Origin of the sequence: Enterococcus sp. AZ149 (genome assembly GCF_051714285.1) — a bacterium.
In the GTDB taxonomy this organism is placed as follows: Bacteria; Bacillota; Bacilli; order Lactobacillales; family Enterococcaceae; genus Enterococcus_D; species Enterococcus_D entomosocium.
The window spans coordinates 2,041,370-2,097,887 of sequence record NZ_JBIORO010000001.1; the positions used below are offsets into that span (position 1 = coordinate 2,041,370).

The 56,518-nt window shown below is 43.6% G+C and carries 59 protein-coding genes, 1 tRNA gene and 3 other annotated features (2 of these 63 cut by a window edge); of the genes, 11 read left to right on the forward strand and 49 right to left on the reverse strand.

Annotated elements, in window-relative coordinates; genetic code table 11:
* The 32 genes from pstB to rplU all read right to left on the reverse strand — a co-directional run.
* A protein-coding gene (gene pstB, locus IGI94_RS09550; protein WP_005225783.1) for a phosphate ABC transporter ATP-binding protein PstB crosses the window boundary here: on the reverse strand, positions 1–273 show its start. It extends 534 nt beyond the left edge of the window; the window shows 273 of its 807 coding nt (coding positions 1–273); it begins with the start codon at positions 271–273; its stop codon lies off the left edge, out of view.
* 13 nt (positions 274–286) lie between these two features.
* The gene (gene pstA, locus IGI94_RS09555) at positions 287–1,171 is read right to left on the reverse strand and encodes a phosphate ABC transporter permease PstA (RefSeq protein ID WP_008378478.1); all 885 of its coding nucleotides are present in this window, start codon (positions 1,169–1,171) and stop codon (positions 287–289) included.
* Positions 1,171–2,091: a phosphate ABC transporter permease subunit PstC gene (gene pstC / locus IGI94_RS09560; RefSeq protein ID WP_005235375.1), complete on the reverse strand. Its 921-nt coding sequence runs from the start codon at positions 2,089–2,091 to the stop codon at positions 1,171–1,173. The genes pstA and pstC overlap by 1 nt, the downstream gene beginning before the upstream one ends.
* Positions 2,092–2,188: 97 nt before the next feature.
* Positions 2,189–3,043 carry a phosphate ABC transporter substrate-binding protein PstS gene (locus IGI94_RS09565; RefSeq protein WP_008378479.1) on the reverse strand — a complete coding sequence of 285 codons (855 nt, stop codon included), beginning with the start codon at positions 3,041–3,043 and terminating at the stop codon, positions 2,189–2,191.
* Between the two features lie 399 nt (positions 3,044–3,442).
* Positions 3,443–4,174 (reverse strand): alpha/beta hydrolase, encoded by a 732-nt coding sequence (locus IGI94_RS09570; RefSeq protein ID WP_008378480.1) that lies wholly within the window; start codon positions 4,172–4,174, stop codon positions 3,443–3,445.
* Between the two features lie 96 nt (positions 4,175–4,270).
* Positions 4,271–5,944 (reverse strand): DNA repair protein RecN, encoded by a 1,674-nt coding sequence (gene recN, locus IGI94_RS09575; RefSeq protein ID WP_087663984.1) that lies wholly within the window; start codon positions 5,942–5,944, stop codon positions 4,271–4,273.
* 15 nt (positions 5,945–5,959) lie between these two features.
* Positions 5,960–6,409: an arginine repressor gene (gene argR / locus IGI94_RS09580; protein ID WP_005235362.1), complete on the reverse strand. Its 450-nt coding sequence runs from the start codon at positions 6,407–6,409 to the stop codon at positions 5,960–5,962.
* 97 nt (positions 6,410–6,506) lie between these two features.
* Positions 6,507–7,328 carry a TlyA family RNA methyltransferase gene (locus IGI94_RS09585; protein ID WP_016620449.1) on the reverse strand — a complete coding sequence of 274 codons (822 nt, stop codon included), beginning with the start codon at positions 7,326–7,328 and terminating at the stop codon, positions 6,507–6,509.
* Positions 7,325–8,221, reverse strand: coding sequence for a polyprenyl synthetase family protein (locus tag IGI94_RS09590; protein WP_005235358.1), 897 nt, complete (start codon positions 8,219–8,221; stop codon positions 7,325–7,327). The genes IGI94_RS09585 and IGI94_RS09590 overlap by 4 nt, the downstream gene beginning before the upstream one ends.
* Positions 8,218–8,439: an exodeoxyribonuclease VII small subunit gene (locus tag IGI94_RS09595; protein ID WP_005235356.1), complete on the reverse strand. Its 222-nt coding sequence runs from the start codon at positions 8,437–8,439 to the stop codon at positions 8,218–8,220. The genes IGI94_RS09590 and IGI94_RS09595 overlap by 4 nt, the downstream gene beginning before the upstream one ends.
* On the reverse strand, positions 8,420–9,772 hold the full coding sequence (gene xseA / locus IGI94_RS09600; RefSeq protein WP_194199654.1) for an exodeoxyribonuclease VII large subunit: 1,353 nt from the start codon (positions 9,770–9,772) through the stop codon (positions 8,420–8,422). The genes IGI94_RS09595 and xseA overlap by 20 nt, the downstream gene beginning before the upstream one ends.
* On the reverse strand, positions 9,773–10,624 hold the full coding sequence (locus IGI94_RS09605) for a bifunctional methylenetetrahydrofolate dehydrogenase/methenyltetrahydrofolate cyclohydrolase (protein ID WP_144330573.1): 852 nt from the start codon (positions 10,622–10,624) through the stop codon (positions 9,773–9,775). It lies immediately after the preceding gene.
* A gap of 293 nt (positions 10,625–10,917) precedes the next feature.
* Positions 10,918–11,382 carry a transcription antitermination factor NusB gene (gene nusB, locus IGI94_RS09610; RefSeq protein ID WP_005235350.1) on the reverse strand — a complete coding sequence of 155 codons (465 nt, stop codon included), beginning with the start codon at positions 11,380–11,382 and terminating at the stop codon, positions 10,918–10,920.
* Complete coding sequence (locus IGI94_RS09615; protein WP_005225770.1) at positions 11,375–11,800, reverse strand: Asp23/Gls24 family envelope stress response protein; 426 nt, start codon at positions 11,798–11,800, stop codon at positions 11,375–11,377. Before IGI94_RS09615 ends, nusB begins: the two co-directional genes overlap by 8 nt.
* Positions 11,801–12,009: 209 nt before the next feature.
* Positions 12,010–13,074, reverse strand: a complete 1,065-nt coding sequence (locus IGI94_RS09620) for a M24 family metallopeptidase (RefSeq protein ID WP_005235349.1) — start codon at positions 13,072–13,074, stop codon at positions 12,010–12,012.
* A gap of 214 nt (positions 13,075–13,288) precedes the next feature.
* Positions 13,289–13,528, reverse strand: coding sequence for a GlsB/YeaQ/YmgE family stress response membrane protein (locus IGI94_RS09625; protein ID WP_005225767.1), 240 nt, complete (start codon positions 13,526–13,528; stop codon positions 13,289–13,291).
* Between the two features lie 74 nt (positions 13,529–13,602).
* Entirely contained in the window at positions 13,603–13,968 is a 366-nt protein-coding gene (locus IGI94_RS09630; protein WP_005235348.1) for a DUF956 family protein, read from the reverse strand.
* 116 nt (positions 13,969–14,084) lie between these two features.
* Positions 14,085–14,996, reverse strand: a complete 912-nt coding sequence (locus IGI94_RS09635; RefSeq protein WP_005235347.1) for a PTS system mannose/fructose/sorbose family transporter subunit IID — start codon at positions 14,994–14,996, stop codon at positions 14,085–14,087.
* 20 nt (positions 14,997–15,016) lie between these two features.
* A complete protein-coding gene (locus IGI94_RS09640; RefSeq protein WP_008378492.1) occupies positions 15,017–15,820 on the reverse strand; it encodes a PTS mannose/fructose/sorbose transporter subunit IIC in 804 nt (267 codons plus the stop codon).
* Positions 15,821–15,850: 30 nt separating this feature from the next.
* Entirely contained in the window at positions 15,851–16,843 is a 993-nt protein-coding gene (locus IGI94_RS09645; protein WP_008378493.1) for a mannose/fructose/sorbose PTS transporter subunit IIA, read from the reverse strand.
* A gap of 68 nt (positions 16,844–16,911) precedes the next feature.
* Positions 16,912–17,406 (reverse strand): PTS system mannose/fructose/N-acetylgalactosamine-transporter subunit IIB, encoded by a 495-nt coding sequence (locus IGI94_RS09650; RefSeq protein ID WP_026008065.1) that lies wholly within the window; start codon positions 17,404–17,406, stop codon positions 16,912–16,914.
* 229 nt (positions 17,407–17,635) lie between these two features.
* Complete coding sequence (locus tag IGI94_RS09655; RefSeq protein ID WP_438899986.1) at positions 17,636–20,410, reverse strand: sigma-54-dependent transcriptional regulator; 2,775 nt, start codon at positions 20,408–20,410, stop codon at positions 17,636–17,638.
* Positions 20,411–20,640: 230 nt separating this feature from the next.
* Positions 20,641–21,174 (reverse strand): GNAT family N-acetyltransferase, encoded by a 534-nt coding sequence (locus tag IGI94_RS09660; RefSeq protein ID WP_034872572.1) that lies wholly within the window; start codon positions 21,172–21,174, stop codon positions 20,641–20,643.
* Between the two features lie 97 nt (positions 21,175–21,271).
* Positions 21,272–22,180, reverse strand: a complete 909-nt coding sequence (locus tag IGI94_RS09665) for a diacylglycerol/lipid kinase family protein (protein WP_008378502.1) — start codon at positions 22,178–22,180, stop codon at positions 21,272–21,274.
* A gap of 145 nt (positions 22,181–22,325) precedes the next feature.
* Entirely contained in the window at positions 22,326–23,117 is a 792-nt protein-coding gene (gene phnE, locus IGI94_RS09670; RefSeq protein ID WP_008378503.1) for a phosphonate ABC transporter, permease protein PhnE, read from the reverse strand.
* Positions 23,114–23,896: a phosphonate ABC transporter, permease protein PhnE gene (gene phnE / locus IGI94_RS09675; RefSeq protein ID WP_005235330.1), complete on the reverse strand. Its 783-nt coding sequence runs from the start codon at positions 23,894–23,896 to the stop codon at positions 23,114–23,116. The genes phnE (IGI94_RS09670) and phnE (IGI94_RS09675) overlap by 4 nt, the downstream gene beginning before the upstream one ends.
* Positions 23,893–24,681, reverse strand: coding sequence for a phosphonate ABC transporter ATP-binding protein (gene phnC, locus IGI94_RS09680; RefSeq protein WP_016620453.1), 789 nt, complete (start codon positions 24,679–24,681; stop codon positions 23,893–23,895). The genes phnE (IGI94_RS09675) and phnC overlap by 4 nt, the downstream gene beginning before the upstream one ends.
* Positions 24,682–24,776: 95 nt before the next feature.
* Positions 24,777–25,712, reverse strand: a complete 936-nt coding sequence (phnD, locus tag IGI94_RS09685) for a phosphate/phosphite/phosphonate ABC transporter substrate-binding protein (RefSeq protein ID WP_005235326.1) — start codon at positions 25,710–25,712, stop codon at positions 24,777–24,779.
* A gap of 463 nt (positions 25,713–26,175) precedes the next feature.
* Entirely contained in the window at positions 26,176–26,640 is a 465-nt protein-coding gene (locus IGI94_RS09690; RefSeq protein ID WP_005235322.1) for a GNAT family N-acetyltransferase, read from the reverse strand.
* Positions 26,641–26,749: 109 nt separating this feature from the next.
* Complete coding sequence (gene rpmA, locus IGI94_RS09695; protein ID WP_003126181.1) at positions 26,750–27,043, reverse strand: 50S ribosomal protein L27; 294 nt, start codon at positions 27,041–27,043, stop codon at positions 26,750–26,752.
* A gap of 12 nt (positions 27,044–27,055) precedes the next feature.
* Positions 27,056–27,400: a ribosomal-processing cysteine protease Prp gene (locus tag IGI94_RS09700; protein ID WP_005225752.1), complete on the reverse strand. Its 345-nt coding sequence runs from the start codon at positions 27,398–27,400 to the stop codon at positions 27,056–27,058.
* Between the two features lie 26 nt (positions 27,401–27,426).
* A complete protein-coding gene (gene rplU / locus IGI94_RS09705; protein ID WP_005225751.1) occupies positions 27,427–27,735 on the reverse strand; it encodes a 50S ribosomal protein L21 in 309 nt (102 codons plus the stop codon).
* A 19-nt stretch (positions 27,736–27,754) separates the two neighbouring features.
* Positions 27,755–27,825: a sequence feature (ribosomal protein L21 leader region), on the reverse strand.
* Positions 27,826–27,994: 169 nt separating this feature from the next.
* Between rplU and IGI94_RS09710 the strand changes: the two genes are divergently transcribed.
* On the forward strand, positions 27,995–28,648 hold the full coding sequence (locus IGI94_RS09710; RefSeq protein WP_438899661.1) for a uracil-DNA glycosylase: 654 nt from the start codon (positions 27,995–27,997) through the stop codon (positions 28,646–28,648).
* Between the two features lie 17 nt (positions 28,649–28,665).
* On the opposite strand, the gene leuD is transcribed toward IGI94_RS09710, so the two are convergent.
* The 4 genes from leuD to IGI94_RS09730 are packed head-to-tail and all read right to left on the reverse strand — an operon-like array spanning position 28,666 to position 33,197.
* Entirely contained in the window at positions 28,666–29,253 is a 588-nt protein-coding gene (gene leuD, locus IGI94_RS09715; RefSeq protein WP_016612252.1) for a 3-isopropylmalate dehydratase small subunit, read from the reverse strand.
* Positions 29,253–30,635, reverse strand: coding sequence for a 3-isopropylmalate dehydratase large subunit (gene leuC, locus IGI94_RS09720; protein WP_016612253.1), 1,383 nt, complete (start codon positions 30,633–30,635; stop codon positions 29,253–29,255). Before leuC ends, leuD begins: the two co-directional genes overlap by 1 nt.
* Positions 30,616–31,680, reverse strand: coding sequence for a 3-isopropylmalate dehydrogenase (leuB, locus tag IGI94_RS09725; RefSeq protein ID WP_438899662.1), 1,065 nt, complete (start codon positions 31,678–31,680; stop codon positions 30,616–30,618). Before leuB ends, leuC begins: the two co-directional genes overlap by 20 nt.
* On the reverse strand, positions 31,677–33,197 hold the full coding sequence (locus IGI94_RS09730) for a 2-isopropylmalate synthase (protein ID WP_438899663.1): 1,521 nt from the start codon (positions 33,195–33,197) through the stop codon (positions 31,677–31,679). The genes leuB and IGI94_RS09730 overlap by 4 nt, the downstream gene beginning before the upstream one ends.
* Before the next feature lie 576 nt (positions 33,198–33,773).
* On the opposite strand from IGI94_RS09730, the gene IGI94_RS09735 reads away from it, so the two are divergent.
* The 4 genes from IGI94_RS09735 to IGI94_RS09750 all read left to right on the forward strand — a co-directional run bounded on the left by IGI94_RS09735 (position 33,774) and on the right by IGI94_RS09750 (position 36,630).
* Positions 33,774–34,472 (forward strand): O-methyltransferase, encoded by a 699-nt coding sequence (locus IGI94_RS09735; protein WP_086332465.1) that lies wholly within the window; start codon positions 33,774–33,776, stop codon positions 34,470–34,472.
* 145 nt (positions 34,473–34,617) lie between these two features.
* Positions 34,618–34,691 (forward strand) — tRNA-Arg (locus IGI94_RS09740).
* 471 nt (positions 34,692–35,162) lie between these two features.
* A complete protein-coding gene (locus tag IGI94_RS09745; RefSeq protein ID WP_010747977.1) occupies positions 35,163–35,411 on the forward strand; it encodes a hypothetical protein in 249 nt (82 codons plus the stop codon).
* A 361-nt stretch (positions 35,412–35,772) separates the two neighbouring features.
* Positions 35,773–36,630 carry a PhzF family phenazine biosynthesis protein gene (locus IGI94_RS09750; RefSeq protein ID WP_034872250.1) on the forward strand — a complete coding sequence of 286 codons (858 nt, stop codon included), beginning with the start codon at positions 35,773–35,775 and terminating at the stop codon, positions 36,628–36,630.
* A gap of 153 nt (positions 36,631–36,783) precedes the next feature.
* On the opposite strand, the gene trpA is transcribed toward IGI94_RS09750, so the two are convergent.
* The 7 genes from trpA to trpE are packed head-to-tail and all read right to left on the reverse strand — an operon-like array spanning position 36,784 to position 43,193.
* Positions 36,784–37,560, reverse strand: coding sequence for a tryptophan synthase subunit alpha (trpA, locus tag IGI94_RS09755; RefSeq protein WP_086332467.1), 777 nt, complete (start codon positions 37,558–37,560; stop codon positions 36,784–36,786).
* Positions 37,557–38,750, reverse strand: a complete 1,194-nt coding sequence (gene trpB, locus IGI94_RS09760; protein ID WP_315040054.1) for a tryptophan synthase subunit beta — start codon at positions 38,748–38,750, stop codon at positions 37,557–37,559. Before trpB ends, trpA begins: the two co-directional genes overlap by 4 nt.
* Positions 38,747–39,394, reverse strand: coding sequence for a phosphoribosylanthranilate isomerase (locus IGI94_RS09765; protein ID WP_008378521.1), 648 nt, complete (start codon positions 39,392–39,394; stop codon positions 38,747–38,749). The genes trpB and IGI94_RS09765 overlap by 4 nt, the downstream gene beginning before the upstream one ends.
* The gene (gene trpC, locus IGI94_RS09770; protein WP_086332469.1) at positions 39,391–40,149 is read right to left on the reverse strand and encodes an indole-3-glycerol phosphate synthase TrpC; all 759 of its coding nucleotides are present in this window, start codon (positions 40,147–40,149) and stop codon (positions 39,391–39,393) included. The genes IGI94_RS09765 and trpC overlap by 4 nt, the downstream gene beginning before the upstream one ends.
* A gap of 26 nt (positions 40,150–40,175) precedes the next feature.
* Positions 40,176–41,210 (reverse strand): anthranilate phosphoribosyltransferase, encoded by a 1,035-nt coding sequence (gene trpD / locus IGI94_RS09775; RefSeq protein ID WP_086332470.1) that lies wholly within the window; start codon positions 41,208–41,210, stop codon positions 40,176–40,178.
* The gene (locus IGI94_RS09780; RefSeq protein WP_086332471.1) at positions 41,210–41,806 is read right to left on the reverse strand and encodes an aminodeoxychorismate/anthranilate synthase component II; all 597 of its coding nucleotides are present in this window, start codon (positions 41,804–41,806) and stop codon (positions 41,210–41,212) included. Before IGI94_RS09780 ends, trpD begins: the two co-directional genes overlap by 1 nt.
* Complete coding sequence (gene trpE, locus IGI94_RS09785) at positions 41,787–43,193, reverse strand: anthranilate synthase component I (RefSeq protein WP_061054276.1); 1,407 nt, start codon at positions 43,191–43,193, stop codon at positions 41,787–41,789. Before trpE ends, IGI94_RS09780 begins: the two co-directional genes overlap by 20 nt.
* Before the next feature lie 58 nt (positions 43,194–43,251).
* Positions 43,252–43,497, reverse strand: a binding site (T-box leader).
* A gap of 66 nt (positions 43,498–43,563) precedes the next feature.
* Positions 43,564–43,776, reverse strand: a binding site (T-box leader).
* A gap of 811 nt (positions 43,777–44,587) precedes the next feature.
* Between trpE and IGI94_RS09790 the strand changes: the two genes are divergently transcribed.
* The gene (locus IGI94_RS09790) at positions 44,588–46,039 is read left to right on the forward strand and encodes a helix-turn-helix domain-containing protein (RefSeq protein ID WP_086332472.1); all 1,452 of its coding nucleotides are present in this window, start codon (positions 44,588–44,590) and stop codon (positions 46,037–46,039) included.
* 16 nt (positions 46,040–46,055) lie between these two features.
* Here IGI94_RS09790 and IGI94_RS09795 read toward each other — a convergent pair whose 3' ends face one another.
* Entirely contained in the window at positions 46,056–48,620 is a 2,565-nt protein-coding gene (locus tag IGI94_RS09795; protein ID WP_438899664.1) for an HAD-IC family P-type ATPase, read from the reverse strand.
* A 269-nt stretch (positions 48,621–48,889) separates the two neighbouring features.
* Here IGI94_RS09795 and IGI94_RS09800 point away from each other — a divergent pair, with 269 nt between their 5' ends.
* Positions 48,890–49,228 carry a RidA family protein gene (locus tag IGI94_RS09800; protein ID WP_016613408.1) on the forward strand — a complete coding sequence of 113 codons (339 nt, stop codon included), beginning with the start codon at positions 48,890–48,892 and terminating at the stop codon, positions 49,226–49,228.
* Positions 49,229–49,297: 69 nt separating this feature from the next.
* Here the strand turns inward: IGI94_RS09800 and IGI94_RS09805 are convergent, their stop codons facing one another.
* Complete coding sequence (locus tag IGI94_RS09805; protein WP_438899665.1) at positions 49,298–50,464, reverse strand: glycerate kinase family protein; 1,167 nt, start codon at positions 50,462–50,464, stop codon at positions 49,298–49,300.
* Between the two features lie 167 nt (positions 50,465–50,631).
* Between IGI94_RS09805 and IGI94_RS09810 the strand changes: the two genes are divergently transcribed.
* From IGI94_RS09810 to IGI94_RS09825, 4 genes are read left to right on the forward strand one after another with little or no spacing between them, the layout of a single operon-like run.
* Positions 50,632–51,822, forward strand: coding sequence for a helix-turn-helix domain-containing protein (locus IGI94_RS09810; RefSeq protein ID WP_438899666.1), 1,191 nt, complete (start codon positions 50,632–50,634; stop codon positions 51,820–51,822).
* Positions 51,815–52,042, forward strand: a complete 228-nt coding sequence (locus tag IGI94_RS09815; protein ID WP_005235274.1) for a PLD nuclease N-terminal domain-containing protein — start codon at positions 51,815–51,817, stop codon at positions 52,040–52,042. The genes IGI94_RS09810 and IGI94_RS09815 overlap by 8 nt, the downstream gene beginning before the upstream one ends.
* Positions 52,039–52,950, forward strand: coding sequence for an ATP-binding cassette domain-containing protein (locus IGI94_RS09820; protein WP_438899667.1), 912 nt, complete (start codon positions 52,039–52,041; stop codon positions 52,948–52,950). Before IGI94_RS09815 ends, IGI94_RS09820 begins: the two co-directional genes overlap by 4 nt.
* A complete protein-coding gene (locus IGI94_RS09825) occupies positions 52,947–53,711 on the forward strand; it encodes an ABC transporter permease (protein WP_005235271.1) in 765 nt (254 codons plus the stop codon). The genes IGI94_RS09820 and IGI94_RS09825 overlap by 4 nt, the downstream gene beginning before the upstream one ends.
* Before the next feature lie 52 nt (positions 53,712–53,763).
* On the opposite strand, the gene IGI94_RS09830 is transcribed toward IGI94_RS09825, so the two are convergent.
* The 4 genes from IGI94_RS09830 to IGI94_RS09845 all read right to left on the reverse strand — a co-directional run.
* On the reverse strand, positions 53,764–54,381 hold the full coding sequence (locus IGI94_RS09830; protein ID WP_008378566.1) for a YitT family protein: 618 nt from the start codon (positions 54,379–54,381) through the stop codon (positions 53,764–53,766).
* 168 nt (positions 54,382–54,549) lie between these two features.
* Entirely contained in the window at positions 54,550–55,110 is a 561-nt protein-coding gene (locus tag IGI94_RS09835; RefSeq protein WP_086299349.1) for an NAD(P)H-binding protein, read from the reverse strand.
* A gap of 66 nt (positions 55,111–55,176) precedes the next feature.
* Positions 55,177–55,581: a MerR family transcriptional regulator gene (locus IGI94_RS09840; RefSeq protein ID WP_005235261.1), complete on the reverse strand. Its 405-nt coding sequence runs from the start codon at positions 55,579–55,581 to the stop codon at positions 55,177–55,179.
* 75 nt (positions 55,582–55,656) lie between these two features.
* Positions 55,657–56,518, reverse strand: partial view of an aldo/keto reductase gene (locus IGI94_RS09845; protein WP_438899668.1) — the 3' portion only. Its footprint extends 119 nt past the window's final position; the window shows 862 of its 981 coding nt (coding positions 120–981); its start codon lies beyond the right edge, outside the window; it ends in the stop codon at positions 55,657–55,659.

Sequence of the window (56,518 nt, forward strand, 5' to 3'; positions counted from 1 at the left end):
GTTCACGTCGACCCCTTTGTACATGATGTTTCCTGTGACTCTCGTATTTGCGATTCCGTCATTCATTCGATTCAAGGAACGCAGATACGTTGATTTTCCGCAACCAGAGGGACCGATCAATGCGGTGATTTTATTCTTTTCAAATTGTAGATCAATGCCTTTGATGGCTTCATTTGATCCATACCATACATGCAAGTCAGTGGTATAAAGCGCCACATCTTCTGGTTTATCGAAGGTAATGATATTTCGATCATCCCAATTGTAATCGTTCATACTGTCATTCTCCTTATGCTGACGTCATTTTCTTGTACAACCGTTTGCCAGCTGCACGGGCGCCAAAGTTAAATAGCAAGACGGCAATGATCAATACTGCCGAAGCTCCAGCTGAAACTTGTGCGCCATCAGGCATCGTGCCCTCTGTATTGATTTTCCAAATATGGACTGCCAGCGTCTCCGCTTGTCGGAAAAGACCGATCGGGCTGGAAACACTCAATGGATTCCAGTTTGTAAAATCAAGGGCCGGTGCACTTTGTCCTGCAGTATAGATCAGCGCTGCCGCTTCACCAAAAATCCGACCAGAACTTAGAATGACCCCAGTCAAAATCCCTGGTGTTGCTTCTGGAACAATGATGCGTGTGACCGTTTCCCAACGTGACAAACCAAGAGACAAGCCTGCTTCACGTTGCGTGTAATGAATTGCTTGAAGTGATTCTTCTACATTTCTCGTCAATAGTGGCAAATTGAAGAAGGTCAATGCCAAGGCACCAGAAATAATTGAAAAGCCATAACCAAACTGAATAACAAAGACTAAGAAACCAAAGAGACCGACAACCACTGAAGGCAGTGAGCTCAAAATCTCGATCGATGTCCGAATGATATCCGTTAACCAGTTTTTCTTTGCATACTCTGATAAGTAGATCCCCGCTCCTAAAGAAATCGGGAAGCTAATGATCATTGTTACTAAAAGCAAGTAAAGGGAATTGAACAATTGGATGCCGATCCCGCCGCCTTCTTGATACGCTTTTGAAGAAGAGGTCAGAAATTCCCAGCTAATGTGAGGAACCCCCCGAACCAAAATGTACAGTAATAAGGAAGCCAAAATCAAAACAATGATTCCAGCAACGGCATACAAGACGCCGGTAGCAATTTTATCTGAACGTTTTGCATTCATTATTTCAAGGCTCCTTTCTTCCCAATAAAGCGAATAACAATGTTAAATAGTAAGGACATCAATAACAAGATCAAGGCTAATGACCATAAAACATTATTTTGGACTGTCCCCATGATCGTATTTCCGATACCCATCGTTAGGATAGAAGTCAATGTTGAAGCTGGTGTCACTAAGCTAGTTGGCATCAATGCCGCATTACCAATAACCATTTGAATCGCCAATGCTTCACCAAACGCCCGCGCCATTCCAAAAACAACCGCTGTTAAAATACCAGGAACAGCTGCTCGTAAAACAACTTTGTAAATCGTTTGCCAGCGAGTCGCACCTAAAGCTAACGAAGCTTCACGATAATGCCGTGGAACTGCCCGCAAAGCGTCGACAGTCATCGTAGTCACTGTCGGTAAGATCATGATAAACAGGACAAACGTCCCTGCCAAGATCCCAAAACCAGTACCGCCAAAAACGGAGCGGACTGCTGGTACAACGACAGACAAACCGATGAATCCATAAACAACTGAAGGGATACCGACTAAAAGTTCGATGACCGGCTGCAAGATCTTCTCTCCATTACGAGGTGAGATTTCTACCATAAAGACGGCTGCACCGATGGCAAAAGGTGTTGCCACGATCGCTGATAAGAACGTTACGAAGAACGATCCTAGAATCATCGGCAAGGCACCAACTAACGGTTGTCCATCAGGTCCCACAGCACTCGGATTCCATTGGGTACCAAACAAAAAGTCAAACACATTGACTTTGTCTACAAAGAATGTCGCTAATCCTCGGCTAGCAACGAAATAAAAAATGGAGATCACAACCAAAACAATCAACGCGATACAAAGAAAACTGATTAGTTTTCCTCTTTGTTCCATTCTTGCGCGCTTAGATTTTTTTGTTAACACTTCTTTTACATTTTCCACGAGGGTTCCTCCTCAAAAATCAAACTAAACTCATAACCATTAGTTTATCGGTTCAACATCAATTTCTGTTAAAGCTTGTGTAAATTTTGTGTAAAGATTATTCAACAATATTGCCTTCCCAGTCTCTTTCCACCTGCATGATGGAAATTGGAATATAGCCTAGATCCCCAACGATATGCTCTTGGACTTCGTCAGAAAGCATATATTCTAAAAACTCAGCAGTTAATCCGGTTGGTTCTCCTTTTGTATACATATGCTCATACGCCCAAACTTTCCAATCATTCGTCGTCACATTTTCAATCGTAGGTTCAACGCCATCAATTGAAAGGACATTGACTTCATCAGTCACATAAGAAAATGCAACGTAGCTAATAGCCCCTGGTGTATCAGAAACGATCGAGCGTACCATCCCACTAGAATCTTGCTCTTGAGAAGGAATAGCGGTTTCGCCATCCATGATCCATTTTTCAAATGTGCTTCTCGTACCACTACCTGTCGCCCGGTTCAATAAAACGATTGGCAGATCATTTCCACCGACTTCGCTCCAATTGGTGATCTTTCCTAAGAAGATATTTTTTAGATCTTCTGTGGAAATGTCTGTGATACCAACTCCTTTGTTAACGATTGGTGTGATTCCCACCGTTGCCACCCGATGATCAACAAGGGCATCAGCATCGATTCCTGGCTTTTCTTCCGCAAACAAATCAGAATTTCCGATATCGACTGCACCGGCTTGGACTTGACTTAGTCCAGTTCCGCTTCCGCCTCCTTGGACATTGATGAACCGTCCTGGATTTGAGTTTTGAAATTCTTCTGCAACTGTTTCTACTAGCGGCTGCAAAGCAGAGGAACCGACTGCGGTGATCGATTCTCCTCTATCTGCCCAGCTTGCACATCCTGAGAGTAAAATAACCAATCCGATAATAGGACTTAGAAGTTTAAATTTTTTCATCATAACGCTCCTTGTACTTTCGTAAGTCATTGATCTTAAAAATCAATTATTTTCATTTTACCATTAGTTGAATTTAATGAAAATTATTATTTGCTTTTTTTTCTGGAACAGCGTCCGTTCGTTTATTTAAAACGCTTTTTTTCTTTCTCAAAATAACTGTTTCGTAAAAAAAATGACAGAATTTCTTAATTAAATTACGTGCATCCAGAAGGTATGCTATGCTATACTGTGAGAGGAAACGTATTTTAAAAGAACATAATTATTAATCTTGCTTCCCCAATCAAGTACAATATGTTGTTATGTTCAGCGTTTTCACGATTTCATCAACATTTCCCCAAAATGTCTGTTGAATCGAAACGGCAGAAAGAAGCATTTCTATGCATCTTCTGCCGTCTTTTTTTACTCTAATTCACTTAGCCACGCAGCCATCTGCTCAACGATGGCTTTTTGCTGTGCTTCATTTGATAAATCAGCAGCGGCTTCTCCTTTTTGTAACCCATAGGTACCAAAGCCAGCATGATTGCCGCCTTCGATCGTTTGGAACGTGGTAGATTCTGGAAGGAAGCTGCGGGCAGCTTGCCAATTTTCTTGATTGACCACCTGATCTTGACTCCCTGTCAACGATAGCACAGAAATCGACTGATCAGCCAAAGACCCTTTTTCATCGGGATAGCTTGCGAAGAAAAAGACCCCTTTTAAATCCTTGTCGTTTGCAGCCAATTGATTCGCTGCAAAACGGCTCGCCATTACCCCACCTAATGAATGACCACCAATGACATAGGAGTTATGGGGAATTTCTTTCAAGACCTCTTCTGCACGATTGCCTGATAAAACAGCCATGTTAAAGGGCATTTTAACGATCGCGACAGGATAGCCTTTTTCCGCTAAACCTGCTGCCCATACACTATAGCTTTCCGCATCGACAAGGGCGCCGGGATAGAAAATGACCAATGGCTTTTCTTCATCTCCAGCAAAATAAAGGACATTCCCCTCATCTTCTGCCTCTTTCGCAGCTGTGACTGCAGCATCAACTGCTGGGTAGTGTAGTTGTTGCCAACCGATCCAACCGGCAATAGTTAAAATAACAACGGTGACCAATACACCAATCAAAACTTTTGTTCTTTTTCTCATCATATCCTCCTGCAAAAAAGAAGATCAGGAAAGGATGGCAGACGAAACTTGCTGGTCCATCATCTCCTGAATCTTTCTACGAATGTTTCCCAATTTTTATCGGTGTGCAAGTGCCAATAGTTCTCGTGCATGTTCGATCGTTAAATCGGTGATTTCTGCACCTGAGAGCATACGGGCGATCTCTGCCACCCGTTCTTCTTTAGATAGTTTACGGACGTGGGTTTCTGTCCGTCCTTCTTGAATTGCTTTTTCAATAAAATATTGATTATCCGCTACAGCAGCTACTTGCGGCAAGTGAGTGATACACAAAACTTGCGAATTGGCTGCGATCTTGGCGATTTTTTCAGCAATTGCTTGGGCTACTCGGCCACTGACCCCAGTATCAACTTCGTCAAAAACAATACTGGTGATTCCTTGTTTCCGAGAGAAAATTGATTTGAGGGCCAGTAAGATCCGTGAAAGTTCTCCCCCAGAAGCAACCCGCACCAACGGCTTCATGCCTTCACCAGGATTTGTGGTCAAATAAAATTCTACGGTGTCAAATCCGCTGCTACTCAATTGTTTTGAGCCAGGTGCAAACCGTACTTCAAATTGTGCGTGCTCCATGTACAGCTCTTTTAACTCTTGAACGATTTCTTTTTCTAAACGATGAGCCAGTTCACGTCGTTTGACGTGCAAGGCTTCCGCCAGCTGCCAAACTGCTTCAGCTTTTTGGGCAAGCTCTTCTTCTAATTGCTCCAACTGACCTTCTGTATAGGCAGACTCGCTGATTTCTTTACTGATCTCATCATAGTAAGCAAGAATCACAGGAATCGACTCCCCGTATTTGCGCTTCAATTGACGAATCGTTTCCAGCCGCGAAATGACTTCTTCCAGTCGGCCTTCATCTAATTCAAGATTGTCGACTTGCCGCGAAATATCAGTGGCTGCATCTTGCAACAAGTAATACGCACTTTGGATCGCTTCACTGATTTTTTCGTAAGCCGGATCAAGATGGGCGATTGACTGGATCTCGGATAAAGCTACACTGACCCCATCTAGGCTATTGACTTCTTCGGCAGATAAGGCACCATAGCTTTGCCCTAGAGCATCCACGATTTTTTGATAATTGGTCAGTTTTTCTCGTTCATCGATCAGCAGTTCTTCTTCATTTTCCATCAATTCTGCTTGGGCGATTTCTTCTTGTTGAAAACGCAACATGTCCATTCGCTGGACATATAGCTGTTCATTTTCTTGAATGGTCCTGACGTGTTTTTCTAAAGAGCGATAGCTTTGATAGGCTTGACGGTAATCCGCAAGCTCCGCTTTAAAGCTATCATCCCCAAACCCATCCATCAAGGTCAAATGTTTTTCTGGCTGCAGCAGCTCTTGATGCTCATTTTGTCCTTGGATATCGACCAAGAATAAACCGATTTGACGCAAAACCGACAAGGTAACGGTTCGACCATTGACACGACAAATATTTTTCCCCGATTGAGAGATATCTCGTTGTACGATCAAAACTTCTTCTTCATCAATACCTAAATCTGCGGTCAAGTCTTTGAACTCCTGCTGATTCGGCCATTCGAAGATCCCTTCTAAACGGCATTTCTCTGCTCCTTGACGCAAATAGTCGCTGGAACCTCTACCGCCTGCTAGCAAACCCATCGCATCGATAATAATTGATTTCCCGGCACCTGTCTCACCTGTCAGTGCCGTCATTCCCTCATGGAAAGATAAGTGCAAGTTGGAAATAATCGCAAAATTTTGGATCGACAATTCTAAAAGCATCCCTTGCCTCCTCTTCTAAACGTAACGTTGGAAATCCCTGAATAGGTTCTCAGTATCTGCTTCTGTTCTAGTGATCATCAAGACGTTGTCATCATCGTTTAACGTGCCAAATAATTCCTTGGCATAACGTTTATCGATTAAATTCGCCAAAGCCGAGGCATTGCCGGGCAGTGTGCGCAGGATCACAAATTTGTCCATTCGATCGACAGAAACAAAAGCCGTTTTTAGGATTTTATCAAGTTTACCACTCACGTCTTCCGTTGTCTCTTGTGGGATACTGTAGCGATAGCCGCCTTTTTGGGAAGGAACTTTCACTAACTTCAATTCCTTGATATCTCTTGATATGGTTGCTTGTGTGACTGAGACGCCGCGATCTTTTAACAACTCGACAAAATCTTCTTGTTTCTGAATATCTTGTTCACTTAACAATCGTGTAATCAAGCGATGCCGTTCTTTTTTTCTCATCTCTTGTTCCTCCTGAATGAATTCCTACTAATTTTATCCTATTTTGCGCAAGAAAGAAAGAGAGCCGACAAGTAAAATGTCCACTCTCTTCCATTCTTTATTTTGGTTGATGAAAGGTCTCATGTGCTGATGCAACAACTTTCGGGATATCGATCCCTGCTGCGGTACCTTCTTGCAGGCTTTTCTTTAAATGTACGATAAACTCGATATTCCCTTCGCCACCAGTGATTGGTGAAAAACTTAGGTTTAAGACATCGAAGTTTGTTTTCTTAGCAAATGCTAGTACTTCCTCCAAAACTCGTTCATGGGTTTTGGGATCACGAACGATCCCATTTTTCCCGACTGCTTCTTTGCCCGCTTCAAATTGCGGTTTAATCAGCGCCATCACTTCGCCATCCGCTACCAAAATATCATATAGCGGGGGTAAAATCAGTTTAAGTGAAATAAAAGAAACATCGATCGTAGCGGCATCTGGAAGACCGTCTAAAAAATCAGTTGGTTTTGCATAACGGAAGTTGACCCGCTCCATTACGATCACTCGCTCATCTTGCCGCAGCTTCCAGGCTAACTGATTGTAACCGACATCCAATGCATAGCTTTTTTTGGCACCATTTTGCAATGCCGCATCAGTAAAACCACCGGTGGATGCGCCGATGTCTAACATGATTTTATCGGTTACGTCAAAATCAAAGACTTTGAGTGCTTTTTCTAACTTGAGACCACCACGAGAAACATAAGGCAGCTTTTTGCCTTTGATCTGCAGCAGTGTATCTGCGGCAATTTTTTCTCCCGGCTTATCTAGGCGCTCATTATTTTTTTCTTTGTACACCAATCCAGCCATCACTCCCCGTTTGGCTTGCTCGCGGGTCTCAAACAGGCCTTGCTGGACAGCTAAAACATCTACTCGTTCTTTCTTCATGCGTTCCCTCGAATCTCAAATCGTTCCACAAATGCCAACAAAACATCCGGCGTAAATTGACCGTATTGACTTAATTGCGCCAGAATTTCTTTGGCCTTGCCTAATTCTTCTGTCAAGGCTTGCTGCGCGCCTGCTAAGCCAAGTAAAGCAGGATAGGTACTTTTCGCCAATTCGTCATCTCGACGGACAACTTTGCCTAGCTCTTCGGTCGTACTAGTGGCATCCAGCAGATCGTCGCGAATTTGAAAGGCTAACCCAATATGCTGGGCAAAGCGATCCAATTCATGCAGAACTTCTTCCGTCTGGTCGGCTAAGACACCTCCAGCAATCACCGCAAAGCGGATCAATTCTCCAGTTTTCCGTTCATGAATGGACATCAGTTCCTCAAGACTAAGGGCTTGGTTTTCTCCTTGAATATCAGCTGCTTGGCCGGCGACCATGCCTTGTGTTCCCGCCGCTTTACTCAATTGCTGCAGCAGCAAGACTTTTTGATTGGCTTCGATCTCCGCCATAGCGACTAATTGAAATGCAGCCGTCAAAAGACCATCTCCAGCTAAAATCGCTAAAGCTTCACCAAAAACCTTATGGTTGGTAGGTTTGCCTCGACGCAGATCATCGTTGTCCATTGCTGGAAGATCATCATGGATCAGCGAATACGTATGCACCATTTCTAGGGCTGCCGCACACTGGTACACCGCGGTATTGACGGGTTTGTGAAAAGCGGCGACTGTTGCTGCCAATAAAAGCGGGCGAATACGTTTGCCGCCAGCTTGGATCGAATACTGCATGCTTTTAAACAATCGTTGATCAGAGGTGTGTTCTTTGACAAAGCGCTCCATGACTTCTTCAATCAATGGGGCGTGTTCTTTTGTGAATTCTGTTAAAGCACTCATTGGTTTTCCTCTTCAAAAGGCACTTCTTCGTTAGATTCTGTCATCATTTTTGTTAAGGACTTTTCCGCTTTACTCAAAGTGTCCTTGCATTGCTTACTCAAAACCATCCCTTTTTGAAAAGCATCTAGTGCCTCTTCTAAGGGAACATCCCCTTGTTCCAAACGGGTTACAATTTGTTCTAATTCTTGTAATGATTCTTCAAATGTTGGATTTGCCATGATTAACTCCTTCTGTACTAATAACTTCGACAAGTGCTTGGCCATCTTGGTAATGGATCGTCAGCTGGTCTTCTGGCTCGATCGTATCAATCGATTTGATCACCTGCTCATTTTTCGTGGTATAGCTGTAGCCCCGACCCATGATTTTCAGTGGGCTTAGCAAATCAAGAGATTGGACTGCATTTGCAAATTGATTTTCTTTTGCTGCATAAATATCTTTCATGGCTTTCATTAAGCGTTGGGAAAGATAACTGACCTCTTGGTTGCTAGCTTGCAATCGCGCTTTTGGTTGTTGTTGTGCTAACCGTGAAATCAATTGCTGTGCATGGCGATCCTTGTCATAAAGCAAGGTTTGCAGACCTTGCTGCATCCGCTGCTGCAACTGATCGAGTTTGATGGACTGTGCCTCATACAAGCGCTCTGGTTGTCGAAAAACATATGATCCAATCACTCGCTGATAGCGTTCTTGTTTGTACTGGATCTGGTGCATAAAAGCTTGCTCTAATCGGGCTTGTCTTTCTTCGATCCGCAAAATCTCTTCTGATAGGACGGGCACTGCTAATTCGGCAGCTGCGGTCGGAGTTGCCGCCCGCACATCCGCCACTAAATCGGCAATTGTCGTATCAGTTTCATGCCCCACTGAAGAAATAACGGGGGTTTTTGCGTCAAAAATGGCTCTTGCCACTCGTTCTTCATTGAAAGGCCAGAGGTCCTCAATCGACCCACCCCCACGTCCGATGATCATAGTATCAAAGGTACCATCGGCTTCGACTCGTTGGATATTTTTCACCACATCATCCGCGGCTTTGTTGCCTTGTACCACGGTTGGATACAAAACGATCTGAGCAATGGGATAACGCCGCTGGGTCGTCGTGATGATATCTTTGATCACCGCCCCACTAGGACTGGTCAAGACTGCGATGCGTTTCGGGTATTTCGGCAACGACTGCTTCGGTGCAGAAAATAATCCTTCCGCTGCCAATTTCTGCTTTAATTGTTCATAGGCTTGATAAAGGGCACCGACACCGTCTGGTTCCATGTGATCGATCACCATCTGGTAATTTCCGCTTGCCTCATACAAGGTGATACGTCCAACCGCCATGACTTTCATGCCCTCTTCTGGTTGAAAGCGCAGCTTGTCAAAAGCGCCCTTGAACATGACGGTCGAAATTTTTGCACCATCATCCTTTAAACTAAAGTATTGGTGATTGGGGCGACGACGAAAATTAGAGATCTCCCCCGTCAAATAAACCCGCTCTAAATACGGATCGACGTCAAACTTACGCTTGATATATTTTGTTAATGCGGTCACCGTTAAATATTCTTGCGCCATTTAGTTTTTCATTGTCTCCTTTGCTGCCTCGATCGTTTGGGCCATCAACATCGTGATCGTCATTGGTCCTACACCTCTAGGTACCGGGGTGATATAGCTAGCGATCGGTTCGACTTCATCAAATTTCACATCGCCGATCAACTTGCCATTGGCATCCCGATTCATTCCTACATCGATCACCACGGCCCCTTCTTTTACGAAGTCTTTTGTGACAAAATGACCGCGGCCGATCGCCACGACTAAAATGTCCGCTTGCTTCGCTAACTCAGGCAGATTTTTGGTTTTTGAATGAGCAATAGTCACGGTGGCATTTGCCCCTAAGAGCAAGTGCGCCATCGGTTTTCCGACAATGTTGCTGCGGCCGATAACTAAAGCATTTTTCCCTTCCAATTCGATCCCATATGCGGCAAACATTTTCATGATGCCATAAGGGGTACAAGGAATTCGGTCAGGTACACCGGCAAATAATTTTCCTAAATTGATTGGATGAAAACCGTCGACATCTTTTTCCGGTTTGATGGCTAACAGCACTTTTTCTTCATTGATATGTTTTGGCAAAGGAAGTTGAACCAAAATGCCGTGAAAGGCATCATCGTTATTGAACTGTTCGATTTCTGCTAATAATTCTGCCTCAGTAATGGATTCAGGATAGCGGGCAACACGGGAATTGATGCCGATTTTCGCCGCAGCTAGTTCTTTATTTTTCACATAAGTCTGGCTTGCTTTGTCTTCTCCAACAAGTAAAACAACTAATCCCGGTGTCACACCCTGCTCTTTTAGTGTTTCTGTCTCTGAAAGAAACGCTGCTTGCATTTTTTCAGCCAATTCTTTTCCATTGATCAATGTACCCATTCTGACAACTCCTCCAACCTGATTATACTGACTTATTTTGTAAAAAGAAACGCACCAATCGTTTGTCGATCTGCTTCTTCATGTTTTCTATCATAGCATTTTCTGAAAAGAAAAACACCGTCTAACGCTCCCTTTTTTCGGAAAAAACGAGGGCAAACCGACAAAGTGTATGCAAAAAAACCGAACGATCAAGCAGGACCGTCAAAACAAGGCGGTTGCTCACAAATCGTTCGGTTTCTGCCTCGATCGAAAAAAGGCTGTTTTCTTTTGATCGATAGTGTTAAGGCTAAAAATTACTCACTTACTTGGTTGTTTTTTGTTTCTAGCTCTTGATTGACAGTCGATAAAATACCGTTGACAAACTTTCTTGACTGATCGTCACTAAAGGTTTTCGCTAATTCGATCGCTTCATTCAAAGCCACACGATTCGGCACATTATCCACATAGATCATTTCATACAAAGCGATTCGTAAAATCGTCACGTCCATTTTTGATAAACGCTGGATTTTCCAACCGGCTTTTAGATGACTTTGAATGACTTCATCCAAGGCTTCTTTATAATGACAGACACCTGCCACTAATTGATCTAAATAAACAGGGACAAAATGCTCTTGTTCTTCATCAATCAATTCATGGTGTTCCAACTCGATGGCATGCATGATGGCATCTTGTTTCGTTAAATCTTTGTTAAAGTCTAGTGGAAATAAAGCTTGTAACGCCATTTTCCGTATTTCATGCCGTGATAATTCTTTACTCATTTTCTTCCTCGTCGTTTCCAAATAATTCTTCGATGTCTGGTAAATCTACTTTTTCTGGCACGACTGCCACAACATGAACATTTACTTCAGCCAGTTGCACATCTGTCATAAATAAGACTTGCTGTTTGACCCGTTCTTGGATCTCCATTGCCACTTTAGGCACTGACATCCCATAAGTGATATAGCAGTAGATATCCACTTTGATCCCTGTTTCATCGATCGTTAAGTAGACTCCTTTGCCATGAGCTGCGCGGCCTAGTAATTCAGTGACACTGTTTGCCAGTGTTCCTCGCATTCCATAGACACCTTCCACTTTAGAAGCAGCGATCCCAATAATGATCTCGATCACTTCTGGCGCGATGACGATTTCGCCTAATTCAGGACTTGCATTTAATACAAGGTTTTTATCTTCATTCATACGTTTTTGCCTCCATTCTAAACAGCTGTACCGTATTGTTTGTAAAAAAATCGCTCGTTTTTTCCGTTTGAAGCAAGCCAGCGCTTGATTCAATCAATAACATCCATGGCACAGTGTTTCTTCTCGCTCTAAGTTTATCATTTTCTGCACTGAGAATCTATAATAACCCACTATTCTCAATGAATTTTCTGAAAAACAAGGTCGATGAATCAGAGAATGATCAATTCTTTCGGTGAATGTGTCAACACTTTATTACCAGTTTCAGTGATCAAAAGATCATCCTCGATACGAACGCCGCCAATTCCTGGAAGATAGATGCCTGGTTCATCTGTAATGACGTTTCCGACAACAAATGCTTTATCAGCACGGAAGGAGACATTTGGTCCTTCGTGGATTTCTAAACCAATCCCATGGCCTGTTGAATGACCAAAAGCATCCCCGTAGCCAAAGGAAGCTATGTGATCCCGGGCGATCGCATCTAGTTCAATTCCGGTCATTCCAGGTTTTGCTGCTGCCAAGACTTTTTCTTGTGCTTCTAGCACGATTTGATAGATTTCTTTCAATTTATCGCCAGGATCCCCCACAGCAAAAGTTCTGGTCATATCAGACACATAGCCTTGATAGTAACAGCCAAAGTCTAACGTGATCAGATCGCCTTGTTCAATCACTTTTTCACTGGCAACCCCATGGGGCATTGCTGAACGAAGACCACTGGCCACGATCGTTTCAAAAGATACGCTTGTGGCACCTAATGAACGCATAAAGAAATCTAACTGATTCGCCACTTCGATTTCGGTCATCCCTGGGCGGATCATTTTCAAAATATGTTCGAACCCTTGATCGGCGATATGGCAGGCTTGTTGGATCAATGCGATCTCTTCCTCATCTTTGACTTCCCGCAATGCCTCGATCATACCAGATACAGGAGCTAATGAGGATTCCTCAATCAAGTCTTCTAAGACGGAGTATTCAGCAAAGCTGACGAAACTTTCTTCAAATGCTAAGACATTGATTTCTTCCTTTTGGCAGATAGTTGCAACTTCTTCAAAAATCGGTCCACTATTTTTTACGATCTCAAATCCTTGGGCTTGGGCAGCTGCTTGCTCTGTATATCGGAAATCTGTTACAAAAAAAGCTTTGTCCAACGTAATGACTGCTAAACCAGTTGTACCAGTAAAGTTTGTCAAGTAACGCAAATTGTATGGGCTGGTGATCAAGAACCCATCAATCGAATCTTTTCTCATTGCTTCACGTAATTTTTCAACTCTTAACATGTATCGTTCCCTACTTTCTTGTTCTATACGATAGTATTATAACAAACTTCCAGAAAAAGCGGAAAGTAAGCGAAAAGTTTTCTAAAAAATCAAACAATACGAACCTAAAGAATGGTGTTTTAAAAAGACTCTAGTTGGCTCTCTCGTTGTTCTTTTCTAGATAACTTTAATCCACAAAAAAAGCAACCCAATCAACGGATTGCTTCTTTGATAATTATCTTTTACGTCCCAAAAAGAATGATACGACAGCCACGAAAATGACTGCCCCAATGATTGCTGGCACGATTGCCATTCCTGCCACTTGCGGTCCCCAAGTGCCGAATAAACCTTGTCCGATTGATGCGCCCACAAGTCCTGCCACGATATCAAAAATGCAACCGCGTTTTTCTCCTGCGATGGCGCCACCGATTGAACCGATGACCGCTCCCACGATCAATGTCCATAAAAAGTGCATAATAACCCCTCCTAAACTTTCTTATAAAAAGGGTAACATATTGAGAATCAATTGGAAAAACATATGCTCTCTTGTTATTTTCTACGGGTAATTGCCCGTTTCAAGATATCGAAAAAGCCAAGAGAATGGACCATATGATCTGGGTCAACGTATTCGCGAATTGCCCGCAGAACTTTTTTTGGTTCTTTTGATGAGAAGGTATATGTCCCATTCTTTTTGGTCCGAATCGCATACCGTGGGATCCAGCGTCCTTTGAACAAGACCGAAGCGATCACATAGTCGACATCTTCCCAAGGAATTTGAATAAACTTGCGTTTGTCACGATCATTATAAAACTCAAAGGCATTATCGCCGATCATTATTTTGCCGTATTCATTGATACCTAAAAAAGACGTAGCATCGATCGTCAAATCAACTTTTGTATTAAGGGATTGTACCATTTGCGTTTACTCCATTCTATATCGTCTTATCGTTACCTATTATACGTGTTTGCGGCATGTTTGGCGAATAAATAAAAAGATGCTTGGGTCTCCCCAAGCACCTATCATTGAAAAGATTATAACAATCCGATCAAGTGTCCACCGATACCGACTAAGAATAGACCGATAATAATGACGATTGGAGAAACTTTTTTCTTCAATAACCACATACATAACAAAGTAAGCAATAGTGCAGCTAAACCAGGAATCAATTGATCCAAGTTGTTTTGCAATGTTGTTACTTTTGTATCAGTCAATGCACGGCCTTCAGCTACTTGTTGGAAGGCTTGTTGCAAACCAGCTGAACCAGAAGGCAAGTTCGCCCAGTCGACATAAGCACCTTCATCAAGCGGTACGCTTGAGACAACTGGTGCAAAGGAAATCGATACCCAACGTTGAACAAGTGACCCTAATACGAACATCCCTAAAATAGAAGCACCTTTTGTTACATCTTGTAGCAAACCACCTGAAAGGTCATCTGTGATTTTAGAACCAGCACGGTAGCCGAATTCTTGTGTGTACCACATAAATGCCCAACGGATGATGTTCCAAGCAACGAAGAAGATGATTGGGCCTAAGATGTTTCCGCCTAAAGCAAGAGAAGCACCTAATGCACCTAACATCGGACGTACAGTAAACCAGAACACAGGGTCACCGACACCGGCTAAAGGACCCATCATCCCAACTTTTACCCCTTGGATCGCTACGTCATCGACAGGCGCGCCATTGGCACGTTCTTCTTCTAACGCTAAAGTTACACCTAAGATTGGTGATGCGATATATGGGTGAGTATTAAAGAATTCTAAGTGACGCTTCAAAGCAGCGGCACGGTCTTCTTTTGTTTTGTATAATTTTTTGATTGCTGGAATCATTGAGAATGCCCAACCACCATTTTGCATACGTTCATAGTTCCATGAACCTTGAATGAAGGTAGAGCGCCATGCTACGGCTAAACGATCTTTTTTATTTAATTGAATTTTTTCTGCCATTTTTTTCTCCTCCTTCGATTCTAATAGTCATTCAAGATATCGCCTAGAGGGTCGCCAGTGTTGCTGCCGCCGCCTCCATTTGATGATCCGCCCATTTTAGTTAGGTTCAAGTAGATCAATGCGATTGCTACTGCCAAGGCACCGATAGCGATCAATGTCAATTGAGAGATAGCTGCGATTACGAAACCGATAATAAAGAATGGCCATACTTCGCGAGTTGCCATCATGTTGATAACCATTGCGTAACCAACGGCAACAACCATACCACCACCGATAGCCATACCATCAGTTAACCATGCAGGCATTGATTCTAAGAAGTTTTGAACAGTTGCAGCAGGGATAGCCAACAATGCAGCTGCAGGAATCGCAATACGAACCCCTTGCATACATACAGCGATCACGTGCCACATTTCGATTTTACGAATGTTGCCTTCTTCAGCAGCAGCATCCATAAAGTGAACGATTGGCACAGCCAATGTACGAACGATCATTGTCAAGAACAACCCAGCAACAGCTAGAGGGATCGCAACGGCAATCGCTGTATCAACACCAGCAGTTCCTTGTCCACCTAAAACTAAAATAATTGCAGATGCGACAGACGCCAATGCAGCATCAGGTGCAACAGCGGCACCGATATTTGCCCATCCAAGTGCGATCATTTGTAATGATCCGCCCAAAATGATACATGCTTCCAAATTACCGGTCACTAAACCGATCAAAGTACACGCGATTAGCGGTTGATGGAATTGGAATTCATCCAAGATCCCTTCCATACCAGCTAAAAAGGCAACGAGTACTACTAATACCATAGATATAATAGTCATGATAGACCTCCTATTTAGTTGAATACGTTTCTATTTATTTGCCAATTCATTTTTGGCTTTGCGTAAGATTTCGTCCATGTTGTCTCGAGAGTCATTTGGTACTTTACGCACATCGAATTTGATGCCGCGTTCTTTCAGATCTTCAAATGTATTCACATCATCTGTACCCATCGACAATACTTTACTTACAACAACTTTCCCAACAGAGTGAGCCATTGAACCAACGTTCACTTCAGTAATATCAACGCCACCTTCAACAGCACGTAATACATCTTGTGGGTTTTCAAATAATAGTAAAGCTTTCGTATTCCCGAAACGAGGGTCTTTAGAAACTTCAATCATTTTGTCCACTGGAATGACGTTCGCTTTTACTCCTGGAGGAGCTGCTTGTTCGATCAGTTTTTTACGCAAGTCATCTTTTGCCACCGCGTCAGAAACAACGATGATCCGAGATGGATTCACTGATTTTGTCCAAGCTGTAGCAACTTGACCATGCAACAAACGTGAATCGACACGAGCAAGTACGATTTTGATTTTGCCATCGCCTAGAACAGTTCCCGGAGGAAGTGATCCTTTAGGTTGATCGTCTTGCACTGCTTTTGGTGCTGAAGCTTCTTCTGGTTCAAGTTCTTCTGGTTTGACCTTGACCCCTTCTTTAGCTGTTTCAACGATATGCGCAGCAATTTCATGCGCTGTATTCATTGAAAAACGTGAAGCATAGGCTTCGATCACCATTGGTAAATTCATACCAGCAACGATTGCCCATTTGTCTTTGTGATCTTCAAACAAGCTGTTCGCTTGGTTGAAAGGAGTACCACCCCAAAGATCAACTAAGAATAATACTTCTTCTTGATCGTCAAATGTAGCAATTGCTTCTTGCATTTTTGCCTTGATGTCATCTGGACCTTCACTTGGCATCAATGTAACAGCTTTAACATTTTCTTGTTCGCCGAAGATCATTGAACCAGATTGCAAAATGCCGTTAGCAAATTCTCCATGACTTGCTAGGATAATTCCTACCATCTTTTTACCTCCTATATCAAAATTGAAAAATGTGACACGAATACGAAAGAAAAAACAACATCGGAAAACTAAGGGTGACTACCTTCTTTTTCCAAAATATCCTTCAAAAAGATTTTACGATCAGCTGGAACTTTGCGTATCTCCACTTCAATGCCTTGGTTTTGCAAGTAAAGCAATGAAGCAAGATCTTGATCATTGACTGACACGAAATTAGTGATCATTCGTTTTCCCATTGAAAAACTCATACCGCCGATATTGACGGAACGAATGTCAATGCCTCCTTTAACCAGAGTCACGACATCTTGAGGGTTGGTAAATAATAACATGACTTTTTGCGTATTAAATAATGTGTTATGCGCCACCTCAAGCATTTTCGCTACTGTCACCACATTGGATTTGATCCCTGGTGGAGCAGCTTCTTTCAAGAGAAACTTTCGTAATTGGTCATTTGCGACTTCATCACTGACCACGATGATTCGATTGATACCAGTCATTTTCGACCAAGCTGTGGCGACCTGACCATGAATCAACCGATCGTCGATTCGGGCAAGACGTATATCCATTCCCATTGTGCAAGCCTCCTACATCCATCGATCCGCTTTTCATATTGAGGATCTGTTCTTTTTTCAATCACCTCCTGTATCCACTTATATAGAAGCAAGAAGCGTGCCAAGTTTTTCCGATACACTATTCTTGAAAAAACCTTAAGAATCAGCATTCAGATAATACACTAAAAAAGATACACTAAAAAATACTGTATCTTTTTTAGTGTATCTGTATTATTTGTAAGAATTAAAAATACATTTCTTTTTCGTGATGGTTTTTGATCAGCTCTAGCAGATAGTACTCTTCAGTCTTAGGCACTTCGATATTCATCAAGCGTGAAAACGATTGGACATGCACATGCAATTGGCCATAAAGCGGATTCTCCTCCATCGCTGCTAAATCAATTTCAGAAACAGTCAATGGCTGCCGCAGTAAGATCCGCTCCAGCATACCTGCGCCATGCATCACAAAATTGATCTGAAAGCCTTGCTGCGCCCCTACCAAATCCAAATCGTGAATGATCTCTTCGCCAAATTTCCACAACGGCTCTACTACTTTTTTCGCATTGACATAGGTAAAGTTTTCCTCTAAATACCGGACACAGATTTCTTTCGCCTGCCGATCATCTAGCTGTACTTCATCTTCAAAACTCAAATCATTCTCTAATAGGATATCATCCAACAGTAGATCAACATCTTGATCAATAAAACGTTCTAATGAAATAAACGGTGCGTCGATATGGGGATCGATGATCCCTGTTGCGGCAATCAGACGGTAGCGCTGTTGAATCTGATCCAAGTCCGTCCTCAGATCCGCCACCGATAACGTCACCACTTCGACATTTTGGCTTTGACGTTTTGACAATGAGCTTTGGATCAATTCTTTGATGCGCTGCGCCGTTCCCTTTCCCGAAGCGCAGACCGCTAGAATCGCTTTAGGATGGTGGTTTTGTGTCACTGGTTCTTCCACAGTGACCACTCCATACCCGCGGAACTTCCGTAATGAATCATAGAGCTGATCGAGGTCCGTGCCGATCACTGACGCTTTACGGACCGTCTCTAGGACGATGGAGGTGGTCACCATATCGACTGTTCGAACAGCCACACCCGTTTCTCGTTGGATTTCATTATTAAAGGTCGCTAAGGACCCCATATCGACTAAGAGGATCACCCCACTGCCATCATTGACTGCCCGTACACTATCCACGATTTTTTTCAACGCCACAGCCGGGGGCATATCTAACGGCATGTCCACCGCTGTCACTTGATCGACTTCCAGCAATTGTTTGACCACTTGTACCATGCTACTGGCTGTGCTGTTGCCGTGGGCTGCAACGACGACGCCGATTTTCCCAGAGGAATGAGAGGTTCTAAGAGAAACCAGAAGAACCGCTAAATAATAAGATTCGCTCTCAGGAATCGCCACTTGGAAACTATCACCAATAAAATCGCGGACTTCTTTGGCGACTTCAAACTCTTGAGGATAATCAGCTACCATCTGACGAATATTGTCATTGGTTTGTCGTTCTTCTCCCAAATGGATTTTTTTCAAAAACGAGCTGATGTGTAAGCTCATGGCATAGATGAAATTTTGCTGAAAATCATAATTTAAGCGTTGTCGAACCAGCTCATAGATTTGATTTGTTACACTGATCACTTTCTGATCGACAAATTCACTTAGTTTATTGACCGAGTTAAAGGAAAACCCGTGATCTTTATAAAAAGACTTTAAGTGAACATTGATATCTGTTGAGATAAAATGATTGATCGCTTCTTGATCTAACCCATCTGCTTTTAGCAGAGCAGCCTTGTCGCCGATAATATCGTAAAGATTATAAGGCAATTCATAGGAATCTGATTGAATATTGTTTAAGTTTTGATTCGGTTGAATGCTAATCTTCGGTTCAAGGATCTTAGAAAGCTCTGCCAGCTCATTGCGGCGATTCCCCAAAACGATCAATCCTGAACGAATCCCTTCTGGCAAATCGATCAAATCGATTTCAATCTCATCTTGTTGCATATGATTCAAAAAGCCCCGTGCACAGACTAGCTGGACATTGGATTTCAATTGACCGATATTCCCAAAACTGACACTGCCGATCAACGCTTTGACCACATCTTCTGTCAAGGAGATCGTCCGCTGAATACGGGTCGCCTCTTGCCCGACTAATACCCGAACGAGATCGACTTTTTCTGATGCGGGTCGTTTCTCAAAAAAGGGCAGTTGAATATTGATGGGAATGCGTCGGGTAAAGGTATCTAATAGCGTTGAGTTAGGGTCTTCGGTAGTAGCACCAACGATTCGGACATTCGCTTGATGATTTTTGCCCGTCTCTCCTAGACGACTAAAGGTACCATGATCCATAAAGTAAAAAATCATTTCTTGCCCTTCTGGCGGCAATCGATGGATCTCATCGAGAAACAACATACTCTCATCCGCTTGATCAATAATACCAATCTTCTCTTGATCGGCACCCGTAAATGCCCCCCGTACATAACCAAACAAATGGCTCATCAAAAGCTCTGGGTTATTTGCATAGTCCGCACAGTTAAAGACGATCAATTCTTTGTCATCGGCAATTACTTGATTGCTTTTGGCAAACTGGAACATCGCATGGGCAAAGTACGTTTTCCCAGAACCAGTAGGCCCTGTGATCAAGCAGTTTAGCCCTTTCGGCGGATACAAGATCGCTGCTTTCGCCTGCTCAACAGCGTTTTTCATACTTCCGTTGGCACCGATGATCGTCGCAAAAATATCTCGGTCAGAGGGTTTTCCTTGTACTCGTTGAGGGAAGGCTTTTTCTCTTTGCGGGCGACTTTCTTTGTAGCTTGGGACATACTTTTCCTTACTGCTGGGATCGACCCCTGCCGCCCAATAACGAACAGGCCGCGAGTCGCTTTTTTCGACGCGCCCTTCTTTGACAAGCTTATTTAAATCCTTACTGGCATTACTGCGCTGAATGGCTAAATGATCGGCAACTTCTGAAGTAGACAACCCCTTCTTTTCCCCTAAGCCGCTCATCGTATTTTCGACGATATATTGATAAATCCGTTCGATTCGCTTGCCCAACAGCTTCGCCTCCTTGTTTTTTCCACTTGAATACTTTACTCATTTTTCTATAAAAAAGCAACTTTTTTTCCACACAGAAAAAGCAAAATACTTTGTTCGAAAGAACAATAGAACGTCCTTTCACATGCTACTCTCAGCATAAAGCATTTTGCCAAAAAAAGATATTCAAAAGTCAGGATGTGTTAGGCTTTTTCATTGGGAATGAACGTTGGCACCTGATCAGGAAACCATTGCAGTTCTTTTTGCATCCAAATCACATCGTGCCATTGATTGAACTTATAGCCGACATGCGAAAAATCAGCAACTTTCCGATACCCAAGCTTCTCATGAAAAGCCTCACTTTGTTGATTGCCTCCTGTAATACACGCAGTCAGATTGACCACGTTTTGCGCTTTTAGTTTTTCTTCAAGCCCTTGATAAAGAGCGGTGCCGAGCCCTTTTGCTTTGGCATCCGGCGCTAAATAAACGGTTACTTCAACGGTCCAATCATACGCCGCCCGTTCTTTATAAGCTGACGCATAGGCATAACCGACAATTCCACTAGCCTCTTCTGCAACGAGATACGGGTAGCGTTTCAAGGTCTTGGCGATGCGTTCCGCGAATTCTTGAACCGATGGCACCTCCGTTTCAAAGGTAATCGGTGTATTTTCTACATAATAAGCATAGATTGCTGTCAAGGCTTGCGCATCTGCAATCGTGGCAGAACGTATCGTCATAGAACCCCTTCTTTCAGTAAATTTTTTTCCCAGTATACTCTTTCTGAATAAAAAAAACAATCCGCTTTTGACGGATCGTTTCCTAGTTATGAATGATTTAGCGGGCTTTTTCAACTCCGCAATACACGGTAAGATGTTGCGGCAGCACCGCTACTGTGATTGGCAATTCAGGTCCTGGATCACCATCGACATTCGTTTCGATCGTTGCCCCATCCGTCAAACGAATCGTTGCTTTATCAAAAGTTTGATAACCAAGAACATCATTTGATTCCGTAACTCCTTTGAGAAGCTCAGGCACGCTTTTGACAGTTTCCCAAAGATTCGTATCCTTTAAGTAGATCAGATGTAATTTGCCGTCATCGGTACTCGCTTTAGGCAAAAGAGATTCGAAACCGCCGATCGTATTGGATGAACCAACGATCATCGTACTGCTTTCCACAGCGATCGTCGTTTTTTCGCCATTATTTTCGGCGGTCACTTCAAACGGATGACTTTCATTTTTCCGCACTTCCCGTAGACCAGAAACAAAATAGGCCATTTTTCCCAGCTTGGTTTTTTCTTCAACTTCCACATTGTTGATCGCCGCTGGAATCATACCAATCGCCACTACATTGGTAAAATAGTCTTGATTAACCTGCCCAATATCGATTTTGCGGGTGTGATCCACTGCAAATGATTCGATGGCTTCCTTGGGATCTAGTGGAATCGCTAATGCTCTGGCTAAATCATTTACTGTGCCCAGCGGGAAGAAACCGAAATTTGGTCGTTTGTCATGAGGGGCTAAGCCATTGACCGCTTCATTGACGGTACCATCACCGCCCATTGCGAAGACACTGTCAAATTCTGCTGCTGCCTCAGAGGCAAAACGTGTAGCATCTCCTTCTTTTTCGGTATGTTTGACAACGACCTCTGAAAAAGCTTCCCGCAGCTTTTCTTCTGCCATCTCCTCAAATTCTTTCGCTTGTTCCCCACCAGAACTTGGATTGACGATCAATAATGCTTTCATAAAACAGCCTCCTTGTTTGGGTTCATTTTCTATGAATCCAGTATAACAAGTTTCACGAAACCTGTCTTAAACGACATCCGCCTATCCGCTGCAAAAAAACACAGCCTATGCTGACTGTGTTTTTTCGAGTACGCACCTCATTTTATTAAACCAATCGTTTACGCAAGCGCCCAGAAATAAAATCAATGATCGTGACCGTCACAACGATCCCTAATAAAATGATTCCTACACGGCTCCATGATCGCGCATTGATGGCAAAGATCATCGGCGTACCGATCCCACCTGCTCCTACGATCCCTAAGATCGAAGCTGAACGGACAGCCAGTTCAAAACGATACAAGGTAAAAGAAAGAAATTCTGGAATCAATTGTGGCAATGTCGCAAAGCCTAACACATCCCAACGATTTCCTCCCGCACTAACGACCGATTCTGAAGGACCGTGATCCATGTTCTCGATCGCTTCGCTATAGAGTTTCGCCAACATCCCAATGGAATGGACACTAACTGCCAAAACACCAGCAAAGGATCCGGGACCCACTGTTTTGATGAACATGATCGCTAAGACGATTTCTGGAAACGTTCGAATCGCCGTCAGCACGATTTTACCGAAACCTGATAGCCAGCGAGGGCTGTTTTTGCTGCGCGCCGCCCAAAAGGCAAAAGGAATACTTAATATTGAGGATAAAAACGTACCCACAAAGGCGATCGCAACGGTTTCGATCATCAAACTGATCAAATCTTCGCCATCACCGGTATAAACATAGCCCCAATCAGGATGGATCAAGCCATAAAAGATTGAGCCGACAATTTGACCGACATTTTCTTTAACACCCGCAAAAGGCACGCCAGCAAAAGCCCAAATATAAAGGAGGATAACGACTACTGCGATCAGCCAATTCCGTATTTTTTTCTTTTTCGGTTCTGCTGGCAACATCATAACAATCGCTCCCTTAATCTATTACTGATGGTATCAATCACCAAAACAACTGCAAAAATCACTAAGACGATAATCGACGTCTGGTCATATCGAAATTGGCTTAAAGATCGTTGTAAGAAAACACCGATTCCGCCTGCGCCGATATACCCAAGAATCGTCGATGCCCGCACATTGATCTCAAAGGCATAAAGCAAGTAACTAAGAAAATGGCTCATGACTTGCGGTACGACTGCATAGCGGATGATGTCAAACTTCGATCCTCCAGAAGCCGTGATTGCTTCGATCGGACCTTCATCAATCGTTTCAATCGATTCATAAAACAATTTGGTGATCATCCCAAAAGAAAACACAGAGATGGAGATCACCCCGGCAACGGGACCGATTCCGACAATGGCAACAAATAAAGCCGCCAGCATCAAATCAGGTACTGTCCGAATGATATTTAAAACAAAACGGAAACAACCGCTGATCCAATGATTCGTCATGATATTTCGTGCTGCTAAAAGTGAAAACGGAAAAGCCGCCAGTGCACCAAAGGTCGTGCCGATGATCGCCATTTGGATCGTTTGTAAAATCGGCTCTACAATGATTTTGGCATATGCCCAATCAGGATGAGCCATCTTTTGTAAAATGACATTCATTTGACTGCTATTGCTAAAGAACCGTGCCAAATCAACGCCTGAAATAGAGCCGCTAACGAACAATACCACTAAAAAAATGACGAGCCAAAGAACATTTTTCCATAGTCCGCTGCGTTTCGGCAACGTATTTGTCGTCATTGTCCTGCCCCTTCCTGCTCTTCTATGATCTCGCTGCCATAAATCTGTTTCAATCGCTGATCGGTCGCTTCGCTGACAGGGCCATCAAAAACCAAGCCTCCGTCTCGCAACCCGATGATCCGCGTGCCGTACTCTCTTGCCAATTGGACAGAATGCAAATTGACTACGATGGTAATCCCCAGATCTTGATTGATCCGTTTTAAGTCATTCATGACTTTTTCAGTGGTTAAAGGATCTAAGGAAGCAACCGGTTCATCCGCTAAAATAATCTTCGGCTCTTGCGTCAAAGCACGGGCAATCGAAACCCGCTGCTGCTGACCGCCAGACAATTCATCGGCTCGAGTATAGACTTTTTCTGCTAAATTGACCCGCTGCAGCGATTGATAAGCCAGCTCTTTATCCGCTTGCGGGAACAAACCAAGCAACATTTTGATCGTTGGGTGATAAGCTACTCGCCCAGTTAAGACATTTCGCAAGACACTCGAACGTTTCACCAAATTAAAGCTTTGGAAAATCATGCCAATGTCTCGACGAATCAAGCGTAGCTCTCTTCCTTTTGCTTTTGTGATCGACTTGCTATCGATTAAAATCTCGCCACTCGTGATCTCGTGCAGTCGATTGATGGAGCGCAGCATCGTTGATTTTCCTGCTCCTGATAAACCCACTACGATGACAAATTCCCCTTTTTTGATATCGATGTTTAAGTCCTTCAAACCTAATACCCCATTTGGGTATCGCTTGGTCACATTCTGAAATGAAATAATCGTTTCGTTCTCTAGAGCCATGATTCTCCTACTTTCTTTCCATTAGGTAAAAATTGCTTTCCATTCGAAAAGGGTACCTCAACTACCGGTACCCTCCCGATCTATTCATCTATTAGTTATTGTCCGACTTGTTCCGCATACTCTCTTACGATGTCGAAATTGCTGTCTTGTGAAACAACGTATCCTTCATGAGAGTAAATATCAGAGATGATTTGTTTTCCTTCTTCATCTTTACCGATCGCGATAAAGGCATCTTGGATTTTTTTGTCCCACTCTTCACTCATGTCGCTGCGGACACTGATCGTATCGTTCGGGATCGGTTCGGTAAAGTACATTGGTTCTACCTCATCCATGATTTCTGGGTAATCATTTTTGACCGTGTTGCGGGCATCTTCAAAAACGAACGCTGCGTCAACGTCGCCATTCAAGACAGATAAGACCGCTTGGTCATGGCCTTTGACTTGAACAGTCGTCACATCCGTATTGATATCGATGCCTGCTTTTTTCATTTCTGCTACTGGCCAAACATAACCGGCAGAAGAAGTAACATCTTGCGTGGCAATCGTTTTGCCTTTTAAATCTTCCAACTCTTTGATATCGCTGCCGCTTTTTACGACGATCATTGAGCGATAGCTATCAACCAATTCATCCGTTGATTCCCCACCAGGCTGCTTGATGCCATAACGCTGTGCTTGTAATAGCACCTTAACATTGCTTTGTTCATTTGCTAAAACATAGGCATTCGGCGGTAAAAAGCCTACATCTACTTGTTTCGAAGCCATTGCTTCGACGATTGTATTGTAGTCAGTGGAAACACTCACAGTGACTGGAATCCCCAATTCATCACTTAATAATTGCTCAAGTGGTTTTGCTTTTGCTTCTAATGTTTCTGCTGCTTGTGATGGAACAAATTGAACGGTCAACTTTTCTGGTACATATCCTGCTTCTTCAGCCGCCGAGTCAGTACTTGCTCCACCTGAGCCACATGCCGCCAGCGTAACTGCTGCCACCAAACCTAAACCAAACATTGCCGTTTTCTTCCAAACTTTCATCACTTTTTCTCCTTTTCATTAAAAAAATCGAACTCACGGAATTCCGAACTTTCCTTTTTGATTATAAAAAACCAACGAATCAAAAACAATCTTTTTCGAATTACGAACGTTTTCTTTTTTGATAATGTTCGTGTTTCGACCAAAATCATTCGTGAGCACATTCTCAATAATCAACGTTTTTCGAAAGTTTCTTTCCATTTGTTCTACTTCCTCAGAGTATCAAATGAATATAAGGTTTGTGTTGTCAACGTGTAAAGATTTCGTTAATAGCAAAAGGAACTTTGTGAACAACAAAGCATGGATATACTCGTAATTCTTACCCTAAGTGCACAAAATTTCTTGAAAAATCTAGCCAGAAAATGACGGCACACTTTTTTGACCGGAAAAACACCAATAAAAAAAGCAGAGAATCCCCTTAAGAACCTCTGCTTTTGACCTCATTTTTTACTGTAGAAAGAGTCATTTACCCTTGATCCGTTGGCAGCTGCAACAAGAGTACATGCTCGTTATCAATCATTTCACCTGTCAAGACAAAGCCGTTTCGTTCGTAAAGCTTTGTTGCGATCTCGTTGCCATCTACAGCGGAGATCCTTAATTCTTGCGCTTGGATATGGGTTTTGAACCAATCTAACCCAGCAAGAAACGCCTGACTGCCTAACCCTTGATTTTGGAATTTTTCTGCGATCATAAACCGCTCGATCCACCACGAAGCTTTTGGATAATCCTCATCCGCTTCGTAAAAACTAAATAAGAGAAAGCCGACCATATCCTCACCATTGTAGAGGGCAAATGCCTGACGTGGTTCCTCATAGATCGCCTCTAACATTGAGTACCAATTGGGCGCAACAAAATCTTCTTGCTCCTTCGTTGTCTTCAAATTCATGCACGCACGATAGTTTTCCTTCGTGATTTCTTTTAATTGAATCATTGCTTCACTCCTTATCTAAGCTATTATAAATAACTATTTCGTTAAAACGGTTTCATTGGTGTATAAAAAAACACCCAGGTTACTTTTACGTAATCTGGATGTCATTTTCTTATGCTTCTTGCGCTACTGGATAAACAGATACTTGTTTTTTGTCGCGGCCTTTACGTTCGAAACGAACAACGCCGTCAACTTTTGCAAACAATGTATCATCTCCACCGATACCTACGTTTACCCCTGGGTAAATTTTAGTACCGCGTTGGCGATAAAGGATTGATCCGCCTGAAACGGTTTGACCGTCAGCACGTTTCGCACCTAAACGTTTTGATTGAGAGTCACGTCCGTTAGAAGTAGAACCCCCACCTTTTTTGTGAGCGAAGAATTGCAAATTCATTTTCATCAACATGAGATGCACCTCCTAGTTTTCTTTAGTAGTTTTGATTTGGATATAATCGTTGTACTCTTCTTGAACTGATTGCAAGCCGATCAACAAATTTTCTAAAAGAATTTGTGCGATATTCGACTGCTCTTGGGTCAAACGAGAAGGCAGCGTGACTAATAAGTACCCACCATTTTCGTTATCTGCTTCAACTTTTGGCGCAACGCCAGCCAAAGCATCGATCCCATTGACTGCACTGATCGCTAAAGCGGATGCTGCAGCACAGACGATGTCTTTGCCGTATTCTCCTGCTTGTGCGTGTCCAGCTAGTTCAAAAGAAACAATCCGACCAGAGTCATTTCGTTTGAATGTCCCTTTGATCATATTCGTTACCCTGCTTTTCGTAAGAATTAAGCGTTGATCGCGTCAATAACAACTTTTGTGTAAGGTTGACGGTGACCTTGTTTACGGTGTGAATGTTTTTTAGGTTTGTATTTGAAAGTTACGACTTTCTTTTGTTTGCCGTGTTTTTCAACAGTTCCTTCAACAGTTGCTCCTGCAACGATTGGGGCACCCACTTTTGTTGATTCGCCACCTACTAAGATAACTTCATCAAAAGTAACCTTTTGTCCAGCTTCAACGTCTAATTTTTCAACGTAGATTGCTTGACCCACTTCAACTTTTACTTGTTTCCCACCAGTTTTGATAATTGCGTACATGCTCTACAGCACCTCCTTATAATATACTTAGACTCGCCATCCCAAGTGACTTTCGTACTTACTACTTGTTCTGTGCGGTTGTAGCTGTGGAGTCCACAATTACAACAGATTAACTTTATCAAAATGTTTTCCTAAAGTCAATCACTAATTAAGGAAAAGACAGAATTCTTTTGCTACTAGTCATTTCCTTTTGTGCATTTTTTATTTTCTATTACTATAGAAGAAAGAGCACAAGCGAAACAGAATGGGAGGAGTTTTCATGCAATACCCCAAAGAATTAGCCACTGCCGTTCAACAGGCATCCCGCAGTTATCCGTTGGAAGGATTTGTTCCAGGTCAAGGACCGCTGCAGCCCAAATTGATGATCGTTGGTGAAGCCCCTGGTCGAACCGAAATCGAGAATTTTATTCCTTTTAGCGGACAAGCAGGAAAAGAATTGATGAAATCGTTGGCTTTAGCCGGTTTGACCCGTGAGGATGTCTACATCACCAGCGCTATCCGCAGCCGTCCATATTCCGTCAAAGAACGAATCAACAAGCGCAGCGGTGCCCATGAGATCGTCCATCCCAATCGGACACCTACCAAAAAGGAAGTCTTGCTACACGCACCACTGCTTGACTACGAGTTGTCCATCGTGGATCCGCCCGTCATTGCAACTGTTGGCAATATCGGACTACAGCGATTATTAGGCAACGCCTATTATATCAAAGACCACCATGGCGAAGTGATCCGTTCCAAAATTCAAGAAAGCAATCCGACAAAGGATGGCTATCAATGGTCGGAAAAAGAATATCTGATCGTGCCGATGTATCATCCCGCTGCGATCTTTTATAATCGGACGTTGACTCCGCAAATCGAAGCTGATTGGCGAGGGTTAAGAAACATTCTTTCACAAATACCAGCCGACGAATAACGACCAGTCCCCTAGCCCTACTGCCAATACGCTGGAATCGTCTGCTCATAGGCGGTGATTTTCGCCTCTTCCTGCAAGGTGATACTGATCTCATCGAGACCGTGGATCAATTTGTGTTTCCAGGTAGCATCGATTGCAAAGAAATGCTCCTCCCCGGCAACGATCACACATTGCCTCGGCAAGTCGATGCTGATTTTTTCAGAAGCAGGCAGCGAGGCGATCCTTTGGCGAACAGTCAAAGGCAGCTCGATGGGTAGCAGCCCGTTTTTGGTGGCATTCATATAGAAAATATCACCGAAGCTGCCAGCAATCACGGCTTTAAAGCCGTAATCCAACAGCGCCCATGCCGCATGCTCTCGAGAAGAGCCAGAACCAAAATTATCACCAGTGACGAGGACTTGAGCGGTCTGATATGCTGGATCATTCAAGATAAATGCTGGATTAGGCTTGCGTTGCGGCAAATAGCGCCAATCGTCAAATAAAAATTCGCCAAACCCCGTTTTTTCAACGCGCTTCAAATAATTTTTCGGTAGGATTTGATCGGTATCGATATTGTCATTCATCAAAGGCAGCGTCGTACCTTCAAATTGCGTAAAAGCTTCCATTAACCAACACCTCCAACCACTTCTCGTACATCGACAAAACGCCCATGGATCGCAGCTGCTGCCGCCATTGCTGGACTACAAAGGTGCGTCCGAGCGTTTTTCCCTTGCCGTCCAACAAAATTGCGGTTTGACGTGGAGGCACAGTGGACGCCTTCTGGTACTTTATCAGGATTCATTCCTAGGCACATGGAACAGCCAGGCTCCCGCCATTCAAAACCAGCCTCAATAAAGACTTTGTCTAAACCGATAGCTTCCGCTGCTTTACGAACAGGGCGTGAACCAGGAACGATAATGCCAGTGACCCCTTCTTTGATGGTCTGACCTTTCAAAATCGCCGCTGCTTCTTGCAGATCAGACAAACGACCATTGGTACACGATCCGATAAAGATGTATTCGATGGGGATATCGGCAGCCGTCTGTCCGGGGTGCAGTGCCATATATTCATAGGCTTGCTGATCATTGTGATCTCGCACTTCAGGAAACGTTTCGCTGACCGGTACTCCCATTTCTGGATTGGTGCCCCAAGTGATGTAAGGTTCTAAGGTTGCTGCGTCTAAGGTGATCAGGGCATCATAGTTGGCACCTTCATCGGTATACAGGGTTTCCCAATCCGTCACCGCACTGGCAAACGCTTGTGGCGCAAAGCGTCGATCCTTCACATAAGCAAAGGTCGTTTCATCAGGTGCGATCAAGCCCATTTTCGCCCCACCTTCGATCGACATATTGCAAATGGTCATGCGCTCTTCCATCGTCAGGTTGCGGATCGTTTCGCCAAAGAATTCTACGGCATAGCCACCACCAAAATCTGTGCCATGCGTCGCGATCAATGCCAAAATAATATCTTTGGCGTACACCCCCGGCTGCAGCTGACCGGTGATCTCAACTCCCATGCGTTTCGGTTTTGTCTGCCAAATCGTCTGTGTCGCAAAGACATGCTCCACTTCACTCGTACCGATCCCAAATGCGATCGCGCCGAAAGCACCATGGGTGGCAGTATGGGAATCACCGCAAACGATCGTTTTTCCTGGTTGGGTCAAGCCTACTTCTGGGCCAACCATATGGACAATTCCTTGGTTGGCAGAGCCATTGTCACACAATTCGATCCCAAAATCATGACAGTTTTTACGTAACGTATCCATTTGCTTTTTTGCAACCAGATCGGTGATGGTAAAAATATCTTTGGTAGGCACATTATGATCCATTGTTGCGAAGGTTTTTTCGGGACAGCGAACTGTCCGTCCCGCTTGCCGCAATCCTTCGAAGGCTTGCGGCGTCGTCACTTCATGGATCATATGCAGATCGACATAAAGCAGCTGCGCCTGCCCTTCTTCTCCTGTGATCACATGCCGATCCCATAGTTTATCAAACAGCGTTTTCCCCATAATTGCTCACTCCTAACTGTGCAATAACCGCTTCTGTAAAGGCAGTTGTCGTTGCCGTCCCACCTAAATCACGGGTCAAGATCCCCGCATTCATTACCTCATAACACGCACTTTCGATGGTATCTGCCAGCTGTTCCTCTTGAAAGGACTCTCTTAGCATCATCACGACAGACAAAATCATGGAAACCGGATTGGCACAATTTTGCCTAGCAATATCCGGTGCCGAGCCATGGATCGGTTCATATAAAGAAACCCCTTCTGCACCATGGCTTGCGCTTGGTAGCACCCCTAATGACCCCGGCAAAACCGAGGCTTCATCACTTAAAATGTCGCCAAAGAGATTTTCGGTCACGATTACATCAAAGTCTTTGGGATTTTGGATGATTTTCATAGCGGCGGAATCAACATATTGATGAGTCAACTGACAATCCGGGAATTCCTGTGCCGTTTCTTCCGCTAATCGGCGCCAAAGCCGGCTAGTCGCCAACACATTTGCTTTATCGACAGAGAGAACCCGCTTCTTCCGCGTACGGGCGATCTCAAAGGCTTTACGCAAAATCCGTCGAATCTCTGCTTGGTGATAATGATTGATGTCGTAGGCTTCTTCAGGTTTTTCTGCTTTTTCGCCAAAATAGATACCGCCAGTCAACTCACGAACGATGACAAAATCTGTCCCTCGAAGGATCGTTTCTTTGATGGGAGACAAAGCAATCACCGCATCAACTACTTTGATGGGTCGAATATTGGCGTATAGACCTAACGCTTGACGCAGATTCAAAAGTCCTTTCTCGGGTGTTGTCGGTGCGTTTTCCCAAGCTGGATCACCGATGGCTCCTAAAAGGATCGCATCCGCCTGCTGGCAAGCTTGTAGTGTTTCTTGCGGCAATGGCTCTCCAGTAAGTGCCAGCGCCGCCCCACCAAATGGCCGCTGGTCAAAATGAAAGTGCTGGAGATGGTCAGGACAAGCCGCTTTCAATACCGCAAGGGCACTGTCCATAATTTCTGGTCCGATGCCATCTCCTGCTAAAACCACGATCTTTTTCAAACAAGGACACCTCGATTCTTTAGAGCTGCGCTAGCCTGTACATATGCTTTGGCTGACGCCTGCAAGACATCAAAGTCTAAGCCGATCCCGCTGATTTTTTCATTGGTTTCCCGGCATTCAATGACCACGTGCACTTCCGCTTGCGCATCTTCCCCACTGGTCAAGGCAGTGATCTCATAATTCAACAACTTCGGCTGCTGCTGGAAAATCTGATCGATCGAGTTGTAGATAGCTTGGATACTGCCGGCACCGATGGCTGATGCCACTTGTTTTTCCTCGTCTTTGATGATAGAAACCACTGCTCCTTGATGGCCATTGGACACGTATTGTAGCTGAACGGCGTCCAACTCGCAGCCGCCTTCTTGGCTGCGGCCTTGATCGGCCACCAAAGCCAGCAAATCTTGTTCGGTCACTTGCTTCTTTTTATCTGCCAATTCTTTGAAGCGTTTAAACAATTCGTTGGTTTCTTCTTGGTCAAACTGGTAGCCCAGTTGCTGCATTTTATCGACAAACGCATGGCGGCCAGAAAGTTTGCCTAAAGGCAACGAGTTGGTTTCTACCCCCACCAACTGTGGGGTAATAATTTCGTAGGTCTCAGGATTTTTCAAGACGCCATCTTGATGAATCCCTGATTCATGGGCATAAGCATTGCCTCCGACGATCGCTTTGTTTTTCGGTACCGTGATTCCTGACAAACGTGCCACCAGATCGCTGGTTCGTTTTGTTTCGTTTAATTTGATGTTGGAGGTAGCCTGATAGAAATCATTGCGAATATGCAACGCCAAGGCCACTTCTTCTAATGCAGTATTGCCAGCTCGTTCGCCGATCCCGTTGATCGTTCCTTCCACCCGATCAGCACCATTTTCAATAGCCGCCAGCGCATTGGCTGTCGCCATTCCCAAGTCATCATGACAATGGGAAGAAAAAGTGATCTGCTGCTCGCTTTTGATATTGGCGATCAAATAGGCAAAAAGCGCTCCATATTCCGTAGGATTGGTAAACCCTACTGTATCGGGCACATTGATGATCGTCGCGCCGGCATCAATCGCTGTTTGAACCGCCTCAAGCAAGAAGGCTTTATCGGTGCGGGTGGCATCTTCTGGCGAGAATTGAACTTTTTCAAAGCGTTCACGCGCATAAGCCACATGTTCTTTGATGGAAGCGAGTACTTCTGCTTTCGTCATATTCAGCTTGTACTGGCGATGCACCTTACTCGTTGCTAGAAAGACATGGATCTGTGGATCGACGGCTTGATAAAGAGCTTCATAGGCACGATCAATGTCTTTTTTCTGACAACGGGCAAGTCCTGCAACGGTCATTTTCGTCACCGCCCCAGCAATCGCTTTGACTGCTTGAAAATCTCCTTCTGATGCAATCGGAAAACCTGCTTCGATCGTATCGATCCCCCATTTTTCTAATTGCAGCGCCAGTTGAACCTTCTCTTTCGTATTAAAGTTGACTCCCGGGGTCTGTTCACCGTCTCGCAATGTCGTATCAAAAAACTGGATTTTTCTCATCACTATTTCCTCCTTAGCAGTGGTAGGAGCACGCTTGGCGCGACCTCATTCAAACACAATTGAAAAAATGGTATAAAAAAAGCACTCCATAAAGGGTTTCCTTCATGCAATGCGAATAGGACTCTTCAAATGATGCCTTAAAAAAGGCGGGTCATAGAAAAAGAGTCCTTACGATAATAATAATAAAAATGCAGCTGTTTGTTTCAATCGTTTATCCATCGTCGTCACCTATCACTTTTTTTATCTTGTTATGAAGATACCAAACAGCAGGTTCCTCTGTCAACACTTTCCCCTGAATTTTCTGAATATTTCGATAAAAAGTTCGTTTTTACCCTGTTGATGGGTTGCTTTTCTTCCTTGATGAAAATTTAAGCAGAACCTGACGAGATCTTCACAGGATTTTAACCAAACCTCCACATAACACCGTTATGATAGAAATATCCCAAAAATATTTTTCACCCCTTTATCCTGCCAGTCTTATGACTGGTTTTTTTGTTGTTCCAAAGACTCGAAAAGATTGAACTTAAGGTGAGTTATTCGTATAATAGGGGACAGCGATAAATTAGGAGGATGAAGATGCGCAACGAAATGATGCATCGTCCAGTAGTCAAACCAGAACTAGTGGCGTTTATGCGTGAAAAACAAAAACAATTACCCGGCGAACTTGGTGAAATCGAGCAAGCCGCTCATAAAAAAGAAGTGCCAATCATCCCACATGAAACAGTGGTCTTTTTGCAGTTTTTATTAGGACAACTCCAGCCAAAAGAAATCCTTGAGATCGGCACAGCGATCGGTTTTTCTTCAAGCTTGATGGCGCAATGTGTGAAAGATGGTCATGTCACAACGATCGATCGCTTTGACGTCATGATCCGCAAAGCCAAAGAAACTTACGCTCGCTTAGGAAATGAAGAAAAAATCACGCTATTAGAAGGACAAGCGGCAGACGTTCTACCTACATTGAGTGGCCCTTATGATTTTATCTTCATGGACAGCGCCAAATCAAAATACATTGAATTTTTACCAGAATGTCTGCGTCTATTACGCAAAGGCGGTGTGCTGATGGTGGATGACGTATTTCAAGCTGGAACGATTCTACACCCCATCGAAGAAATTCCTCGCAACCAGCGAGCAATCCATCGCAAATTGAATCTTTTCTTGGATACTGTGATGAACCATCCTCAGCTGACCTCCACGCTTGTCCCTTTGGGAGATGGCGTGATTCTCATTACGAAAGAAGCAGATAGCGTAATTCTTGAGGAACCTGAGAAAGGTTGAGTGCAGCTGCGCTTCCTTTTTTCAAAGAAAAAATAAGAAAAGGGCGAAAAGCGATTGACATTGCTGCGCCCTTTTTCTATAATGTTATTTGTTGCTGATTGATTTCAACAGCTTAGGCGAAGTGAGCATTCGCTGAAAATTATTTGTTCCAGTAGCTCAGCCGGATAGAGCATTCGCCTTCTAAGCGAACGGTCGGGGGTTCGAATCCCTCCTGGAACGTTATTTAACCGTCGAGAACCCTTGTTCTTGGCGGTTTTTGTTTGTTCTTGTGCCAAATGTGTGCCAAATTGATCTATTTTTTTTGCCATAGCAATTTGGTGACTAATCAACAGCCTGTTCCCTTCCTCATCACAAAGCAATCAAACGATCGCTTCCCATCCGCTTCAATCTTCAGCAAATTTCTTTCATTGGCATCATCGTTTCCGTATTTATTCTAATTGTCAGCAATTTCTCTCCGTAAAATACTCACTCTCTAGTTAAATGATACCTCGCCGTTTTATTTAGTAGACACTGTTCTAACAAACGAAGACTTGGCTTTGCCTGTATGATCGATGAGATCTATAAATCGTTCCATTTAAACAGCTTAGTTTCTTCAATTTCACAATTCCAAGAAATATCTGATTTACTTAACTCGATGCCGTCATGCTATACTTATTAGCTAATAATCTAATTTATTAAAGGAGACGAACTATGAAAAAAACGAATTTCGTTGTTGTTTTTTGGCTGATTCTTACACTTATTTCTTTCATTGTCTTTCTGTTCAACTTCAATTCCTTCTGGCAATACCTCTCTTCCTTGATTTTTCCCATTGATGGCAGCTACTTAGATAAAAATCGTTATTATCGTCAACTGTTTTCTGTGACCCCTATGTTGATAGTTACAGTCGGATTTTTTTACGCTGGTCTCAAACAAGCATTGAAAGTTTACAATCAAAGTTAAACTATTTCAGCCTCGCAGTAAGGTTATCATTTTTTTATGCAGCAATGATTTTAGCATAACCTCAACGCTTTTTACCAAACGATTTAAGTAAATGAGAAAGCAACAGGGATGCTGCGTTCTCATTTGCTTTTTTGATAGCTAAAATATTTACTGGTACCTATAAGATAATAGTTGACGAGAAAGGTTGGCATGCTCAAAGGAACGTTTTTGCTATAGTATGCTTACATACCGCACTCTTCGATCACTCATTTTTTTCATTTTATCGTACCTTCAGTATAACACGCTCAACCAATCCGTTTTCTTATCCTCCTCCTGCAAAAATTATGCTATGCTTGACAAGAATTAAGAAAGCAGGTGTCCTATGGAGATAACGGTACATATCGCAAGTGGGTTTAGTAAAAATCAAACGGGTGGCAACAAGGCTGGAGTCGTCTTGTTGGAACAGCCTCTTACGCCGCAACAAAAGTTAGCCGTCGCAAAAGAGTTAGGCTTTTCAGAAACAGCTTTTTTATCGAAATCCCCGCAGGCCGATTTCCGATTTGACTATTTTACGCCAAAAGAAGAAGTTGACTTATGCGGACATGCAACAATTGCCTCCTTTGCACTATTATCGTATCTAAACAAACTTTCCAAGCAACAGTATCGCATCGACACCAACGCCGGACGTTTGTCGATCACCATCAAAGACGGTGTCATTTTCATGGAACAGAACAAACCACTGTTTTCAGATGTGCTTTCACTAGAACAATTAACTGACTGTTTTGATACCAATGCTATCAATGATCAAATTCCTATTCAAATCGTTTCTACTGGATTAAAGGATATCCTTATTCCAATCAAAACAACGGCCCAGTTGCAGCAAGTTGCACCTAATTTTGAGGAAATAAAAAAAGTAAGTGCGCTTCAACAAGTAGTTGGCATGCACTTATATGCAATGGAAAAAGAACGAATCGTTTGTCGTAACTTTGCTCCATTGTTTGACATCAATGAAGAATCTGCCACAGGCACTTCCAATGCCGCCTTGGCTTGCTTCTTGTATCAAAAGTGTGCCCTCGAAAAAGAAGTGTATCGCTTTGAACAAGGCAGCAATTTAGGTGAACCTTCTGAAATCTTTGTCAAACTCGTTACGACTTCGCGAAAGGAAATCCAACATGTTTACGTTGGGGGCAGAGGGCATTTTTGCGAGACAGTAACCATCGACACCGATACACTGGCATAATCACGACAATTTGGGGCTGATCTTCAATCAGCCTTTTTTCTTTTCCTCTTCACACATCACGTTCTTTTTTCCATAGCAGCCCATCAGTACCTCGAATACTAGTTTTCTCATAAAAAAAGAACCCAATTCGGGTTCTTTCCTTCACATTGTTTTCTATGGCTTACCAACAAGTTCTGCTAACAGCTCACTGACTTTAGGCAGTGGCTCGTTTTGTAGCGCTGCTACGATTTTTGAACCGATCACTACCCCCTCACACACACTGGCAAAGCGCTGCACATCTGCGTGGGTCGAGACCCCGAAACCAGCTAATACTGGAATCGGACTTTTTTCCGAAATGGCTTGCAAATGCTGATCCAGCTGTACGTTGTATTGGCGATTTTCTCCAGTGACACCGTTCACTGTCACAGCATAAACGAATCCTTCCGCGTCTTCGATCAGCGTCTGAATTCTGTCTGGAGGACTGGTCAAAGAGACCAGTGTGATCAGCGCGAGATCCGCCGCATCAAAAGTAGGCGTTACTAGTGATCGATGTTCAAAAGGTAAATCTGGAATAATCAACCCTTTCACATTTGTCGCTTTTAACTCATTTGCTAACTGTTCAATCCCATAATGAAAGAATGAATTGGCATACCCCATCAATACCAGTGGAACCTCGGAATGGATGGTTTGCAGCAAAGCAATGATCTTTTTTAAAGTGGTCCCATTGGCTAATGCCTGCATTCCAGCTGCTTGGATGACGGGTCCATCTGCGACTGGGTCTGAAAAGGGCACGCCGATTTCAATGGCCGCTGCGCCATGTGTCGTCAACAGCTCGATTTCTGCTGGCAGGCGTTCCAGTCCGTTGGCACCCGCCATAATATAAGGAACAAATAGTGGCTTGCCTTGTTTTTGGCGCTCCTTTAGTTTCATCGTCAATGTTTTGCTGGTCATTTCGCTGCTCCTTTCCGGTCTTTGATTTGTTGAACATCTTTGTCCCCTCGCCCAGACAAGCAGATCACTAAGCGTTCTTCGGGTGTCATGATTGGGGCTAGCTTTAGGGCATAGGCAACGGCATGAGCACTTTCCAAAGCAGGAATAATGCCTTCGATTTGAGACAAGAGATAAAAGGCGTCAACGGCTTCTTCATCAGTGACAGCGAAATACTCCGCTCGCTCAATCTCCTTCAAGTAAGAATGCTCGGGACCGACCCCTGGATAATCCAAACCAGCTGAAATCGAATAAGGTTCGATCACTTGCCCATCATCGTCTTGCAGCAGATACATTTTGGTACCATGTAAAATACCGATACTGCCTTTCGTCAAGGTCGCCGCATGCTCAGTAGTATCCACACCTTTCCCAGCTGCTTCAACGCCAATCAAACGAACGGTCTGATCATCGATAAAAGGGTAAAACATTCCCATCGCATTGCTGCCGCCGCCAACACAAGCAACGACTGTCGTCGGTAGTCGTCCTTCTTTTTCTAATAGTTGCCGTCGTGTCTCACTGCCAATCACACTTTGAAAATCTCGAACGATCTCTGGAAAAGGATGCGGACCGAGTACGGAACCCATCACGTAATGGGTGTCCTCGACGGTTGCGACCCAGTAACGCAGCGCTTCATTGACAGCATCTTTCAATGTCTGATTGCCTGAAGTGACTGAAACCACTTTTGCTCCCAACAATTCCATTCGAAAGACGTTTAGTGCTTGCCGCTGAACATCTACCGCACCCATAAAAATCGTGCATTCCATACCGAACAACGCGGCCGCAGTCGCTGTGGCGACGCCATGCTGTCCAGCACCGGTCTCCGCTACCACTTTCTTTTTCCCCATCCGCTTTGCTAATAACACTTGCCCTAGCGCATTATTGATTTTATGGGCGCCCGTATGATTCAAATCTTCTCGCTTCAGATAAATTTTGGCACCGCCTAAGTGTTGTGACAAGCGCTGTGCATGATAAAGGGGGGTCTCTCTTCCTACATACTCTTGCAAATATTCCTGTAATTCTGCTTGAAAACTTGCGTCCGCTTGTGCTTCACGATAGACAGTTTCCAATTGCTTGACTGCATACATCAATGTCTCTGGCACAAACAGCCCGCCAAAAGAACCATAAAAACCTGCTTCTGTGGGGTATTGGGTCATTTTATCTTCTCCTTTACTAAGTAAATAAATTGTTCGATTTTCCGACTGTCTTTCTTCCCCTGGGTTTCAACGCCTGAAGAAACATCGACAGCATAAGGCCTAAAAAGTTGGATCGCCTCTTCTACATTTTCCGCGTGCAAACCGCCAGCAATAAAAAATCGCTCAGACAACGGCAACGGTTTTCTCGCCGCTTTTTGCCAATCAAAGGATTGGCCGTTGCCGCCAGCATAAGGGTGATCTCTTACTGGAGCGTCCAATAACCCAAAATCTGCATCGCAGCTTAGGAAATCTTGTTCTAAAGTCTCTGCTTCTCCATCAAAGGCTTGGATCACTGCGATCTTTTGATGCGCAAAAATGCCTGTCTGGATGGCTGTTTGCAAAGATGGCAGAACCTTTCCATGGAGCTGAATCGCTGTCAGCTGGGCGGCTTGAATTGCCGCTTGCACTTCTTCAAAACTTGGAGAAACGAAAACCCCGACTTTCCCTACATTTTGGGGTACTTGCTCCGTTATCTTGCGGACTTGTGTCGGATCGATTCTCCGACGGCTTTCGGCAAAAACAAAGCCAAGGTAATCTGCTCCTGCACTGATGGCAGTTTCGACATGCAGCCGTTCGGTGAGTCCACAAATTTTCACTTTGGTCATCGGCGGCTCACCTGCAAATCTGCAGCTGTTTCAGCAATTCGATTGCTTCTCATCAACGTTTCTCCAACGAGGACTCCATGATAAAACGGTGCAAGCTGCAGCACATCGGAGGCAGTTCGAATACCAGATTCACTGATGTAAACCGCCTCTGACGGCTGAGGTGCTAAAGCAACACTGATATCCAAGGAAACGTCAAAGGTTTTTAGGTCACGATTGTTGACGCCGATGATTTTGGCCTCTAAGGCTTGGGCTTGTTGAAATTCAGCCGCATTATGAGTCTCAACGAGTACTTCCAACCCTAGTGCTATTGCCTCTTGATGAAGTATGGCTAAGCGTTCTGGTTTTAAAGCGGCCACGATCAATAAAACAATACTGGCACCCGCATTCTTGGCGCGAATCAATTGTTTTCTGTCGATAATAAAGTCTTTGCATAGTATAGGCACCGAAACGGCATTACTGACTGCTTCAAGATCTGCCAGCGAGCCTTTAAAAAACTGCTGGTCGGTCAAAACGGAAATCCCGCTGACACCCGCGGCTTCATAAGCTTGCGCTTGTGTGACTGGGTCGATTCCTTGGTTGATGTCTCCTTTTGAGGGTGAAGCACGCTTGATTTCAGCAATGAGGTGCATTTTTTGTGGTCGGTCCTTGACTTGCTGATAAAATGATGGACGTTTCGTTACGACCTTTTCGATTTCTTGTGGCATCGCGGCAACTTCTTCAACTTTTTTCTGGATGATCGTTTCTAAAAAATCCATGATTCTCCTCCTTACAGCTTTCGTAGTTAATGGCTATTTGACTGACGAATCAGCATCTGCAGTTTGTCGTAGGCCGCGCCCGAAGCGATACACGCTCGTGCCATCGCAAAGCCTTCCGCTAGGGTGGCGGCTTTGCCGTTGGTATAAAAGCCTAACCCTGCATTTAAGACCACTGTCTCTAGATAAACGGAAGGGTGATTTTTCAAAACTGCTGTTAAGATCGCGGCGTTTTGAGCCGCATCTCCGCCGACGATCGCCTCGATCGGTGCTGGCGTAAAGCCATACGCTTGCGGATCCAAAGAAAAATTCCTCACCTTTCCTTCGTGATAAAAACTGATCGCCGTTTCACCTGCCAAATTGGCTTCATCCATCCCATTACATCCATGGATCACCATTGCTCGTTGCCGACCAAGACTGCCTAACGCCTGAGCGGTGTCTACCAAGCTCTCGCCAGCGTAAGTACCGATCAGTTGCGTAGTCAACGGAACAGGATTGATCAAAGGGCCTAATAGATTAAAAATCGTTGGTGTCGCTAATTCTTGCCGTATTTTCATCACTGCTTTCATGCCCGGATGCAACGACGGGGCGAAGAGAAAAGCGATGCCGACTGTCGCTAATAGATCGGCGATTTTTTCTGGTGATGCTTGAATTGCCACCCCCAAGCATGCTAAGACATCGGCACTGCCTGAACGACTAGAGATACTGCGATTGCCGTGTTTTGCCATCGTGATTCCCCCAGCTGCTAAAACGAAGGCAGCCGTAGTGGAGACATTAAAACTATTGGCGTGGTCGCCACCAGTGCCGCAATTATCCATGGTGTCTCCTCCTTCATAAGGAATGGTCACGGCATGCTCTAACATAATTTCTGCTAAAGCAGTCAATTCGGCAGCTGTGATGCCGTTGATCTTCATCGCAACTAATGCTGCGCCCAATTGACTTTCTGAAAACACCCCGCTTAAAATTCCTTGAGCAAATTGACGCATCTCCTGATAACTTAAATGACGGCCATTAAATAATTGCTGAGTGATTTGTTGCGGCGGCTGCTTTTTTAGTGCTTGCATTAAAGATTCCTCCTTTTTTCATCTTGTGTTTTTTCTGTATTATCCGAGACGAGTTTAAGAAACTGTTCTATGAAAAATGCCCCCTCGTTTGTTCCCATTGATTCTGGATGGAATTGGAGTCCTACGATTGGTTTTTCGCGATGCTGAATCGCCATGATGATCCCTTCTGTTTCAGCCAACACCTCAAATTCCGCTGAAAGTGTCGCTGGCTCAATGACAAGCGAGTGATAGCGCATGACAGTCATGTCTCCTAGGTAGGTTTCGAATACGCCTTTTTTCTGATACGTAAGGGTCGATTGCTTGCCGTGCATAATAGCTGGTGCTTGGACCACTTTGGCACCAAACGCTTCACCAATGGCTTGATGACCTAAGCAGATGCCTAAAAGCGGCTTGCTATCTTGGTATGTTTTGATCAAAGAAATCATGAATTCTGCCTCTTCGGGACGGCCTGGTCCCGGGGAAAAAATGATGGCATCTGCTTCTTTTGCAACAATAAAAAGCTCTGGATCGTCATTTCGCAAGACGATCGTATCCGCTGGACATTGCTGGACTAAGTTATACGTAAAGGAATCATAATTATCGACGAGTAAAATCATTGGCTGACACCTCCAATAGTGCTTTGGCTTTGTGTAATGTTTCTTGGTATTCAGATGAAGGATCAGAATCATAAACGATCCCCGCCCCTGCTTGGACATAAGCGATCTCGTCTTTCAATACCAATGTCCGAATCCCGATGGCAAAATCCGCTTGATCATTTCGTGAAAAATAACCAACTGCACCAGCATAGACCCCTCTTCGAACAGCTTCCCACTGATAGATGCGAGTCATGGCACGAATCTTTGGTGCCCCGCTGACCGTGCCTGCTGGCAGGGTTGCTTTCAAGGCATCCATTGCCGTCACACCTGCTCTGCGCTTGGCAGCCACTACCGAAACGATGTGCATGACATAGCGGTATTTCTCGATCACCATGTATAAAGGAACATGAACCGTCCCATGTTCAGCGATCCGCCCTAAATCATTGCGCCCAAGATCGATAAGCATCTGATGCTCTGCACGTTCTTTTTCATCTGCCAATAGTTCATTTGCCAAAGCTTCGTCTTCTGCTTTGGTTGCACCTCGTTTGCGGGTACCAGCGATCGGATTCGTGGTGATTTCGTCGCCTTGAACGCGAATCAGGCTTTCAGGTGAGCTACCAATCACTTTAAATCCGTGATCGAAATCAAGATAATAGAGATACGCGGAAGGATTTGTCACTCGTAGTTTGCGGTAATAGTCAAAGGGCTCTTGTTTAAATGACGCTTTCAGACGTTGCGAAGGAACGACTTGGAACATGTCTCCCGCCGTAATTCGGGCTTTCGCCTCTTGAACGATCGCTTCATAGGCTTGCTGTGTGACATTGCTGGTAAAATGCAGTTTTTCATTTGACAATACACGGGTCTCAGCGGCGACTGGTGTCCTTAACTGCTGCTTCACTGCTTGCATTACCTGCCCCATCTCGACGGTTCCTCTTTGGCTATAGCAATTTTCAAGAATGATCGTTAAAGTTTCCGTCTGATGGTCAAAAACGAGAAAAGTTTCGAAAAGCCAAAAGGCCATATCAGGCACTTGCAATTCATCTGCGGGCAGTTGTCCGATGTCTTCATAGCAAGCGGCGATATCATAGCCCGCATACCCGATAGCCCCACTTTGCAGCGGTAGATTCGGTAAAGCGCTAATTTCCTTTTTGACTACATACCCTTCCATTTCTTTTAAAGGGTCCTGACACGGGTACTTGTTGACCGTTTTTTTCAAAAGATCCTCCACCTGAAAAACACCATCCTTAAAGGTCATTTTCTGAACGGGATCAAAGGTAAGGATCGAATAGCGTCCGGTATCTTCTTCTCTGGGAATACTTTCCAATAAACATTTATGCGCCCCTTGAATCCGTAAAAAAACTGAGACAGGTGTCAAACAATCGCTGTTGATTCGTTCCATTCGATACATAAGCTGCTCCTTTCTTTGTAAACAAAAAGCCCTCAAGCAAACGCCATAAAAACGTCTGCTTGAGGGCGAATGATCGCGGTACCACCTCAATTGAAGTTGCCCAAATAAACAACTTCTTCTCTATCAACCGTCTAACAACGGTCTTCCTCTATAACGGGAGTTCCCGCATTTTCCTACTGCCAAAAAAGGGTTCAAAAAATGATCGGCTAAGGCCATTTCCTTGATTTCTTGGTGCCGGACTCTCATCACCGCCGACTTTCTGTAACCAAAAAAGACTCAAGTACTTCTCTTAGTTTGATTTTACGTTTATTTTTTTATTGGTTGAAGGGCAAGAAAAACAAAAAAGCCCTCAGGCAAACAAACTTGTCTGCCTGAGGGCGATTACTCACGGTGCCACCTCAATTGGTTCTCTAGATCGTCTATCAACGATCGTTCTCTGTAACGGGAGTTCCCGGAAAAAGCCTACTGATTTCAGCCTTTCGACACAAAAGTCCATTTCTGAAGCGTCAATCTGCTGATTTGCACCACCATCAGCTCTCTGCAAGACGAACGTCCTCATACTTCTCTTTTGTTTAGTCTTAATGAGTTATTGGTAGCTATATTACGCGGCTTTTGTTGATCTGTCAACAGGAAAAAGCGAATTTTTTTTTTTGACTCCTTTTGACAAAACAAGAAAACATCCTGCAACGGTTTGTCTTAACCAAAATGACGACACATTCTTTAGGCCAAAAATGCCCTTCACTTCTTTCAGATTACTTAATTATAGTTGCTGATCCATTTAAATAATATTTGTTTTTTTATAACCCTTACGTGAAGATCAAGCTACGAAATATTCGCTATCTTTTACCAAAAAATCGACATTTACCCAAAATTTTCATGACATCATGAAAAAACAGAATTGTTATTCAAAATATTATTCTATATGATTGAACCGGATATAAGAAAGGGTGATTAAATGCACATAGACAAATTATATTTCTCCACCTTTATTTATAAAATGAGCTGCTTAGAATTTACTTACTCTCTCATTCAATCCAATGAGAAAAATGCCGATTTATCAGAGGAAGAACAAGCAGAAATTGAATGGATCATCGACTCTGCTCTCCATCGAAAACTCTACGCCTCTCGCAAAAAGAGTCTTTTTTCCTCAAAAATAAAATTATCGAAAGAAAGTTATTCTTTGTATTTGCGAATGAAGAAATACGAACATATGATAGACCTCTAACCGTTAAAACACATAAAAAACCTCATTCCTTTAGACAGTTACTCAGAAGGATACCCATTCCATCTTTTTTAATAGAAAAACATCATTCGGTGAATTGGAAATAGCAAAACTTGCCTTTTTCGTATAAAATCAAAAAGAACACGAAAGACTCAGAAAGGAAGTTTTTGTCATGGATGGGATGATGAAAAAAATCATTACCGAGAAGGATTTATTACGTCAGATCCTTCTCTTGGAACAACTGGCGAATCACAAAATGATCACTGCCAAGCAACTAGCAAAATTGATCGATACGACGGAACGAACGGTTTTTTCTGATATAACCTATATTCGTCAACAATTACCCGAAGGTTGGCAGATTGAAGCCGCCAGTAATGGCTTTGCTTTGACCTATGATGGGCCATTGTTGATGAGTCAGCTATGGGAAACGTTTTTCCCTCAATCAATCGGTGTTTCTTTAATGAAAGCATTGCTTTTTTCCAGCGAACTTAGCACGCAAGAAATTCTTGGCCAAGCGGGAACTTCCTATGAAACTTTGCGGCGGCATATTACAAAATTAAATAAAAGTTTGACGGATTTTTCCTTACGGATTCGCATCACAAATCGCGTGATCCGCTTTGAAGGAAGTGAGATCAATATTCGGGTCTTTTTCCATCGACTTTTACTGCCTTATACCCATAACAATTACTTTTTTGAGGAATATACAATTCATGAGTCCCACTATCAACATTTTTTACAGCGTCTGGGCAAAGATAAACTCCAAATCGACGTAGAACAAATCTTCGGTACTTGCTGGTTTTTTATCAATACAATCCGTATCAAGGCCAATTGCCGCATTGATTCCTTCGAATTTAATGGGGATGATCCCCTCTACGGTCTTTTCCAACAGCCATTAAGTTATCTCTACCAAAAAGAAGGCGTATATTTAGAATGCAGCGAACACTTCTTTAGCTTCTACTGTTTTTTAGAAAGCTGGAACTACAATAACGATTGGTCCCAAACGATTCAAGCGACTCTTGAAACGTATCAAACCATTCACGATAAAACGACCCATTTTGTCGAACAATTAGCCCGCTCGTTGCAGCTACCTCTCGCTAGCGGGACGCAGCTGATTGAGAATCTGTTGCTGCTCTTGATCAAAACGCAAGAGTCTGCCAAACTCTCAGAATGGTTTGGGTTAGAATTTCACGAGATCCAGCGCTTGAATCAGCCCTATTCGCTACCGATAGAAGCAACGATCCATGACTTTTTAGAAGAACAGACAAACAGTCAAAGGGAAACGAGTTTTCCTTTATGGTCAACCACCACCTTGTTGATCCAACAGGCTATTTTACAAATCAACCCTATCCGGGCAAAGGGATACTTTATCTTTCAAGGGGAGCCAGCATGGAAAGCTTACCTTATGCAAGAATTGAATGACTTTCTCGGAGCACGTATTCTACTATCGGCGATCGAACCAGGTCAACTAGAAGGGCTATCGGCAACCGACGTTGATTTTGTTTTGTCAAACTTCCCATTAGATGATGCCCCTGTCCCAGTCTTTTATTTATCGATGGTACCGACCAAAAATGAGCTCAATCAAGTGACTGAGCTCATTCAAACCTATTATTTAAGTTATCACTAGAATCATCAAGCTGCCTTTATTGTTTCACTGGGGCAGCTTTTTGACGTCCTTGCAGCTTGTTTGTAATAAATTTCTCACCTTCGACGACTGTGAAAAGAAGTGCCCCGTTGGCTGCAATACTCAACTGCTGCATCAGCGTCAAAGAACCAATCCCTAAAAGCTGGTGTCCGATAGGTGTTAGGAAAATCGCTGCCTGCAATACAATCAGTAGTGCCAGGGAGACTAAGAGTGCTTTATTGGCAAAGAGTTGGCGATTCAACGCCGGCTTTACCAGCTCACGACAGTTCAGTAAGTAGACTGCTTGAGCAAAGACGATACTTTGCAGTAGCATGCTTTGTTGAAGGACCGTTCCTTCAAACTGAATCGCTAAGACGTAGGAAGGAATCATGATTAACAGCGAGACATAGAAGATGCGGAACAGACTGTACCAAGATAAGATACCTTCTTTGATTGGCCGTGGTGGTCGATTCATGACATCCGCACTTGCCTTCTCAAAACCGAGTGCGTAAGAAAGCGTGATGGTTGTCACCATATTTACCCATAAAATTTGTACAGGTGTCAGTGGCAGTGGTCGGTTCAACAAGAGTGCCGCAATAACGATCAATCCTTGTGCAACAGCCGTTGGTAAGAAGAAGTTGATGGTTTTCTTCAAATTATCGTAGATCCGTCGACCCACTCGGACGGCATTGGCGATCGTATGAAAATTATCGTCTGCCAAAACCATATCGGCTGCTTGCTTGGTTACTTCACTGCCTTTGATCCCCATAGCGATCCCAATGTCGGCTTTTTTCAGCGCTGGTGCATCGTTTACACCATCGCCGGTCATTCCGACAATCTCTTCATTCGCCTGCAAAGCACTAACGATCCGTAATTTATGCTCTGGGGTCGTTCGAGCAAAGATATCTGTCTTTTGGACTGCTTGCTGCAACACCTCCTCAGACAGCAGATCGATTTCCAGCCCTTCCAACACGTGATTCGTGTGCTTCAATCCAATTTGCTTGCCGATGGCTTGAGCGGTCTTGCCATGATCTCCTGTGATCATTTTGACTTGGATGCCCGCTTGCAAGCACTCTTTTACTGCTTTGATGGCACTGTCTTTCGGAGGATCAATGATGCCAGCGATCCCAACAAAGGTTAAATTGATGAGTGCTTCGTGGGACAAGGACTCCTGTGCCGACAGCGTCAGATGCGCAAAGCCGATCAGTCGCTGCCCTTTCGCTGCTAATTTTGCACTTTCATCTAACCACCATTGCTTTTGATCTGAAGTCAGTTGGCTTTTCTCAAGCAACACTTCGGGCGCACCCTTGACAAACACTACCGAGTCATTCGGCTCTTCTTGATTTTGATGGCGTGTTGCCATGTACTTGTAAGAGGAACTAAAAGGAATTTTATCGACTGTTTTACGCAATGGTTGCTGCGCTAATTCTGCGTATTGTAACAAGGCTTTTTCGGTTGGGTTTCCAACGAGTTCAGCCGCCTTTTGTCCTTCGTCTTGCTTCAAATCTTGACAATTTGCCATGATATCAAGCACCGTTGCTTTATCCACGTTTGACTCAACTAAGACATCGACGACCGTCATTTCATTTTTGGTCAAGGTTCCTGTTTTGTCTGAACAAATCACCGTCATGGCACCTAGTGTCTCCACTGATGGCATCGTTTTGATGATTGCTTGCTCCTCAGACATTTCCTTGACACCCATCGATAAAATCATGGTCAGCACGGCTGGCAAGCCCTCAGGAATCATTGCTACAACTAATGCGATACCTGATGAGAACAAGAGATCAAGATCAAAGCCGTAGCGGAAGGTAGTAAAGAAGATCAAGAAAATCACTAATCCGATAATGCCTTTAAAGATTTGGTGATTCAATTGCTTCATTTTTTTGATCAACGGGGTTTCTTGCGCTTTCACAGACTGAATTGCTTGATTGATCTGGCCGATTTGTGTATCGTCTCCTGTTTCAACGACGATCCCGCTGGCAGTTCCGCTTTCTACATGGGTACCAGAAAACGCCATGTTCCGCTGGTCACCAATCGTACTTTCTTGAGTAATGGGTTCGGTCATTTTTTGAACTGGCTCAGATTCGCCGGTTAAGATAGACTCTTCAATCACAAGATCATGGGTTTCGATCAAGCGCATATCTGCTGGTACGACATCTCCTGGTCCTAAAACGACTAAATCTCCGTTTACTAAGGAAGAAACAGCAATTTTCTTCTTGCGGCCATGAACATAAATTGTTGCTTCTTGCCCCATGAATTGCTTCAACCCATCCAGTGACTCTTGGGCTTTACGCTCTTGCCAGTAGCCGACTAATCCATTGATGACGACGACCGCCATAATAATGCCGCTTTCGATATAATCACCCGAAACCCCTTTTAAGACGGCTGCGACGATTAAGACCAACATCAGTAAGTCTGTAAAATGCTTGCCGACTTTCTTCCATGTAGGGATCTGCGCAGCCTCAGTAATTTTATTTTCACCTTGCTTTGCTAAACGCTGGTTGCGTTCTTCGGAGGAAAGGCCCTGCCGTGTTGTTTGCAACGTATGTAATAGTTCTTCTGTTGTGTTTTTGTACCAATTCATATTTTTTTCCTCCTTGTTTATTTATTTGATCTGAACATAGTATAAGACATTAAAACCATAAAATTCTGGCGATAATTTCAGTGGAGCCTGAAAAAAATGAGTGTTTTTATTAAAGGGGAAGGGCGGCTTCGTCCCGTGGTTTCACAAAACCAACAGAAAACGTTTGTTGATTGTTTTTGCAGGTGTAATCAAGTAAACTAAGACACACCCAATCAATTGCTATCTGTCCCCATCATCCAAAGGTAAGATAGAAGAAAGGAGCCAAATTAATGGCAATCTATACCGATACAAAAATCGCGCAAGGACCTTTTCTTTTCATTTCTGGTCAAACGCCGTCACAAGACGGAGCCACACCTGAGGACCCGCAAGAGCAAACAGCCATCGTTTTGAAGAAAATCGAAGAGCATTTATCAGCCAATCAACTGTCTTGGTCATCAGTGGTCAAAATGACCGTCTTTTTAACGGATGCTGCTTACTTAGCTGCTGTCCGTACGGCATTCACAACCATTTTGGCAGAAAACAAACCGGCCATGAGTCTCGTCATCGTTGCCGGCTTGGTTGCCCCTGAATTTAAAGTGGAGATTGAAGCACAAGCCACCTTGGCTTAAAAAGGCGCAACACCAAAAAACTTCGTACTGGCGATTGCCTTCCCTACGAAGTTTTTTGGTGTTTGCTTCTTATTTGGTTGGAAAATCAGTGACTTCTGAAGGAGCTGATCCGGTCTTTTTTTGCCACTGCTCCACAAAGCCGGCGATGGCTTGAGCAATCTGTTGAGCATTAATCAAGGTTCGCTTTTTTTCCATCGCTTCTGCCAAGGAAACTGGTCCTTGTTGGATACTGAAGACTGTTGGAAGCAATTGCGACAGTTCACCGAGACGTTCGGTTCGGGAGCCACAGATTGCAACAATTGGGAGTTGGCGTTTTTGAGCGATCAAAGCGACACCATAGGGTACTTTCCCCCTAGCTGTTTGGCCATCGATACGACCTTCACCGGTGATCAATAAGTCTGCTCCTTTGATTTTTTCCTCAAATCCAATCAAGGAAGCAATCGTCGAAAATCCCGGAACCAACTGACCACCTGCCAAATAAACCGCACCACCAAGGCCCCCAGCTGCACCAGCACCAGGGACTTCCAAATCGATCCCCGTGGTCCGCTTGATGTGTTCAGCCAAACGCTTTGCTTGTTGATCCAACTGCTGGATCGTTTCTTTGGTTGCCCCTTTCTGTGAACCAAAAACTGACGCAAATCCTTGTTCACCTGAATAAGGATTTGTTACATCGGCTAAAGCAAACAGGTCAATTTGTGCAAGCAGAGGGTTCAACTGGCTGAGCTCCAGAGATTCTGCCTGCAGCAAAGGATTGTTTTCCATTCGCTCGTTTCTTTGAATGGTTGCTCCTAACGCAAGTAAAAAGCCTACGCCCCCATCAGAAGTGCCGCTACCGCCAAGGGTCAGGTAAATCTTTTTCACTCCTTGTCTGCAAGCTGCTAAGACCATTTGGCCTAAACCAAAAGAAGAGCTATTGCGGGTGGTCTCGTCACTAGGTTCCACGAGTTGCAATCCGATCACTTCCGCAGATTCAATCAAAGCGATTTTTTCTTCATTGATTTTTGTGACCAACAGACGGGCTTGCAACTTACCACCTAATGGGTCGGTCACTGGAACCGTTTCGTAATTGCCTCCAAACGCAGCAAAGACTGCTGCCATTGAGCCTTCTCCCCCATCAGCGATGGGAATACTACATTTTTCCCACTGGTCTGAAAACCCGCTTAAGACCGCTTGGTTTAATTCTGCGGAAGTGGCGCTTCCTTTGAAGGAATCAATCGCTGCTACAATTTTCATCATTCTGCCTCTCCTTCTAGATCATCTCTTTGCCAGAGATGGGGGCACCTACGTTAATAATCAACCTATGGTTAATCAAATCAACCAAAAGTTAACTAGTAATCCATTGTAAGTTATCCCTTCTCCTCTTATGATAGAAGTATATCAAACAAACCTATCGGAGGTGTACTATGGACTTACCAATTGGCGAGGAAATCGCCCGGAGAAGAAAACACAGAGGCGTTACGCAGCAAGAATTAGCAGCATTTATGAACGTGTCAAAAGCATCCGTTTCAAAATGGGAAACGGGACAGACGTATCCAGATATCACTTCACTGCCCTTATTAGCGGCGTATTTTGATTGCAGCGTCGATGAATTATTGATTTTAGATTCGCAGCTATCACCTAAAGAGATCCAGCGAATCTATCAATTATTAAAAGACGCCTTCCAAACAAAAACACCAACGGAAGTTCTCGCTCTTGCTCAAAGTTTTACCAAACGGTATTACTCTTGTTATCCATTCTTATTACAAATGGGGTCCTTTTACTTGAATCATTGGGATCTGTTGCCGGATGTCCCCGTAGAAGGCGTCCCGAAAGGGCAAACTTACGAAGACGCTTTGATGGAAGCAAAGAAAAATACCTATTTGAAGGAAGCAGAAACCCTGTACCAACGGATCATGGACCAAGGAGACAGTGAGCTGGCACAACAAGCGAAACAGATCGATGCTTATTGTCTTCTGATGAGAAACAAGCCAGAAGAAGTCTTGGCGATCCTTGGCACGAAAACTCTCTCTTTTTTACCTAGCGAACCGTTGATTGCCGCAGCATTTCAGCAAAACAATCAGTTGCAACAAGCTGAGATCGTTACGCAAAGTGCGATTTACCAGTACTTAATTATTTTTATGAGTTTGCTAACGAATTATTTAGCAATGCTCACACAAGACGAGGAGCAACTGGAAAAAAACTATGCACGTGGACTGGCACTCAGCGAGAGCTTCCAACTGGCCGAATTGCATCCCCTTTCTTTACTGAATTTTCTAGCCGCTGGGATGGTTTCGTTTGCTGCTTTAGGAAAAGAAAGCTTATTGTTACAAGCATTAACGCTGTATGTCAAAACATTAGAAGCTACTCCAGAGGAAATCGTTTTGAAAGGAGATGATTATTTCAACAGCATCGATGAGTGGATCAGTGAATTAGAATTAGGGAGTCAGATCCCGCGTAACTCAGGTAGTGTCAAAAAACAATTTCTTGCAATAGCACAGCTGACACCCTTGTTTAAACCGTATCAAGAAAAACCCTCATTTAAAGAGTTGTTTCAGCGCTTGAGCAATCTGGCTGAACAAGTATCTAATTCGCAAAGGAGTGACTCACATGAATAGTTTTTCACTAAACGTACCAGAAAATATATCTGATTATTTGCCCATACTGATCCCTCTGATTCTTTTGCAATTGATCTTGATCGTTTTGGCAGTTCGAGATATTTTAAAACAAGAACAATTTAAGTTTGGCTCTCGTATTCTTTGGCTCTTCATCGCCTGTTTTGTTAGCCTGATCGGTCCTATCCTTTATTTTGCTTTTGGAAAAGGGGATCAACAATGAAGATGATCGAGATCAATCACTTATCCAAACGTTTTGGGCACAAACAAGTGCTACAAGACCTATCCTTTTCGGTCCCCAAAGGGAGTGTCTTGGGATTTGTAGGGGAAAACGGCGCCGGCAAAACAACCACCATGAAAGCGATTTTAGGGATACTCCCTATTGATGAAGGCGAAATCACTGTCTGTGGCGAACCAGTACAATTTGGCTCAACCAAGACCAATCGCTGGATCGGCTATTTGCCAGATGTGCCGCAGTTTTACTCTTTTATGACAGCTGTAGAATATTTGACTTTCTGCGGAAAAATTCAGCCAAATAAAGAATCTTTTCAGCCTCAGCGAGTGATGGAAGTCTTAGAGTTGGTAGGCCTGGAAGCTTCGAAACAAAAAATCGCTGGCTTTTCTCGCGGCATGAAGCAACGTCTAGGGTTAGCCCAAGCTCTGATCAACCGCCCCGCCATCTTGATTTGTGATGAACCAACATCCGCACTAGACCCTCTAGGACGCAAAGCATTTCTTGATGTATTGGAAAAAATCAAAGAAGAAACGACAGTGCTTTTTTCCTCTCATATTCTCGCAGATGTCGAACAGCTGTCAGATTATATTGCGATTTTGCACAAAGGTCAGATCCGTGCGTTCGAAACGATGGATTCCTTGAAAAACCGTTATCGAAAAACCGTCTTTGGGATTGTCTTTACCGACGAAGGTGACCATTTAAAATTTGCCAAAGTGTTAGCAATCCACGGTATTTCGGCGAAAAGAAAGAACAATCAATTACTGATCGATGAACAAACTGGAACCAATATCGGTTCACAGCTGCTACAATTGCTGAACGAACAACACATTGTCCCAGAATCCTTTCAAAGAATCGAACCATCGTTAGAGTCGATTTATTTGGAGGTGATCAAATGAATGCGTTTCTTGTTTTCTTAAAGAAAGAGTTTCTCGGCGGTCTTCGCAGCAAAAAACTACTGATTTGCTTGATCCTGTTTGCCCTGATTGGTATGCTTTCTCCCTTTACTGCCAAAATCATGCCAGAACTGATGGCCAGTATGATGCCGGAATCGATTGAAATCACGATTGCTGATCCGACATCAATCGATGCGTGGCTTCAGTTTTACAGCAACATCGGCACGATTGGCCTGCTAGTATTTGTGATTCTTTTTACCGATACGCTCTCAGCCGAAATAAATCAGGGTACCTTTATTCAGCTGATCACCAGAGGCTTACCAAAAACCACGATCGTCATAGCAAAAGCTTGCTATTTAATGATTCTTTGGTCTTTGAGTTACCTCATAAGTGCCAGTGTCAGTGCTTTTTATACGATGATTTATTTCGATGATTCCAGCGCTGCTCAAGTCCCTAGCGCTTTGGTCAGCTATTGGCTTTTCGGTTTACTAGCAATCAGCATCCTGCTGCTAGGTTCCAGCTTTGCTAAAAGTATCTATCAAGGTTTGTTGTTTATTGGCGTCTGTTATCTGATGGGCATGTTAGGCAACCTATGGAGTCAAGTAACAAACTGGAATCCATATTCCCTTTCCAGCCAATTTCCTAACTACTTAACCGACCAAATCAAACTAGGGGAACTGCTGCCAGCACTGTTGTTAACTTGCTTTTTGATCATCGCTTGTTTGACTGGTTCCATAGCTGTTCTAAGAAAAAGAAAATATTAAAAAACATCGGTGCAGATTTTTTGCACCGATGTTTTGCTTCTGAAATGTTACTCTATTTTGCTGTTCCTTGGACTTTCACAGATTTCTTGGCCTGCATTTTTTGTTCGATTCTCATGAAGAGCCGCATGAAGAAGGCAATCAAGTAGATTGAAAAGGCAGAAATAAGTGCTTCTTGCCAAGAAAAGATCAGAAGGTTCAATAAGATGATGATCAAATTGGTTAAGAAAACCCCACTAGATCTGCGAATGCCATAGTATTTTTCCAAAATTAGTGGCGGAATCGTCACGCCGCCATTAGACGCACCAATTTTGTAGAGCGAAAAGATGCCGAAGCTAAAGAAGAAACTACCTAAAATCAATGAGATGGAATAAAAGCGCAGCAGCATAATTTCTGGTAAAAGTGCTAGAAGAACGGGAAATGCCAAACTACCGATAACCGTATTGACAAAGACCTCTCGTTTCAAAAGTAAAAACGCAAGGGCCAGCATCAATAAATTTATACCCCAGACAACGATATGGCGATTGATCGACCAGCCAGTTTCGATGAGGTAGCCAATCGACCCGACGCCTGCAGAAGCAATGCTGTGAGGTAAAAGGAAGAAGTTTAATGCGATGCAGATCCATAGCACCCCAAGCAATAAAGCAAGATTTTTTTTGATAAGTGTTTCCATCAACGTTCTCCTTTCGATCTGGCAACTATTTTTATGTATAAAAGCTTCTGTCTATTCTATCAAAAAAATCGTAAAAGAAAGAACCAATTTTTTCATGAAAACATGAAAAAATTGATTCTGACCTTCAAGAAAGTATTCTGCTATTTTTTCATTCCTTTAAGATTGCTGTTAAGCTGCACAGCAATCACAAGCGGAAAGGATTTCTTCTACAACAGATTCCCGCCATGCTCTTCTATTCGCCATACGTTTCTTCTCTGACGGCAAATGAACAAAGTAAACCGACAATTCTGATCCTTTAATCAATTGATAGGACATCAAGCGATTTTTTTGCTGCAAAAGCAGCTGATGCTTTTTCGGGGAAAGGGAAAGATCAGTTGCGGACACCAATTGCTTTAATACATCTGGATGACAAAGGTTTCTTTCTGGTGCGACACTGATCAATTGGCTGACCTCTGCTAATTTCATCGCCTCGATCACCCGCAGCGTTGCCCGCGGATCATGGATATCCGTCAAAAAAACCGACTGGCAACCTTGCAATGCCCGAACGAGTCGTCCTAAATCGAGAAAGTCACCATCAATGATCGTCTCACGCGCAGCATCAATCTGTTGCAAACGCTCCGTTGCCTGGCGGGCATAGAGTACTAGGGAGAAATTGGTTCTTTCTAAAAGTGTTTGGCGTGTCAGCTGCCCAATCGTTCCAGCAGCACCTAAAATCGCAAGTCGTTTCATAAGCTTCCTTTCTATTGGATTCCATTGAGCAGAACGTTTCAATTTCCATAGTAGCGAATTCAGTCATTAAGACTTAGTGACCAAATTGGCTTTTCGTTGACGCAATCGTTCTTCTGTCGGCAGAACATGCTCGTCGTAATGTTCTAGTTTGTATTCTAAACGTTCAACAGCTTCCGTCATATCTGAGATTTTCTCCCTGAGTACCGCAATTTGTTCTGCTAAGAGCTGCTTGCGCTCAGGAACCGTCCCTCGCCCTTCTTCAAATAAAGCCAGGTAATGACTCAACCCATCAATCGATAGTCCAGCATTACGCATTTGCCTAGTAAAGGTGATCCATTTTAAGTCGTCATCATCAAATTCACGAACACCGTTTTTATTGCGTTTGACCGGCGGAATCAGCCCAATTTTTTCATAGTAACGGATGGTATCAGCTGAGACACCGCTCAGTTCACTGACTTTTTTGATATTCATGACTTCACTTCCTTGTTTTGCATTTTTTCCTAGATCGTTTTACATGCTACGAGCCAGAAGCCCTTTTGTTACTCGTTATTCCGCTCCTACCACTGCATGAGGCAAGTAAGGCTCTTCCAAATAAGCAATCTCTTCGGCAGTCAGCTTTAGATCAAGGGCAGGTAAAGCATCCAATAAGTGGCTTTCTTTTGTTGCGCCAATAATTGGTGCGACCACTTGTTCTTTTTGCAATAACCAAGCCAAGGCGATTTGCGACCGTTTGCTTTGGTGATTGTCAGCGATCTTTGCGACTCGTGCCACGATCTCCCGGTCTTGTTCCATCGTTTTGTCGTACTTTTGATTGGCGGTTTTATCCGTTAAGTACCGTTTGGTCTCTGCACCCCAATCTCTTGTTAAACGTCCAGCAGCCAAAGGACTATATGGCGTCACGGCAATTTTTTGATCGGCACACAAGGGCATCATTTCTCGCTCTTCTTCTCGATAAAGCAAGTTTAAGTGATTTTGCATCGAAACAAATTTGGTCCAGCCATTTTTCTCTGCAACTGCTTGTGCTTTGGCAAATTGCCAAGCGTACATCGCGGATGCACCAATATAGCGCACTTTTCCAGAAACCACCAAATCATGTAAGGCCTTCATGGTTTCTTCAATTGGCGTGTGGTAATCCCAACGATGGATGATATACAAATCAATGTAGTCCATTTGTAGGCGTTTTAAGCTTTGTTCGACTTGATAAAAGATCGCTTTTCGAGACAGCCCTCCACTGTTTGGCCGTTGCTTCATTTTTGAATACAGTTTTGTGGCAACCACGATCTCATCCCGCGGAGCAAAATCATTCAATGCTCGACCGACGATTTCTTCGCTCGCTCCATAAGAATAGACATTTGCCGTATCAAAAAAGTTGATGCCTATATCCAAGGCTTTTTTGATGACTTCGCGA

What these genes read in the sequence shown, in the direction of transcription:
- pstA (WP_008378478.1), bottom strand. Translation starts at nt 1,171, where the DNA reads ATGAATGCAAAACGTTCAGATAAAATTGCTACCGGCGTCTTGTATGCC.
- IGI94_RS09565 (WP_008378479.1), bottom strand. Translation starts at nt 3,043, where the DNA reads ATGAAAAAATTTAAACTTCTAAGTCCTATTATCGGATTGGTTATTTTA.
- IGI94_RS09570 (WP_008378480.1), bottom strand. Translation starts at nt 4,174, where the DNA reads ATGAGAAAAAGAACAAAAGTTTTGATTGGTGTATTGGTCACCGTTGTT.
- recN (WP_087663984.1), bottom strand. Translation starts at nt 5,944, where the DNA reads ATGCTTTTAGAATTGTCGATCCAAAATTTTGCGATTATTTCCAACTTG.
- argR (WP_005235362.1), bottom strand. Translation starts at nt 6,409, where the DNA reads ATGAGAAAAAAAGAACGGCATCGCTTGATTACACGATTGTTAAGTGAA.
- IGI94_RS09585 (WP_016620449.1), bottom strand. Translation starts at nt 7,328, where the DNA reads ATGAAGAAAGAACGAGTAGATGTTTTAGCTGTCCAGCAAGGCCTGTTT.
- IGI94_RS09590 (WP_005235358.1), bottom strand. Translation starts at nt 8,221, where the DNA reads ATGAGTGCTTTAACAGAATTCACAAAAGAACACGCCCCATTGATTGAA.
- IGI94_RS09595 (WP_005235356.1), bottom strand. Translation starts at nt 8,439, where the DNA reads ATGGCAAATCCAACATTTGAAGAATCATTACAAGAATTAGAACAAATT.
- xseA (WP_194199654.1), bottom strand. Translation starts at nt 9,772, where the DNA reads ATGGCGCAAGAATATTTAACGGTGACCGCATTAACAAAATATATCAAG.
- IGI94_RS09605 (WP_144330573.1), bottom strand. Translation starts at nt 10,624, where the DNA reads ATGGGTACATTGATCAATGGAAAAGAATTGGCTGAAAAAATGCAAGCA.
- nusB (WP_005235350.1), bottom strand. Translation starts at nt 11,382, where the DNA reads ATGAGTAAAGAATTATCACGGCATGAAATACGGAAAATGGCGTTACAA.
- IGI94_RS09615 (WP_005225770.1), bottom strand. Translation starts at nt 11,800, where the DNA reads ATGAATGAAGATAAAAACCTTGTATTAAATGCAAGTCCTGAATTAGGC.
- IGI94_RS09620 (WP_005235349.1), bottom strand. Translation starts at nt 13,074, where the DNA reads ATGTTAAGAGTTGAAAAATTACGTGAAGCAATGAGAAAAGATTCGATT.
- IGI94_RS09625 (WP_005225767.1), bottom strand. Translation starts at nt 13,528, where the DNA reads ATGCACTTTTTATGGACATTGATCGTGGGAGCGGTCATCGGTTCAATC.
- IGI94_RS09630 (WP_005235348.1), bottom strand. Translation starts at nt 13,968, where the DNA reads ATGGTACAATCCCTTAATACAAAAGTTGATTTGACGATCGATGCTACG.
- IGI94_RS09635 (WP_005235347.1), bottom strand. Translation starts at nt 14,996, where the DNA reads ATGGCAGAAAAAATTCAATTAAATAAAAAAGATCGTTTAGCCGTAGCA.
- IGI94_RS09640 (WP_008378492.1), bottom strand. Translation starts at nt 15,820, where the DNA reads ATGACTATTATATCTATGGTATTAGTAGTACTCGTTGCCTTTTTAGCT.
- IGI94_RS09645 (WP_008378493.1), bottom strand. Translation starts at nt 16,843, where the DNA reads ATGGTAGGAATTATCCTAGCAAGTCATGGAGAATTTGCTAACGGCATT.
- IGI94_RS09650 (WP_026008065.1), bottom strand. Translation starts at nt 17,406, where the DNA reads ATGGATATACGTCTTGCCCGAATCGACGATCGGTTGATTCATGGTCAG.
- IGI94_RS09655 (WP_438899986.1), bottom strand. Translation starts at nt 20,410, where the DNA reads ATGAGCGGCTTAGGGGAAAAGAAGGGGTTGTCTACTTCAGAAGTTGCC.
- IGI94_RS09660 (WP_034872572.1), bottom strand. Translation starts at nt 21,174, where the DNA reads ATGACGATACGTTCTGCCACGATTGCAGATGCGCAAGCCTTGACAGCA.
- IGI94_RS09665 (WP_008378502.1), bottom strand. Translation starts at nt 22,180, where the DNA reads ATGAAAGCATTATTGATCGTCAATCCAAGTTCTGGTGGGGAACAAGCG.
- phnE (WP_008378503.1), bottom strand. Translation starts at nt 23,117, where the DNA reads ATGATGTTGCCAGCAGAACCGAAAAAGAAAAAAATACGGAATTGGCTG.
- phnE (WP_005235330.1), bottom strand. Translation starts at nt 23,896, where the DNA reads ATGACGACAAATACGTTGCCGAAACGCAGCGGACTATGGAAAAATGTT.
- phnC (WP_016620453.1), bottom strand. Translation starts at nt 24,681, where the DNA reads ATGGCTCTAGAGAACGAAACGATTATTTCATTTCAGAATGTGACCAAG.
- phnD (WP_005235326.1), bottom strand. Translation starts at nt 25,712, where the DNA reads ATGAAAGTTTGGAAGAAAACGGCAATGTTTGGTTTAGGTTTGGTGGCA.
- IGI94_RS09690 (WP_005235322.1), bottom strand. Translation starts at nt 26,640, where the DNA reads ATGATTCAATTAAAAGAAATCACGAAGGAAAACTATCGTGCGTGCATG.
- rpmA (WP_003126181.1), bottom strand. Translation starts at nt 27,043, where the DNA reads ATGTTGATGAAAATGAATTTGCAATTCTTCGCTCACAAAAAAGGTGGG.
- IGI94_RS09700 (WP_005225752.1), bottom strand. Translation starts at nt 27,400, where the DNA reads ATGATCAAAGGGACATTCAAACGAAATGACTCTGGTCGGATTGTTTCT.
- rplU (WP_005225751.1), bottom strand. Translation starts at nt 27,735, where the DNA reads ATGTACGCAATTATCAAAACTGGTGGGAAACAAGTAAAAGTTGAAGTG.
- IGI94_RS09710 (WP_438899661.1), top strand. Translation starts at nt 27,995, where the DNA reads ATGCAATACCCCAAAGAATTAGCCACTGCCGTTCAACAGGCATCCCGC.
- leuD (WP_016612252.1), bottom strand. Translation starts at nt 29,253, where the DNA reads ATGGAAGCTTTTACGCAATTTGAAGGTACGACGCTGCCTTTGATGAAT.
- leuC (WP_016612253.1), bottom strand. Translation starts at nt 30,635, where the DNA reads ATGGGGAAAACGCTGTTTGATAAACTATGGGATCGGCATGTGATCACA.
- IGI94_RS09730 (WP_438899663.1), bottom strand. Translation starts at nt 33,197, where the DNA reads ATGAGAAAAATCCAGTTTTTTGATACGACATTGCGAGACGGTGAACAG.
- IGI94_RS09735 (WP_086332465.1), top strand. Translation starts at nt 33,774, where the DNA reads ATGCGCAACGAAATGATGCATCGTCCAGTAGTCAAACCAGAACTAGTG.
- IGI94_RS09745 (WP_010747977.1), top strand. Translation starts at nt 35,163, where the DNA reads ATGAAAAAAACGAATTTCGTTGTTGTTTTTTGGCTGATTCTTACACTT.
- IGI94_RS09750 (WP_034872250.1), top strand. Translation starts at nt 35,773, where the DNA reads ATGGAGATAACGGTACATATCGCAAGTGGGTTTAGTAAAAATCAAACG.
- trpA (WP_086332467.1), bottom strand. Translation starts at nt 37,560, where the DNA reads ATGACCAGCAAAACATTGACGATGAAACTAAAGGAGCGCCAAAAACAA.
- trpB (WP_315040054.1), bottom strand. Translation starts at nt 38,750, where the DNA reads ATGACCCAATACCCCACAGAAGCAGGTTTTTATGGTTCTTTTGGCGGG.
- IGI94_RS09765 (WP_008378521.1), bottom strand. Translation starts at nt 39,394, where the DNA reads ATGACCAAAGTGAAAATTTGTGGACTCACCGAACGGCTGCATGTCGAA.
- trpC (WP_086332469.1), bottom strand. Translation starts at nt 40,149, where the DNA reads ATGGATTTTTTAGAAACGATCATCCAGAAAAAAGTTGAAGAAGTTGCC.
- trpD (WP_086332470.1), bottom strand. Translation starts at nt 41,210, where the DNA reads ATGCAAGCACTAAAAAAGCAGCCGCCGCAACAAATCACTCAGCAATTA.
- IGI94_RS09780 (WP_086332471.1), bottom strand. Translation starts at nt 41,806, where the DNA reads ATGATTTTACTCGTCGATAATTATGATTCCTTTACGTATAACTTAGTC.
- trpE (WP_061054276.1), bottom strand. Translation starts at nt 43,193, where the DNA reads ATGTATCGAATGGAACGAATCAACAGCGATTGTTTGACACCTGTCTCA.
- IGI94_RS09790 (WP_086332472.1), top strand. Translation starts at nt 44,588, where the DNA reads ATGGATGGGATGATGAAAAAAATCATTACCGAGAAGGATTTATTACGT.
- IGI94_RS09795 (WP_438899664.1), bottom strand. Translation starts at nt 48,620, where the DNA reads ATGAATTGGTACAAAAACACAACAGAAGAACTATTACATACGTTGCAA.
- IGI94_RS09800 (WP_016613408.1), top strand. Translation starts at nt 48,890, where the DNA reads ATGGCAATCTATACCGATACAAAAATCGCGCAAGGACCTTTTCTTTTC.
- IGI94_RS09805 (WP_438899665.1), bottom strand. Translation starts at nt 50,464, where the DNA reads ATGATGAAAATTGTAGCAGCGATTGATTCCTTCAAAGGAAGCGCCACT.
- IGI94_RS09810 (WP_438899666.1), top strand. Translation starts at nt 50,632, where the DNA reads ATGGACTTACCAATTGGCGAGGAAATCGCCCGGAGAAGAAAACACAGA.
- IGI94_RS09815 (WP_005235274.1), top strand. Translation starts at nt 51,815, where the DNA reads ATGAATAGTTTTTCACTAAACGTACCAGAAAATATATCTGATTATTTG.
- IGI94_RS09820 (WP_438899667.1), top strand. Translation starts at nt 52,039, where the DNA reads ATGAAGATGATCGAGATCAATCACTTATCCAAACGTTTTGGGCACAAA.
- IGI94_RS09825 (WP_005235271.1), top strand. Translation starts at nt 52,947, where the DNA reads ATGAATGCGTTTCTTGTTTTCTTAAAGAAAGAGTTTCTCGGCGGTCTT.
- IGI94_RS09830 (WP_008378566.1), bottom strand. Translation starts at nt 54,381, where the DNA reads ATGGAAACACTTATCAAAAAAAATCTTGCTTTATTGCTTGGGGTGCTA.
- IGI94_RS09835 (WP_086299349.1), bottom strand. Translation starts at nt 55,110, where the DNA reads ATGAAACGACTTGCGATTTTAGGTGCTGCTGGAACGATTGGGCAGCTG.
- IGI94_RS09840 (WP_005235261.1), bottom strand. Translation starts at nt 55,581, where the DNA reads ATGAATATCAAAAAAGTCAGTGAACTGAGCGGTGTCTCAGCTGATACC.